At 41.3% G+C, this 57671-nt stretch carries 47 protein-coding genes (2 of these 47 running past the window's edge); 25 read left to right on the top strand and 22 right to left on the bottom strand.

Annotated features, from left to right (window positions below; translation table 11 throughout):
• On the top strand, positions 1-901 hold the 3' portion of the coding sequence (locus MMP72_RS02990; RefSeq protein WP_241314372.1) for an electron transfer flavoprotein-ubiquinone oxidoreductase. 812 nt of this gene lie to the left of the window's left edge; only the last 901 of its 1713 coding nucleotides appear in the window; its start codon lies off the left edge, out of view; its stop codon occupies positions 899-901.
• A gap of 190 nt (positions 902-1091) precedes the next feature.
• On the opposite strand, the gene tusA is transcribed toward MMP72_RS02990, so the two are convergent.
• On the bottom strand, positions 1092-1349 hold the full coding sequence (gene tusA / locus MMP72_RS02985; protein WP_241314370.1) for a sulfurtransferase TusA: 258 nt from the start codon (positions 1347-1349) through the stop codon (positions 1092-1094).
• A gap of 183 nt (positions 1350-1532) precedes the next feature.
• On the opposite strand from tusA, the gene MMP72_RS02980 reads away from it, so the two are divergent.
• Both MMP72_RS02980 and lnt read left to right on the top strand, forming a co-directional pair.
• Positions 1533-2372: a CBS domain-containing protein gene (locus MMP72_RS02980; protein ID WP_241314368.1), complete on the top strand. Its 840-nt coding sequence runs from the start codon at positions 1533-1535 to the stop codon at positions 2370-2372.
• Complete coding sequence (gene lnt, locus MMP72_RS02975; protein ID WP_241314366.1) at positions 2369-3928, top strand: apolipoprotein N-acyltransferase; 1560 nt, start codon at positions 2369-2371, stop codon at positions 3926-3928. The genes MMP72_RS02980 and lnt overlap by 4 nt, the downstream gene beginning before the upstream one ends.
• Positions 3929-3989: 61 nt before the next feature.
• Here lnt and MMP72_RS02970 read toward each other — a convergent pair whose 3' ends face one another.
• The 3 genes from MMP72_RS02970 to gspF form a co-directional block, all read right to left on the bottom strand.
• On the bottom strand, positions 3990-4334 hold the full coding sequence (locus MMP72_RS02970) for a hypothetical protein (RefSeq protein WP_241314364.1): 345 nt from the start codon (positions 4332-4334) through the stop codon (positions 3990-3992).
• Between the two features lie 265 nt (positions 4335-4599).
• A complete protein-coding gene (gene gspG, locus MMP72_RS02965; RefSeq protein WP_277606312.1) occupies positions 4600-5178 on the bottom strand; it encodes a type II secretion system major pseudopilin GspG in 579 nt (192 codons plus the stop codon).
• Between the two features lie 38 nt (positions 5179-5216).
• Positions 5217-6422 (bottom strand): type II secretion system inner membrane protein GspF, encoded by a 1206-nt coding sequence (gspF, locus tag MMP72_RS02960; RefSeq protein ID WP_241314362.1) that lies wholly within the window; start codon positions 6420-6422, stop codon positions 5217-5219.
• A gap of 201 nt (positions 6423-6623) precedes the next feature.
• On the opposite strand from gspF, the gene MMP72_RS02955 reads away from it, so the two are divergent.
• The 3 genes from MMP72_RS02955 to MMP72_RS02945 all read left to right on the top strand — a co-directional run bounded on the left by MMP72_RS02955 (position 6624) and on the right by MMP72_RS02945 (position 11965).
• Entirely contained in the window at positions 6624-8864 is a 2241-nt protein-coding gene (locus MMP72_RS02955; protein WP_241314360.1) for a primosomal protein N', read from the top strand.
• Positions 8865-9151: 287 nt separating this feature from the next.
• On the top strand, positions 9152-10969 hold the full coding sequence (locus tag MMP72_RS02950; RefSeq protein WP_241314358.1) for a cation:proton antiporter: 1818 nt from the start codon (positions 9152-9154) through the stop codon (positions 10967-10969).
• 120 nt (positions 10970-11089) lie between these two features.
• Positions 11090-11965 carry an Hsp33 family molecular chaperone HslO gene (locus MMP72_RS02945; protein WP_241314356.1) on the top strand — a complete coding sequence of 292 codons (876 nt, stop codon included), beginning with the start codon at positions 11090-11092 and terminating at the stop codon, positions 11963-11965.
• A 124-nt stretch (positions 11966-12089) separates the two neighbouring features.
• Here MMP72_RS02945 and MMP72_RS02940 read toward each other — a convergent pair whose 3' ends face one another.
• Together MMP72_RS02940 and MMP72_RS02935 are read right to left on the bottom strand one after the other, a co-directional pair.
• A complete protein-coding gene (locus MMP72_RS02940) occupies positions 12090-12950 on the bottom strand; it encodes a hypothetical protein (RefSeq protein WP_241314353.1) in 861 nt (286 codons plus the stop codon).
• Between the two features lie 198 nt (positions 12951-13148).
• Positions 13149-13670 (bottom strand): SRPBCC domain-containing protein, encoded by a 522-nt coding sequence (locus MMP72_RS02935; protein ID WP_241314351.1) that lies wholly within the window; start codon positions 13668-13670, stop codon positions 13149-13151.
• 268 nt (positions 13671-13938) lie between these two features.
• Between MMP72_RS02935 and MMP72_RS02930 the strand changes: the two genes are divergently transcribed.
• On the top strand, positions 13939-14886 hold the full coding sequence (locus MMP72_RS02930; RefSeq protein WP_241314349.1) for a DnaJ C-terminal domain-containing protein: 948 nt from the start codon (positions 13939-13941) through the stop codon (positions 14884-14886).
• Between the two features lie 14 nt (positions 14887-14900).
• Entirely contained in the window at positions 14901-15227 is a 327-nt protein-coding gene (locus MMP72_RS02925) for a chaperone modulator CbpM (protein ID WP_130161906.1), read from the top strand.
• A 27-nt stretch (positions 15228-15254) separates the two neighbouring features.
• Here MMP72_RS02925 and MMP72_RS02920 read toward each other — a convergent pair whose 3' ends face one another.
• The 3 genes from MMP72_RS02920 to rpsO all read right to left on the bottom strand — a co-directional run bounded on the left by MMP72_RS02920 (position 15255) and on the right by rpsO (position 19179).
• Positions 15255-16478 (bottom strand): magnesium transporter CorA family protein, encoded by a 1224-nt coding sequence (locus MMP72_RS02920; RefSeq protein ID WP_241314576.1) that lies wholly within the window; start codon positions 16476-16478, stop codon positions 15255-15257.
• 84 nt (positions 16479-16562) lie between these two features.
• The gene (gene pnp, locus MMP72_RS02915) at positions 16563-18650 is read right to left on the bottom strand and encodes a polyribonucleotide nucleotidyltransferase (RefSeq protein WP_241314574.1); all 2088 of its coding nucleotides are present in this window, start codon (positions 18648-18650) and stop codon (positions 16563-16565) included.
• A gap of 259 nt (positions 18651-18909) precedes the next feature.
• Entirely contained in the window at positions 18910-19179 is a 270-nt protein-coding gene (gene rpsO / locus MMP72_RS02910) for a 30S ribosomal protein S15 (protein WP_004668422.1), read from the bottom strand.
• 237 nt (positions 19180-19416) lie between these two features.
• On the opposite strand from rpsO, the gene MMP72_RS02905 reads away from it, so the two are divergent.
• On the top strand, positions 19417-20715 hold the full coding sequence (locus MMP72_RS02905) for a beta-lactamase family protein (protein WP_241314572.1): 1299 nt from the start codon (positions 19417-19419) through the stop codon (positions 20713-20715).
• 64 nt (positions 20716-20779) lie between these two features.
• Here MMP72_RS02905 and MMP72_RS02900 read toward each other — a convergent pair whose 3' ends face one another.
• From MMP72_RS02900 to MMP72_RS02850, 11 genes are all read right to left on the bottom strand, one after another.
• Positions 20780-22534, bottom strand: coding sequence for a DUF2235 domain-containing protein (locus tag MMP72_RS02900; protein ID WP_241314347.1), 1755 nt, complete (start codon positions 22532-22534; stop codon positions 20780-20782).
• 19 nt (positions 22535-22553) lie between these two features.
• Positions 22554-22976, bottom strand: a complete 423-nt coding sequence (locus MMP72_RS02895; RefSeq protein WP_241314345.1) for a hypothetical protein — start codon at positions 22974-22976, stop codon at positions 22554-22556.
• A gap of 97 nt (positions 22977-23073) precedes the next feature.
• On the bottom strand, positions 23074-23532 hold the full coding sequence (locus tag MMP72_RS02890; protein ID WP_241314342.1) for a hypothetical protein: 459 nt from the start codon (positions 23530-23532) through the stop codon (positions 23074-23076).
• Positions 23533-23642: 110 nt separating this feature from the next.
• A complete protein-coding gene (locus MMP72_RS02885) occupies positions 23643-24071 on the bottom strand; it encodes a hypothetical protein (RefSeq protein WP_241314340.1) in 429 nt (142 codons plus the stop codon).
• A 117-nt stretch (positions 24072-24188) separates the two neighbouring features.
• Entirely contained in the window at positions 24189-24629 is a 441-nt protein-coding gene (locus MMP72_RS02880; protein WP_241314338.1) for a hypothetical protein, read from the bottom strand.
• Positions 24630-24746: 117 nt separating this feature from the next.
• On the bottom strand, positions 24747-25184 hold the full coding sequence (locus MMP72_RS02875; RefSeq protein WP_241314336.1) for a hypothetical protein: 438 nt from the start codon (positions 25182-25184) through the stop codon (positions 24747-24749).
• An 11-nt stretch (positions 25185-25195) separates the two neighbouring features.
• The gene (locus tag MMP72_RS02870) at positions 25196-26095 is read right to left on the bottom strand and encodes a DUF4123 domain-containing protein (RefSeq protein WP_241314334.1); all 900 of its coding nucleotides are present in this window, start codon (positions 26093-26095) and stop codon (positions 25196-25198) included.
• The gene (locus tag MMP72_RS02865; RefSeq protein WP_241314332.1) at positions 26095-28728 is read right to left on the bottom strand and encodes a type VI secretion system Vgr family protein; all 2634 of its coding nucleotides are present in this window, start codon (positions 28726-28728) and stop codon (positions 26095-26097) included. Before MMP72_RS02865 ends, MMP72_RS02870 begins: the two co-directional genes overlap by 1 nt.
• A 763-nt stretch (positions 28729-29491) precedes the next feature.
• Positions 29492-31195, bottom strand: coding sequence for an exodeoxyribonuclease V subunit alpha (recD, locus tag MMP72_RS02860; protein ID WP_241314571.1), 1704 nt, complete (start codon positions 31193-31195; stop codon positions 29492-29494).
• A 147-nt stretch (positions 31196-31342) separates the two neighbouring features.
• Complete coding sequence (locus MMP72_RS02855) at positions 31343-35056, bottom strand: UvrD-helicase domain-containing protein (protein ID WP_241314330.1); 3714 nt, start codon at positions 35054-35056, stop codon at positions 31343-31345.
• Between the two features lie 3 nt (positions 35057-35059).
• Entirely contained in the window at positions 35060-38758 is a 3699-nt protein-coding gene (locus MMP72_RS02850) for an exodeoxyribonuclease V subunit gamma (RefSeq protein WP_241314328.1), read from the bottom strand.
• 323 nt (positions 38759-39081) lie between these two features.
• On the opposite strand from MMP72_RS02850, the gene MMP72_RS02845 reads away from it, so the two are divergent.
• Positions 39082-39588: a hypothetical protein gene (locus tag MMP72_RS02845; protein WP_241314326.1), complete on the top strand. Its 507-nt coding sequence runs from the start codon at positions 39082-39084 to the stop codon at positions 39586-39588.
• A gap of 100 nt (positions 39589-39688) precedes the next feature.
• Here the strand turns inward: MMP72_RS02845 and MMP72_RS02840 are convergent, their stop codons facing one another.
• Positions 39689-41107 carry a phosphate--AMP phosphotransferase gene (locus MMP72_RS02840; protein ID WP_241314324.1) on the bottom strand — a complete coding sequence of 473 codons (1419 nt, stop codon included), beginning with the start codon at positions 41105-41107 and terminating at the stop codon, positions 39689-39691.
• Between the two features lie 207 nt (positions 41108-41314).
• Between MMP72_RS02840 and MMP72_RS02835 the strand changes: the two genes are divergently transcribed.
• From MMP72_RS02835 to MMP72_RS02810, 6 genes are all read left to right on the top strand, one after another.
• Entirely contained in the window at positions 41315-42022 is a 708-nt protein-coding gene (locus tag MMP72_RS02835) for a hypothetical protein (protein WP_241314322.1), read from the top strand.
• Between the two features lie 191 nt (positions 42023-42213).
• Positions 42214-43155, top strand: coding sequence for a bifunctional demethylmenaquinone methyltransferase/2-methoxy-6-polyprenyl-1,4-benzoquinol methylase UbiE (ubiE, locus tag MMP72_RS02830; protein ID WP_241314319.1), 942 nt, complete (start codon positions 42214-42216; stop codon positions 43153-43155).
• Between the two features lie 10 nt (positions 43156-43165).
• The gene (locus tag MMP72_RS02825; protein WP_241314317.1) at positions 43166-43846 is read left to right on the top strand and encodes a hypothetical protein; all 681 of its coding nucleotides are present in this window, start codon (positions 43166-43168) and stop codon (positions 43844-43846) included.
• 12 nt (positions 43847-43858) lie between these two features.
• Complete coding sequence (locus MMP72_RS02820; RefSeq protein WP_241314315.1) at positions 43859-45478, top strand: AarF/UbiB family protein; 1620 nt, start codon at positions 43859-43861, stop codon at positions 45476-45478.
• Positions 45479-45637: 159 nt separating this feature from the next.
• Complete coding sequence (locus MMP72_RS02815) at positions 45638-46954, top strand: NAD(P)/FAD-dependent oxidoreductase (RefSeq protein ID WP_241314312.1); 1317 nt, start codon at positions 45638-45640, stop codon at positions 46952-46954.
• A 12-nt stretch (positions 46955-46966) separates the two neighbouring features.
• A complete protein-coding gene (locus MMP72_RS02810; protein ID WP_241314310.1) occupies positions 46967-47353 on the top strand; it encodes a VOC family protein in 387 nt (128 codons plus the stop codon).
• A gap of 1 nt (position 47354) precedes the next feature.
• Here MMP72_RS02810 and MMP72_RS02805 read toward each other — a convergent pair whose 3' ends face one another.
• Entirely contained in the window at positions 47355-47621 is a 267-nt protein-coding gene (locus MMP72_RS02805; protein ID WP_241314308.1) for a hypothetical protein, read from the bottom strand.
• 239 nt (positions 47622-47860) lie between these two features.
• On the opposite strand from MMP72_RS02805, the gene hisIE reads away from it, so the two are divergent.
• The 9 genes from hisIE to MMP72_RS02760 form a co-directional block, all read left to right on the top strand.
• Positions 47861-48628, top strand: a complete 768-nt coding sequence (gene hisIE, locus MMP72_RS02800) for a bifunctional phosphoribosyl-AMP cyclohydrolase/phosphoribosyl-ATP diphosphatase HisIE (protein WP_241314306.1) — start codon at positions 47861-47863, stop codon at positions 48626-48628.
• A 9-nt stretch (positions 48629-48637) separates the two neighbouring features.
• Entirely contained in the window at positions 48638-50146 is a 1509-nt protein-coding gene (locus tag MMP72_RS02795; RefSeq protein WP_241314304.1) for a UvrD-helicase domain-containing protein, read from the top strand.
• A gap of 24 nt (positions 50147-50170) precedes the next feature.
• Entirely contained in the window at positions 50171-51553 is a 1383-nt protein-coding gene (locus tag MMP72_RS02790) for an AAA family ATPase (protein WP_241314302.1), read from the top strand.
• 245 nt (positions 51554-51798) lie between these two features.
• Positions 51799-54642 carry a monovalent cation/H+ antiporter subunit A gene (locus MMP72_RS02785; RefSeq protein ID WP_241314569.1) on the top strand — a complete coding sequence of 948 codons (2844 nt, stop codon included), beginning with the start codon at positions 51799-51801 and terminating at the stop codon, positions 54640-54642.
• A 1-nt stretch (position 54643) separates the two neighbouring features.
• The gene (locus MMP72_RS02780) at positions 54644-55012 is read left to right on the top strand and encodes a Na+/H+ antiporter subunit C (protein WP_241314300.1); all 369 of its coding nucleotides are present in this window, start codon (positions 54644-54646) and stop codon (positions 55010-55012) included.
• Positions 55012-56823, top strand: a complete 1812-nt coding sequence (locus MMP72_RS02775; protein WP_241314298.1) for a monovalent cation/H+ antiporter subunit D — start codon at positions 55012-55014, stop codon at positions 56821-56823. Before MMP72_RS02780 ends, MMP72_RS02775 begins: the two co-directional genes overlap by 1 nt.
• Positions 56823-57350, top strand: a complete 528-nt coding sequence (locus MMP72_RS02770; protein WP_241314296.1) for a Na+/H+ antiporter subunit E — start codon at positions 56823-56825, stop codon at positions 57348-57350. Before MMP72_RS02775 ends, MMP72_RS02770 begins: the two co-directional genes overlap by 1 nt.
• Positions 57347-57622 (top strand): monovalent cation/H+ antiporter subunit F, encoded by a 276-nt coding sequence (locus MMP72_RS02765; protein WP_241314293.1) that lies wholly within the window; start codon positions 57347-57349, stop codon positions 57620-57622. The genes MMP72_RS02770 and MMP72_RS02765 overlap by 4 nt, the downstream gene beginning before the upstream one ends.
• 11 nt (positions 57623-57633) lie before the next feature.
• Positions 57634-57671, top strand: partial view of a Na+/H+ antiporter subunit G gene (locus MMP72_RS02760; RefSeq protein WP_241314291.1) — the 5' portion only. 343 nt of this gene lie beyond the right edge of the window; only the first 38 of its 381 coding nucleotides appear in the window; its start codon is at positions 57634-57636; its stop codon lies off the right edge, out of view.

The raw sequence follows: 57671 nt of genomic DNA, 5'->3' as shown, positions 1-57671 counted from the left end.
TTCTTATGAAAATCCACACATGTATCCATTTATGGAAATGCAGCGTTGGAAAACCCATCCAGTCATCAAACAGTTCTTAGAGGGCGGTAAGCGCATTTCTTACGGCGCACGCGCTGTGGTCAAAGGTGGATTTAACTCTTTACCTAAATTGACTTTCCCAGGTGGTTGTTTAATTGGGGATGATGCTGGTTTCTTGAACTTCTCAAAAATCAAAGGCTCACACACTGCCATGAAGTCAGGTATGTTGTGTGGTGAAGCTGTATTCGAAGCGATTGCTGCGGGTGTTGCCAAAGGCGGTGATCTTGCGATTGCCCGTGTGACTGAAGGCGATGATCACTTCGACAAAGAGCTGACTGCTTATACTGAAAAATATGACAATTCTTGGTTAAAAGAAGAGTTATATAAAGCACGTAACTTTGGTCCTGCGATGCATAAATTTGGGACATGGATTGGTGGCGCATTTAACTTTATCGACCAAAATGTCTTTAAAGTACCATTTACTTTGCATGACTTAAAACAAGATTATGCAACACTGAAAACAGTTGATGCTTCAACCTTCAAACCGAACTATCCAAAACCAGATGGCAAACTTACTTTTGACCGTTTATCGTCTGTGTTTGTCTCGAATACAGTGCATGAAGAAAACCAACCGGCTCACTTGAAGTTGACCAATCCTGAAACACCGATTCAAGTTAACTTGCCGAAGTGGGATGAGCCTGCTCAGCGTTACTGCCCTGCTGGTGTGTATGAAGTGATGGAAAACGATGATGGTTCTAAGCGCTTCCAGATCAATGCAGCCAACTGTGTCCACTGTAAGACCTGTGATATCAAAGACCCATCACAGAACATTACTTGGGTGACACCTGAAGGTGGTGGTGGTCCGAACTACCCGAATATGTAATAGAACAGCCACCTTCTCTGCAAAAGCATAGCTTTTACACTTGCGGCAGGACAAAGCCTTGCTTTGTTCTTCCTGCCTCAGGTGGTGGTGGTCCGAACTACCCGAATATGTAATCGCATAAAAAAACCGAGTTTCAACTCGGTTTTTTTATGCGTGGTATTATTTAGCACAAATAAATTGAAATCCAAACTTAACCTTTCTGCACCAAATAACGATATTCAGTATTGCTCTGCTCATCAAGGCTTTCTTCTTTGAGCAATAACTCATGCCCCAAATGCATACAAAATTTTGGGATATCCCATGAAGTAGAAGGATCGGTTGCAAACACTTCAACAATATCACCCGACTTTGCTCTACGGATCGCTTGATGCAACATCATCACAGGCTCAGGGCAACGTAACCCTCTAGTATTGAGTTGAACAGTAGCAAGTTTTGATTGTTCCGACATCATAAAACTCAAATATTCGAATTTTCACATTTTAACATTTTAACATAAAGCGATGATTTAGAAATCCTTAGCAGTTTTTTGAAAAACTGTACGTTTTTTACATGGTTTTATTGATGCATATCTGCTTTTTCTTCGGTATGATGAAAATCATCTAATTGATATAGAGAGTCTTTAGGAAAGATCATGATCGAGGAATCCAGTCCGTCGTGGGGTATGCGTGGCCTAAGAAAATGGTTAGGTACTGCACCTGAAACCCGCGATGAATTACTCAAGTTAGTCCAAGACTCACGTCGCTTTTTAGAGCCAGATACTGTTGCTATGCTTGAGGGTGTTCTTGATCTGCCAGCAACAAAGATTCGAGAAGTGATGACCCCGCGTACAGCGATGATTAGCTTACAAGAAGATGACCAGTTACTCGATATCTTGGATGTCCTCATTGATTCAGCTCATTCACGTTTTCCTGTATTTTCAGCAGATCAAAGCGATAATGTCGTTGGGGTGCTATTAGCAAAAGACCTCTTACCGTTTTTAACTGATCGCAATGTGAAAGTTGATATTCGTGCCTTAATGCGCCAGCCAGTCTTTGTGCCTGAAAGTGCGCGTACAGACCAAGTCTTACGGATGTTAAAAAACACGCAAACACATATTGCCATTGTGATTGATGAGTATGGTTCAACGTCTGGTTTAGTGACGCTGGAAGACATCCTTGAAGAAATCGTTGGTGAAATTGAAGACGAGCACGATATTGCAGATGAAGAAGCCTTATATATCGTGCCAGACAATGATCCAACCACAGCAAACACATGGATCGTTCAAGCACTTACACCAATTGAACATTTCAACACCATTTTAAATGCTGATTTTTCTGATGATGAAGTTGAAACTATGGGCGGCTTACTGCTACAAGAAATTGGTCTAGTCAGTGATTTACAAGGTCAAACCATTGAACTTGATGCTTGGCAATTTACCATTATTGAAGCAGATGCGCGTACGATCCATCTGATTCGAGCTGTCCGTTCATGAGAACCTATTTTGAAAAACTGTTAAATCCTTCTCAACCACAAAAACAGCTTCCTTTTATCGTTCCACTGTTGATTGCACTCATATCGGGTGCAATCTTTAGTTTGGCACTTGCACCCTATTATTTTTGGTGGTTGGCGATTTTGTCACCAGCATTGCTATATGCGGTCTTGCGCCAACGCAGTCCTAAACAAGCCTTTGTTTTAGGATGGGCTTATGGATTCGGTTTATGGTTTGTCGGGGCATTTTGGCTCTACACCTCGATCCATGTCTATGGCGATACCAATGCGATTCTAAGTGTTCTAATGATCGTCGTCATGGCACTGTTGATGGGATTATTTACCGCTTTTCAAACATGGCTATATCGTCGTTTCTTCCCAGAAACACCACTGACCTTTGCTCCCCTTTGGGTCTTATTTGAATGGGCAAAAACTTGGATATTTACTGGTTTCCCATGGTTATTTGCAGGCTATGCTTTTACTGAACGACTATTAGATGGCTATGCACCATTATTTGGTGTTTATGCCGTCTCATTCGTGGTGATTGTCCTTGCCTGTGCCTTGGTCGAGATTTTAAATCGTCGCTGGTTTTGGGCTATTCCCGCTACCCTATTGGTTTTCGGTGCATGGGCTGTCGGGTATATTCAATTTGTACAGCCTAAAGCCGCAAAGCCGCTCAGCGTTTCCTTGATTCAGGGCAATATTCCACAAGATCTAAAATGGTTAACTGAATACCAGATCAAGACCCTCGAAATTTATGCAACGCTAACGCGTAAAGAATGGGGCCGCGACCTGATTGTTTGGCCTGAGTCTTCAATTCCATTATTTCAGACAGATATTCCAGAGTTTTTGGACGCAATGGCGGTTCAAGCCAAGAAAACAGATAGTGCATGGGTCACAGGGATTCCATATTGGGATATTCCTAAATCACAACAAGTTGGTGAGCCACAGTACTACAACAGCATTATGGCATCTGGCAGCGACTCTTCTGGCTTATATAAGAAACAACGCTTGGTTCCCTTTGGCGAATATATTCCGTTATCAGGCTTGCTAAAATGGGTACTACCCGCCATGCAAAATGATGTCAGTATGGCTGGTTTTTCTAGTGGTAGTTCTGAGCAAAAACCATTAACAGTGAAGGGACATGCGTTAGCCGCAGCGATTTGCTATGAAGTTGCCTATCCAAATCTGACTCGTCGTAATGCATTGAATAGTGACTTTCTCATTACCGTTTCTAATGATGCGTGGTTTACAGATACAGCAGGACCTTGGCAACATTTACAAATGGTACAAATGCGTGCCAAAGAAAATGGGCGTTGGTTTATTCGTGCCACCAATACAGGTGTCACCGCATTTATTGATCATCAAGGTCATATTGTAAAACAAGCACCAATGGATCAAGAGTTCGTGTTACGTGGCGAATTACCCGCAATGCAAGGGCAAACCTTATATAGCCGTTTAAGTGATTACCCGATCCTCATCTTCTCAGTTGTTTTACTGATGTTGGGTTGGTTCTATCGTCCGCGTAAGGTGGATGTTTCATTTAAATCACGGCGATGATAGATGATATGAAAAGAGCGTTTTTAAATAAAACGCTCTTTTTTATTTGAATCAGTGAAAATCAAAATGCCAGTGATAATTGCACACTTAAATATGCGACTAAACTGGACAAAAACAACATGGGAATATAGCGATAGGCTTTAAATAATAATTGCTCATAGTTAGTAATTAATGCTTTATTATCCCAAACACTGGTTTTCAAAGCACTTAGAAAACAAAGTACAAACCAAGCACTCAGCATACTCAGTGCAAAAAAGCCAATCATGATTTGGCTACTGCCTTCCGTTGTTTGCCACAAGTTTAATGCAGCTTCACTAATCGGTAATAAACTTAAAATGAGCAATACAGATTTAAGCATTGCCCAATGAAACTGATTCAGCTCATCCAACACAAAAAATGCTTTCATCTGCGACCTCCACATATATCATTTTTATGATTTGGATTGATTATGCAAAGCTTTTAACGAAAGAAAAAGGCTATTTTCATGCATAATTTCTTTTTCTTGTAACTATTAGATATGGGAATAGTTCTTATTATAACTATCAAATATCCAGTATTTTATTATATTTTTATATTTCATATATTTAGATTATATTTTAGAATCAAGAAACATTATCACTTCACTCTTGATTTATTTAAGGATTGAATGAAGTGATAACTTGAATTAAAAATTATGGCTGATAATAAATATCTGCATCATTGCCTTCGCCACCTTCTTTACCATCCGCACCAAACGAATATAAATCAAATGAACGCCCTTCACGACCTGGCATTACATATTGCAAATCATTTTCCCAACTGTCTTTCGGATAACCACCTTTGACATAACCGCCTGGCAACCAGTTTTTTGCAGATGCAGGTTGATTAACCAAAGCATCTAAACCACCATCTTGCATGGATGGATAACGACCATTATCTAATTTATATTGATCCAATGCCCCAGCCACACCTTTTAAAGTAATACTGGTGGTATCCACTTTGGCTTTTTCACCACGTCCCATTACATTGGGTACGATCAATGCCGCTAAAACACCTAAAATCACAATCACAACCATCACTTCAATCAGGGTAAATCCTGAGACCCGAGAAAACCGAGCAACGCTCGGTCGGGTCGCAAGAGGAGAAGCTGTGCTGCGAGTGCGAGGATCAGCGCAAGACGGAGAGCTGTGCTCGGAGTGGCATGATGCCGCAAGAGGAGCAGCTATGCTTGGGGCTTGAGTATTATCAACAGCAACTTCTTTATTTTGCATCTTCTGTTTATTCCTATTCATCTCTTTTACATCACTCATCAAATCATATTATTCATATTAATAATTGGCAACATAACCGCAATCACAATCACCAAGACAATGGCTGCCATAAAAACCAGCATCAAGGGTTCAAGCAATGCCAACATGGTCGATATAAATGTGGTGACCTCACGATCTTGCATCGTCGATGCGCGATCTAACATGCGATCCAGTTCACCTGATGCCTCACCACTTCGGATCATTTGTACCATCATTGGCGGAAAATAACCGCATCGCTCTAACTGCGTTGCCAAATTACCACCTTCTGTTACACGTTCCATTGCGACTTGAATCGCATCACGTACCACCCAGTTATTGCTGACTTCTGCACCGATGCGTAGCGCCTCTACCAAAGGTACACCTGATCGGGTCAGAATAGACAAGGTACTGGCAAATCGTGCTGCATTTATACCACGTGAAAGTTTACCAAATAGTGGCAATCTGAGCGTTAATCGGTCAAATGCGTAGTGCCCTGCGGTGGTTCGTAAAAAGCGTGTGAATAAAACAATGACAATAAAAGCCAAGAGCAATATCCCAATCCATGTTTGCTTGATAAATGCACTGGCTTTCATCAACAACACCGTAATCCAAGGTAATGCTTCTTTACTCTGTTCAAAAGTCTTCACAATTTCAGGAACCACATAGGTCATCAGTCCCATCACGATTGCGAATGACATCAGCATCAAGATAATCGGATAGATCATCGCGCCCTGAATTTTCTTTTGCATCGCAAAACGATTTTCAGTGTAATCAGAAAGCTGATCTAAAATGAGATCCAAATGTCCTGAGCGCTCGCCTGCTGCCACCGTGGCGATATAGAGTTCAGGGAATCGTCCTGATTGCTGCATGGCTTGTGCGAGCGAATGACCTTCTAGCACTTTTGAACGTACAGATGACAGTAAGTTTTGTACATGCGATTTTTCGCTTTGTTTACTGACCGCGCGTAACGCTTCTTCCAGCGGAATACCCGCAGCAACCAACACCGAAAGCTGACGTGTCATCAAAGCTAAATCATAAGCACTAAAGCCCTTTTTAAACCATGAACGTTGTTGCTGTTTATCTTTTTGTTCAACGGTTTCAACCGCAATCGGTGTCCATGCTTTATCTCGTAACTGTTGACGAATTTGACGTGCGGAATCTCCTTCAAGCACACCTTTGTGTTGCTTTCCAGAAGCATCAATAGCAGTAAATTGATAAGCTGGCATGGTTCTGTTCTAATTGTCCCAAAATAGTTGTTGTTCAGCGGCATCCTTGTCAGAGATGAGAAGCCAAAGCCCCGCAAGAAATCTGATGTAGATTGGCATAGTGCACAGCACTTTAGCACAGGGCTGATTGATATTTCATCCATGTCTTGCTTTATCAGCTAAAATGATTCAAACAAGGTATGAAATCGTACCATTTAACACATGAATAAAGCCTATATGCCTACCGAAAATTCTAACGCTATTCTTTACCGTATTCGAGTCGCCATACCTGTATTTGTGTATGACATGTTTGACTATACAGTCAGTGCTGAACAATATGCGCAGGCACAGGTAGGTGCACGCGTTGCCATTTCTTTTGGCCGACAAAACCTTGTTGGGATCATTACTGAAAAGGTTGATCCTAACGAGACATTTACTGGACAATTCAAGCTTAAAGCCATTACCGAACTGCTCGATCAACAGGCGATTGTAGATCAGCAAGTTTTAACTTTGGTGACATGGTCAGCGCAATATTATCAATTCCCGATTGGCGAAGTGATGCAAAGTGCTTTACCCACCTTATTAAGACAAGGACGTGCCCTAGATATTCTATTTCATCAGTGGAATATCACGCCGCATGACAATCCTGATGCTTTGTTAAAACGCTCTCAAAAACAATATGATGCTTACCAAGTCTTAAAACTTCATCCACAAGGTACCACTGAAAATATTTTAAATTTGAGTGGTGTGGAAACAGCAACGCTCAAAGCACTGGAAAAAAAGGGACTGATTGAGTGTCGTCTTGAACCGCATGACTTTACACCAACGCCAGTGCAGTTGGCACAAGTCCCCTTAACCCCAAATGAGGATCAAAAAAAAGCCATTCAAGAGATCCTCAAAGCACAACATCATTATCAAGCGTTTTTGCTCGATGGCTTAACAGGCAGTGGCAAAACCGAAGTTTATTTGCAAGTCATGTATGAGGTACTAAAACAAGGTAAACAAGTGCTGGTCCTTGTGCCTGAGATTGGTCTTACCCCACAAACAGTTGCTCGATTTAAATCACGTTTCCATTGCGATGTGGCTTTGATGCACTCTGGTTTAAATGACTCGAAACGCTTGCAAGCATGGCAACACGCACAAGCAGGCAAAGCATCCATCATCATCGGCACACGCTCTGCAATCTATACGCCACTCCCTCAGCTTGGCTTGATCATCCTAGATGAGGAACATGATCTCTCATACAAACAACAAGAAGGCTTCCGCTACCATGCCCGAGATGTGGCTTTGTATCGGGGGCATTTGCAAGGCTGCCCAGTAATTCTAGGTTCTGCAACACCAAGTATTGATAGTTATCATTTGGTGGAATCAGGAAAGCTGCATTTGCTTGAACTCAATCAACGTGCTGGGGTCGCTGTTTTACCGAAGATGCATGTGATTGATTTAAAAATTGCCAAGAAAAAACATGGCATAAGCCAAAACTTAATCGAACAGATCAAACTCACCTTAGAACGTAAGGAACAAGTGCTGATCTTTCTCAATCGTCGAGGTTATGCACCGATACTGATGTGTGAAAGTTGTGGTTGGCAAGCCAATTGCCCACATTGTGATGCTCACTTTACCCTGCATTCTCAACCATATCACTATTTACATTGCCATCACTGTGGCACCATTCATCGCCTACCTGATGAATGCCCTGCATGCCAAAAACAAACGCTCAAAACCATTGGTGCTGGCACAGCCAAACTTGAGGAACACTTACAAGAGCTTTTCCCTCATCATGAGGTGATTCGGGTTGATCGCGACAGTACCAGTCGTGTGGGGAGCTGGCAAAAAATTTATGATCGTATTCAGCAGAACAAACCCAATATTTTGTTGGGCACACAAATGCTGGCCAAAGGACATCATTTCCCCCATGTCACACTGGTGGCCATTTTAGATATTGATGCAGGTTTGCTGAGTGTTGATCTACGTGCGCCTGAACGTACCGCGCAACTGATCGTTCAAGTTGCAGGTCGTGCAGGTCGTGGTGAGCATAAAGGCAGTGTTTATTTACAAAGTCTGCGCCCAGATCACCCCATGCTGACCACCTTGATTGAGCATGACTATCGGACTGTGGCGAAGCAAATGTTAGCAGAGCGCAAGATCGCCATGCTGCCACCCTATCGTTATACCGTATTGGTGCGTGTTGAATCCAAAGATCGAGCATATAGCCAACAATTCTTAGCTGAAATCGCGCAACAATTAAGAGCAATGGCTGCTGATCTAGTCGATATCTGGGGACCGATCCCTGCACCAATGGAACGAAAAGCAGGACGTTTCCGTGCACACATGGTGATTTTGTCTGCTGATCGGGCAAAATTGCATTTTTATTTACGCCAATGGTGGCAACAAGTGGTACATTTACCTCGTCAACACCAACTCAGACTGTCGATTGATGTTGATCCGCAAGAGTTTAGTTAGCCAAAGTTTGACACTAAATAAAATTTCATCTGAAATCTGATACTCAGAAACGTCATCTGCAACCTGCGTAGTATTTGCAATATAGTGTTTCTGCGATAAAACTGGATAGTTGAAAAAAGTTAACAGGTTTTGCAGATGAGAATGCCTTTGCTTACTTTGGGCGAAACCAAAGTAAGGCGAGCCGCAGGCTAGTGATAATATTAGATGAGAATTTGGAAAGACTCCGCCATGCTCACCCATTATCATAACAAATTAGAAATCAGCTAAAATCAAACGTAGGTTGTTTAATGTCTTTATTACTCCCGATCATTTTTTTACTGGCTGCGACTTTAATTTTTGTTCCAATTGCAAAACGCTATGCCGCAAGCACTGTTTTGGGCTATCTCATCACAGGGCTTTTGCTTGGTTCGAGCGTGTTCGCACTGATTACCGATACACAACTGATTCGCCAATTGACCGACTTAGGCATGATCATGCTGATGTTTTTTGTCGGTTTTGCCTTTCGTCCTCGACACCTTTGGATGCACCGCAGAGATATTCTAAAAAATAGTGGTGTGCAACTTACCATTATCACCATCAGTTTAGTGAGTGTCTGCTTTCTGCTATTACAAGACCTTCTGAGCAGCGCAATTCTTGGTCTTGCCTTGGCATTGTCTTCAGTGACTTTAATCCAGCAATTGCTGCATCAGAAACAACAACTCAATAGCACATTCGGACAGTCAGCCTCGAACACCCTACAGTTTCAAGTGTTTATTGCCATTATTTTAATTGCACTTTTTCCCTTATTGGAAGATACCGCAACAACTCAACACGGTATTGCCTATTTTGCCGCCATCATTGCCACTGTTTCAGGCTTGTTCTTGGCCAGCCGTTATCTGGTTCGCCCTGCATTTCGCTTTTTGGCTCGTTGTAATAGTCTTGAACTGATTCCGATACTGAGTTTACTTGTGGTTTTGGCGGTTATTTTGATCATGGATATTCTCAACATCCATGTTTTGATTGGCGCTTTCCTTGCTGGATTATTACTCGCAGAAACTGAATTTAAGGCAGAAGTCGAACGCATTGTTCATCCCTTTAAAGATGCGGCGATCGGACTGTTTTTCCTTGCGATCGGTCTGAGTCTTTCGCTGACGCCCCTGTTGCAATCACCGTTATTGATCTTGGCTTCTATTCTTGTTTTAGTGATCATTAAAGCCAGCGTGGTCGCTGCAATCAGTTATTACCAGCACCGTCATGCCAAGTTAAGTACCCTCCTTGCCGTAACCTTGGCGCAAAGTGGGGAGCTGTCATTTATCCTACTGAAAGTTGCTGAAAGTGAAAATGTATTAACCCCAACAATACTCGAACCCACCTTGCTGATTGTTTTCGGTTCAATGCTACTTACACCAGTATTGTATTGGTTGGTCAACACTAAAATATTACCAAGGATGCTGAAAAAAGCGCCTGTTCCTACAGAGGATGTACCACAGCATTCGATTCTCGTTGTCGGTTTTGGTCGTTTTGGACAAGTGATTGCTCGAGCTTTACATGCACAAGGCAAGCAATTCAGTATCATTGACAGCAACCAACCCGATGCCGATTTTATGGTGCAATATGGGCATCGATTCTTTGATGCCGATGTGACCCAAGTTGAAAATCTACGGGCTGCGGGAATTGAGTACTGTAAATTACTAATCCTTGCCATAGATGATGTAGAAGACAGCATGAATCTGGCGCGTTATCTTCGTTTGAATTATCCAGATTTGACGATTTTAGTTCGTGCACGTGATCGACATCATGCTCATTTATTAAATGGTTTAGGCATTCAACATATCTGGCGCGAAACCTATGCATCTTCATTAAATATGGCGCAACAGGCTTTAATTGAAACCGGTCTAAGCAATGAAGACGCACAAACACAAATTGAGCAATTTAAACTGCAAGATCAACAACTCCTCGAGCAACAGCATTGGTCACATACAGAATATGATTCGATTGGTGCTTATCCAAATGCAATTGCGGAACTCGAATATTTGTTTGAAAATACAAAAATCATCACTCAAGATCGTGTGCAGGGTGAGCAAACTAAACAAAGTGATGCAAATTCGCCCAATGAAACATCTTGAGTTTTAGCAAATAGACACCATTATTGACTGCATAACCATTCACCTTTTTATAAAAGCCCTAAGCGCTTTTCAAGGCAAAGCGTTGCTTTGTTTCCCCCTTATGGGGTGCTGGAGAAAAATATGTCTGATTTACGCCAACGCTTTTACATCGAAGATAGTCCTATTCGCGGTGAAATAGTTCATTTGGAAGAAGCACTGCAAACCATTTTGGCGAAACGTGAGTATATGCCTGCAGTACAAAGCTTATTGGGTGAAATGTTAAGTGCAACCGCCTTACTTGCAAGCACATTGAAGATTCAAGGGCGGATTAGCTTACAGATTCAAGCAAATGGCACATTTAAATGGGCAATGGCTGAGTGTAACCATTTAGGTGAAGTCCGCGCTTTGGCTGATTATGAAGAAGATCCACGCTTCGCCGAAGGTACAGATAGTCGCACTGTGCTGGCATCACTCAGCAATCCCATTCTGTTTATTAATATTGAACCAGAACATGGTGAACGCTATCAAGGTATCGTACCGCTTGATCAACCGACCTTGGCGGGTTGTTTAATACAATACTATGACTTGTCTGCCCAGATTCCGACCCACATTGTGTTGGCGACCAATAGTCAACGTTCAGGTGGTTTATTGATTCAGCTACTTCCTCGTAATGATGAAGAAGAGCAGAAACTGGTGGATGAAGATTTATGGCCACGTTTGACCATGCTCACTGAAACATTAAAACCTGAAGAACTCACTGATCTTTCAGCCGATGAAATTTTGTATCGTTTGTATAATGAAGAAGAAGTGCGTCTGCCTGATGTTGAACAATTAAAGTTTGGTTGCACCTGCTCTAAGGAGCGGTGTGCCAATGCTTTGATTCAAATTGGTATAACTGCGGTACATGAATCCCTTGAAATTCAAAACCCAATTCAAATGGATTGCCAATGCTGTAATACGCGTTATGAGTTTACTGCTGAAGAAGCATTAGGCTTATTTGGTGAACATTTGAGTTAACCTCTTTTTAAGAGTCTTTATTAGTAAATATAAAGACTCTTTTTAATTATATTAACTAAACAAACTTATACTCCTAATCTTTCATTCAATTTTATAACCTACCAACACTTTTCACCATGATTCGCTAGTTCTTATTGTACAGCTCACTTCTTTCATCATTCTTTTGATCTTTACTAGATTTAACTCTAAATCTCCCCTTTGGTAAATCATAGAACATGAGCAACTCATTAATGAAGATTCTAGCTCGTCTTCTACTCACAACTCTATTTTTATCTATTTTATCGAAGAAAAGTCCAACCATTTCAAAAATCATCAGACATAAATACTTTAATATTAACGTTGCTATTACAATATAAAACGCAAGTAAAAAATCAAGTAAAGCAATTTTCTCTATCGAAGCACCTTTATAAAAATCAAACACATCATTAATATCTGAACCTGCCGCAATACACAAGCTCATCACAACAGCACATCCTCCCATAAACATTGCCAATGTACGATTTTTAGACTCTGGCTGAAAAAGGATATTCATCGCTTGTTTTGATCCAAATACAAAAACAGACTGATTTCTTTCTTTTAAATTGATTAATTTATCAATCTTTTCAGCAATTTCTACATAGTTAACAGGGCTAACATCCAAGAATTTCAACAACCAAATCTTTTTCAATTTACTTAGACTCTGTTCCTTAGTATCCAATATCTCTTGCATATCTTTTATTATTATTTTATCCCGCTGCTGCATGATGAGGAATAAATTAAAAAGCAATATAACCTCAAAAACAATACATATAATTAGCCTAATTGTTTGCCCTAAATCAGGAAAATATGGAAATGCTTCAAGCCGTGTATACCAATAAAATGAGTACAAGAATATGATAGCAAGTAAAACAAAAGTCCAGATTTTTGCATTCTTCCAATAAACAACGCTACTATATGATTCAAATGCATTATAATAAGCATTAATTATTTTAAACAGATTTCCCACAACCAAATACTCAACAATAAACTTAAATATAATTTATATTCATTGAGTAAATAAAGTAAACCACATCACCTGATCACAGTGACACAAGTTGTCGCTTTAAATACACCATTTTTAGAGAATACTTATTATTCTTATAGTTTTCCCTCATTATAATATCTATTGAGCTATTATTTTACTACTATTAAAGTATAAATCTATTTACTTATTTTCAACTCGTTGCTTTAAACTTTCATTCATTATATGAAAATTTTGCTCTGTTTTCTTCAACTCCTTGTCGACAAACATCACAAGCAACCCACTAAAAACCTCACTATGCTTCAATAGGGTCTTATTTTCTGCCACTTCAACCAATTCAAAACGATGAACACCATCAAAAAGGCCGTTGACCAGCAATTTCCCTTTCCATGCAAATATTGAGAATTGCTTATTTTCAACCACTTTCGGTTCAAATTTCATGATGCTCTCATCTGGACTCTGCAATACCACCTTAAGCGCATGACCAATCTCATTATTGCCTTCAATGTTGATGATAAAAGGATTCCACTCTGGATAGGCTGCAAAATCCATTAAGGTATTCCAGACTTCTTCCGAAGAACCGTTGATGATAATTTCTGTATTGATCTCTTTATGCATCTGCTTTTTTCCATCGCCTATCAAAAAGTAACCCACAACCATAATAAGCAAAATAATTAAGATGCCACTGAGGATACGTACTAACATGTGCAGGATTCCTTAACACACTCAAATAAATCGGATTTAAATCATTCGGAGATACTTTTAGGATAGTGCTACAACTCAAAACTTAAAAAAAAATACAACACATAGTCAAAATACCAATAAACGCTACCATAAATTTATTTCATTTCTATTTCTAATATCTAGCAAGCTGTTCCTGTCACCAAAAACAAGTTTTATACAATCCAGCCCATTGAAATCTTATTGATTCGTTTCATAATGAAAGAAATCGTATAACTATATTCATCAGATTATGGCAAAAAACTATTACGAAGAACTGGGTGTTGCGCGCAGTGCCTCAGCAGATGAAATCAAGAAAGCCTATCGTAAACTGGCAAAAAAGTATCATCCTGATATCAGTAAAGAAGCTGATGCTGAAGCCAAAATGCAAACGATCAATGTGGCCTATGACACCTTGAGTAATACCGAGAAAAAAGCTGAATATGATCAAATGTTGGATCATCCACAAGGCTTTGGCGGTTTTGGTCAAGGTAACGCACAAGGCAGTGGATTTGATGGCTCACAATTTTATCGCCAAAGTTCTGGAGACAATGCTGACTTTAGCGGTTTTGAAGATATATTTGGACGCTTTGGGGCTGGCTTCGGTGGTGGTCAACAACGTTCGCAACGCCAACAACGTAGCTATCGCGGTGAAGACCAACATGCCAGTATTCAAGTCGATTTATCTGTCGCCTATCACGGTTCAACACAACAGATTAGTTTGCAAATACCAACGTACAATGTATATGGCGAAGCTGAACTACAGCGCAAGACTTTAGAGGTTAAAATTCCCAAAGGAATGAAAGAAGGTCAACAAATCCGTTTAAATGGTCAAGGACAAAGTGGTATTAACGGCGGTGAAAATGGAGATCTTTATATTGAAATTCAATACAACGATACTGATCGAATCCGTGTGGAAGGTGCAGATGTCTACCAGACCATTGATGTTAGTCCTTGGGAAGCGGGTTTAGGACAGAATATTGGGGTGAGTACACCTGCGGGACAACTCAATGTCAACTTACCTAAAAATGCAAAGAATGGACAACAATTACGTTTAAAAGATAAAGGCATTCCAAACAAAATCGCAGGACATCTTTATCTGATCATTAACATCGTTTTACCACCAGCACACAGTGAACAAGAGCAACAAGCCTATCAGCAATTTGCTGATGCTTTTGCCTCTTTCCAACCTCGTGCGTGATAAGGAGTAAGATCATGACAACGATTCAATACAAAGAAATCCAATATGATGGTCACTGCCAAATTGAAATCATTGATGAACAACTGGCATTAGATCTTGAACGCTTTGCCGAAACTTGTGGTCAAAGTACAGAGTGGGTACTCAAACTAATTGACTATGATATTTTGCAAGTCCAAGTAGATCCGCAAAGCTATCAGTTCATTGGTGAAGATGTTGCACGTGCACGTCGTGCTTATCGCTTACAACGCGACTTTGATGCAAGCTTATCTGCTGTGGCTGTGATGTTGGATTTAATCGATGAAGTTCAGCAACTACGCAAACAGTTAAAACATTTTCATTAAGCCATCATTGGAATGACCAAGTCCAAACTATTTTAGCTTGGTCATTTTCTCGACTTCTTTCAGCGTTTGCTTAATCGGTTCATAATCGAGGAACCATAATATATTTACATTACGTTGCTTGTGTTGCTGTGCCAGTAAATCAATCACACTGCGCTCTCCCCGCCCAACCAAATGCTGTTGATAAAAGTAGTACAGTAATAAAATTGTACTCATCAACATCACGCCCAGCATAATCCAGAATCCAATAGGTGATTTGAGTCCTGGAATAAACTCAAAATTCATACCATACACCCCTGTTAGTAAAGTGAGGGGAGCAAAGATAGCCGTAATAATTGCTAAGATTCGCATATTTTCATTGGTCTGATTGGCTATCGCAGAAAAATGTAAATCAATAGCAGATTGAATCGCATTTCTTAAACGTAATGTATGCTTTTGTACGCGCTCAATATGGCTCATTAAATCATTCAAACGTACGAGTAATATGTCCTGTGTCTTATGTTTTTGTTCAGCCACAATATGATGATAATTGTCCACCAATTCATCTCTAAACTCCTGCAAGGTCTCAATTTGCTCCTCACATAAATTTTCGATTTGTTGAAACGCCATGTCCTCATGGAACAGTTGATGCCATTGTTTAAAACGACGATTTCCTTGTAATAATTGTTGCTGCCAATATTCCACACGACGAGTCAATGGTGAACGTAAATTGAGATAACCATCAATCATACTATTCAGTAATCTTAAGGATAAATCGGCAGGTGTACTTGGTAATTTACGTGGTTTATTTTGCTCAGCAATGGCCCGTCCCATAATCAGTTGGATACGCTGGATATAACTCTCTACCGTCATATTGCCCTGTTCTCTTACACTGACCAGAATATTTGGCGTCAGAATAAAGCTCATCGGAGTCGTAGTTAAACCAAATACATTCTCATGTGAATCTGAAATTCCCCCACTCGCATCAATTTGATCATCAGGGCTAATCAATTTACGGAAAATCAATAAATCATATTCTTCAACAGTATCAAAAGCACATGGATGCTCAATATTCAGTAAGTCCTGCATGTGAAATTCATTTAACACAAGTCCTGTAAGCTTATAAATATCGTTTTGCCACGACTCGGTATGATGGACAAGCTCTTGTCTTAAACTGTCTACCCATAGAAATTCCAGCGTATGGTCAATTTGTTCTTCTGCACTAATAAAAATTGTATTTTCACTATGATGACGATAAAAATAATAAAGTTGCATAACTCTGATATTCATTTAGACCCTAAAATATCTTGCCACAAAAAAGTCCGCATTTAGCGGACTTTTTTGCATTGCTCAGCGTGATTACGCTTGTTCAATATCTTTCATGGTCAATTTGATACGACCGCGATTGTCTACATCAGCAACCTGAACTTTAAGCTCTTGGCCTTCTGTTAGAACGTCAGACACATTCGCAATACGCTCATTTGAGATCTGTGAAATGTGAAGTAAACCATCTGTACCTGGCATGATGTTTACAAACGCACCGAATTCAACGATACGAATCACTTTACCATCATAGATTTTACCTGGTTCAACTTCAGCAGTAAGCGCTTGGATTTTTGCAATCGCAGCTTTCGCAGCCGCTTTGGTTTCACCAAATACGCGAACCGTACCATTATCTTCGATATCAATCGCAGCTTTGGTTTCTTCAGTAATCGCACGAATCGTTGCGCCACCTTTACCAATCACATCACGAATTTTGTCTGGATTGATATTGATCACTTCAAACGTTGGTGCATGTGCATTGATTTCAGCACGCGCACGTGAAATGACTTTATTCATTTCATTGAGGATGTGCATACGACCAGCAAATGCTTGGTTGAGTGCAGCTTCCATGATTTCTTCAGTGATCCCTTCGATCTTGATGTCCATTTGAAGTGCAGTAATACCATTGGCAGAACCAGCAACTTTAAAGTCCATATCACCTAAGTGATCTTCATCACCCAAGATGTCAGAAAGAACTGCAAAACGCTCGCCTTCTTTCACGAGACCCATTGCAATACCTGCAACTGGAGCTTTCAATGGAACACCCGCATCCATAAGTGATAATGAAGCACCACATACAGAAGCCATTGAAGATGAACCATTTGATTCAGTGATGTCAGATACGATACGAATCACGTACGGGAAGCGATCTGCTGCTGGAAGAACAGCCTGAACACCACGACGTGCCAAACGACCATGACCGATTTCACGACGCTTAGGACCTGATTCACGGCCTGTTTCACCAACTGAGTATGCTGGGAAGTTATAATGCAACATGAAGTTGTCAGTTTTAGTACCTGCAAGCGTATCCACCATCAACGCATCACGTGTATTACCCAAAGTCGTTGTTACCAACGCCTGAGTTTCACCACGTGTAAATAACGCAGAACCGTGCGCACGACCTAATACACCGACTTGAACATCGATAGCACGAACTGTTTGGGTATCTCGACCATCAATACGTGGTTTACCTGACAGGATGTTGTCACGTACGGTACGGTATTTAAGGTCTTCAAATAATTCGTTTACTTCGTCAGCAATACCTGTTTCGTCATTTTCAGGAACGAACTGTGCAACCGCTTCTGCATAAAGTGCATCAAGTGCCGCATAACGGTCTTGTTTCACCGCAATGGTATAGGCATCAGAGATTTTAGCTTCAAACGCTGCTTTTAATTGCTCAAGCAGTGCTTCATTTTTGCTTGGCGCAACCCAAGTCGATTCAACTGCGCCCGCAGCAGCAGCAAACTCTTTAATCGCTTGAATCGCGATTTGCATTTCGTCATGACCAAAAAGTACAGCACCCAGCATTTGGTCTTCTGAAAGTTCTTTCGCTTCAGATTCAACCATCAATACTGCTGATTCTGTACCAGCAACCACAAGGTCAAGATCGCTTTCTTTTAATTGTTCATGGTTCGGGTTAAGAACGTATTCACCGTTGATTAAACCCACACGTGCGCCAGCGATTGGACCGCGGAATGGAACACCTGCAATTGACATTGCAGCTGAAGCACCTAGCATTGCAGCGATGTCAGCATCCATGGTCTTGTCAGAAGAAATAACCGTTGCTGTGACTTGGATTTCGTTATAGAAACCTTCTGGGAACAATGGACGGATTGGACGGTCAATGAGGCGTGAAATTAAAGTTTCAGCTTCAGATTGACGACCTTCACGCTTGCCATAACCACCTGGGATACGACCCGCAGCATATTGTTTTTCTTGGTAGTTCACTGTAAGTGGGAAGAAGTCTTGCCCTGCTTTTGCTTTAGGTTGAGCAACCACTGCCACAAGTACAGTAACACCACCCATCGTTACAACAACAGTATTCGCTTGACGTGCAACACGACCCGTTTCTAAAACAACTTGATGTTGACCAAATTGGAATTCTTTACGAATGATATTAAACATTGACATGTATTGTAATTTCCTAGTTTTAATTCTAGTGAGACCCCTAAGGTTTGGCATTCAGACTACAACTACTGTGTAGATAAATGACAAAGCTTAGAAGCCATCGCACTAGACCAAAGATTTTTAAAAAAGTTAAACACAAAGAAGGAGCGAACATGCGCCCCTTCTATAAAATCACCTAAGATAAATTAGGTGAAACTTTCTTCTCAGCGATAAAGCATTGTGACATGCGAAATACCGAAAACAAAGCCAAATCGAATTAACGACGTAAACCTAATTCGCCGATCAAAGCAACATAACGACCGTGATCTTTACCATTTAAATAGTCAAGAAGTTTACGACGTTGGTTAACCATACGAATCAAACCACGACGACTATGATGGTCGTGTTTGTGTTCTTTAAAGTGGCTCTGTAAATCATTGATTTGAGCAGACAATAAAGCAACTTGTACTTCAGGTGAACCAGTGTCGTTTTCAGCACGAGCAAATTTAGCAATGATCTCTGCGCGATCTGCGTTAGTTAAAGCCATTCGATTTCTCCGAGATGCTTAAAAAATAAATGATATTGATCAGTTCGACGAACTGACTGCCGTGCATCACTACAGCAAGTTGGCTATTTTAAGTGATCTCTGGCTATATTGCAAAAATGTTTTAATGACACGGGCATTTCGGCAGCTGACAACCCGAATTAAAAGATGCACACTAGCTGAGTTCTGTTTTCAATTTATGACAGAAATGAAAGAAAAATGAAAAAATGCGAGGGAATCGTGAAAATTTTATCAACCAATACCTGTTATGTACCCCATGATTTAAATCAAGTCATTCGTTCTAAAGATGAAGTTGCTGCTGAACTCGGGGGAATGAACGAGGCTCAGATTGGAAAAATTTGGAACAGTGTCGAACACTTGTATAAAACAGGTAACTATCCACTGATTACCTTATGCCTGCGTCGAAAAGGACAGATTCTGATTAATCGGAGTATTGGCCATGCTCAAGGCAATTCGCCTGAGGGTTTAGCCACCGATGCCAAGGTAGGGACACCGGATACACCTGTTTGCTTATTCTCAGCATCTAAAATGGTCACAGCCATGCTGATCCATATGCTAGATGAGCGTGGTGAGCTTAATTTGCTTGACCCGATTAGCTACTATATTCCTGAATATGGCGTGAATGGGAAACGTCGTGCCACCATCTTTCATTTACTCTCTCACCGCGGTGGTATTCCCCGCATTGACAGTGAAGTCACGCCAGAACTGCTTTTTAATCAAGAAGAAATTTTAAAGCTTCTATGTGCTGCTAAACCAGTATCACCATCAGGAACACACCTTGCTTATCATGCTGTAACCGCAGGCTACATTTTGGGTGAAATTGTACAGCGTGTCACAGGTCAAAGTGTTCGTGAGTTTTTGGCAGAAAATATAGAAAAACCGATGGGCATGGACTATTTCAACTATGGTCTAAAACCTGAATATCGTGCCGATGCTGCGCTCAACTACGCAACTGGCATTCATCCAAGCTTAGGCACTGATCGCTACCTAGAACATGTGTTGGGTGCTGGACTTCAAATGGCAGTGGATATTACCAACGATACGCGCTTTATGGATACCATCTGCCCCGCAGGAAATATTTATACCAGTGCCGAACAAGCAGGACGTTTCTTTGAAATGTTACTCAGTGGTGGAGAATATCAAGGCAAACAAATTATGAGTGCCAAAACCGTTTTCCGCTCAACCTTACCAACGTCAGGAATAAGTATTGACCGTAGTTTACTCGCACCAATGCGTTATGCTTTAGGTCCTATGCTCGGCAGCAATCCGATTGGTTTATTTGGACCAATGACAGGACAAGCCTTTGGACATATCGGTTTCTCTAACATTTTATGTTGGGCTGATCCTGAACGTGATATCAGTGTTTCACTGTTAACCACAGGTAAATCGGTGGTCGGCACCCATTTACCAGCGCTGGCAAAAACGCTCTATCAAATCTCAAGCAACTGTCCAAAAATCCCAAAAGATCAACGTCGCTCATTGTTTGCAACAGATCGTACGGAAAATGATTTGGTGTAGTGGTTTTTACTTCATCAGTCAAAGCGTTACGATACCTAAACCGCTTTGACTGATTAAAATTGACTTAGCTTGCTACATCCAAAACTGGCTGTTGTTCTGATTTAGCTTGTTGATAGGCGTTGGATAATTGCTCTTGCTGTTCCTCTGCACTCAACATACATTGCGCATTATTTTCAGCAACTTTCAAATCAATTTGCTGCCCTTGCCCGCTTCGTCGTGGTTCAAAAATCGTTCTTTGATAGAAATAACTAAAAGGTTCCGCATTTGATAGGAAACCATATTTTGAATCATGGACATATCGTTGATAAAAGTCGGTCACAGGGGCATTGGCTGTTTGCTCCCAACTGTTCAACTCCCAATCATCAATACTGATCGTGAACTCATAAAATTTCGATACAGGGGATAAAACTCGAAAGATATTTCTCCGACCATTTCGATGAGACGCGGTAAAATTCCGAGTAGCTTGTAATCGTTTAACTTCGTCTGCCATGCTCGCAGGTCCAAACGCAGTCAAACTATAGTCAACGACTTTCCGCCCCAAACCTGTACGTGCTTGTTCAACTGCAATAGGCTCTTGATTACGATGTATCGTGCCATAAGCACTATAATAGGTTTTCATGGCAGCAATCATTTTGGCTCGAATCTGATCAAAATGGGTCATGTCCTGACGATTATTTCTTGCCTGCACCACTTGTATCGCCGCTGCTTCTTTACCTTGCATTTCAGCGACTACAGATTGATACAATGTTTCGACTTGAGGTTGAACCTCAAATTGCTCTTCAAATACCTTAATATGTTCCGTCTTTAACTGCTCATAACTATACATTCGTACGCCCGCTTGTATCGCCTCTTTGAGCATATCGCGTAAAGGAACACGAGCAAAATGGTCCGTAATTTGGGTTTTCTCATCCAGTGGCATATAACCACCACCGACATCCGAGTGCATTCCTGGATAGACCACTTCTTTCCAGTTTTGATTTGGCAGTGTGCCCTCTTTACAGATGAGATCGACAGGAAAAGCAAACCGCTGTTCATTGCCCGCCACATGGTGTACACACACTTTGACTCGCTCATCCACCACCATATCACGCCCTTTAAAGGTCATGTTATTGAGTAAATTGGTTGAAGGTAAACCAAAAGAGGCAACCGTATCAAAAAGCCCCAAGAACTGAAACTCTATTGGAGACTGAGCTTCTCCATAAGTCAGCCCATCACAAGTCGACTTACAGTTCCAAATCATGTGATTGGTAAAGGCACGTGCTAAAGCTGCACCACGTGAGAAACCAAATACGGAGATATTGATTTTTTTAATCAGGCGATGTTCTGCTAAGCATTGTTGTAATTCAGCCACACTCTCAGACTTTCCTGCCGCAGCATATTTGGCTAAATCTTGTTCCACTTGCTGAAATTTGCGTTCCAATGCTTTTTTTAGATGATCATTAAATTGTTCTTCGCCGTAGTCTAGACGTCTTGCACCGCCAAGACCTGCACCAGCACCTAATCCCAGAGAATCTTGCATCCATGAAATGGTTCTCTGAAAGATTCCTAACTCTGCATTAAACTTGGTACCAACTCCTGAAACATAAATGGCATGATCAGGAGCACTTTCATGATCTAAAGTATACTGATCAGCATTTTGCCAAAGTCGAGCAGGATTTGACCATTTTTGATCTTTTTTATCTGCCTCTTTATTATTCCCTGTACCATCAAAAAAGACGGAAATATTCACCACATCGCTACATTCCTGTTTAACTGATGGTTTTTCATTAGAAACATCACCATTTACAACAGCTACACGTTTTAATTGTTCAATCAACATCTAATTTAACCTCGTATTACTACTTATTATTTCTTAATTGCTCTCTCCATTTCATTCCCTTTTCTGTTGGATCGGGTAAACTATCAGATGTTGTAACTTCAACAGTATCATCTGGATAAATATGTAGAGCCAAATATTTTTTTCCTTTTAACTGTTCTTTGCTAATCACCAATTGATTCTTGGCTTCATGCATTTTATAACTATTCGATTCTCCCCAAACTACCTTTTGTAAACCGACTTTAATTGGACTAACCATCGTTGATTTTCCAAACCCTCCCCCAATAGTATATCCATTTAACTCAATCATATATGGGTTGTAACTTGGATCATAATTAAAAGAGGTTGTTCCCATAGAATAGGTTGCATTTGGACCAACTCCAACACAACCAGCTAAACCAACTGGTACTGCAACCAACAAGGCTGCTAGTTTCTTAAAATTCATTTATTTACCCTCTTTCTAAAATCTATATTTAAGCGATATAAACGCATTGAATTTATATGGATTAAATATAATGAATGGTTACCTTAGCAGTATTCGTTCACTGTAGCTGTTTAGTTATTATTTTCCCCTCTTTTACTTCCTGACTACGTTGCTTTTCCAGCCAAACTAATCCTTTTTCTGTTGGGTCAGGTAAATCGTCAGAAGTGGTGACTTCAACCGTATCATCTGGGTACATATGCAAAGCTAAATACTTTTTCCCTTTTAATTGTTCTTTATTAATTACCAATTGATTTTTCGCGGTATGTAATTCGCCAGTGTTAGTATCTTTCCATGTCACGGCTTGAACACCTACTTTAATAGGTGCAACATTTGTAGATTTACCAAATCCCCCACCAATTTCAGCACCATTTAATTTTACCATATAAGAACTATATGAAAGCGGATAATGGAAGGAAGTCGTTCCCATATAATAAGTTGCATTTGGTCCTATTCCTAAACAACCAGCCAAACTCACTGGTACTGCAATTAATAACACTGCTAGCTTCTTAAAATTCATCTATTTACCCTCTTTCTGAATTTTATATTTAAGCGATATAAACACTTTGGATTTATATGGATTAAATATAATGAATGGTTATTTTAGTATTATCTTTCCACTTTAACTGTTCAATTAATATTATTTCTTCTTAATTGCTCTCGCCACTTCACCCCTTTTTCTGTTGGGTCTGGCAAATTATCAGATGTAGTAATTTCAACCGTATCATCTGGATACATATGCAAAGCTAAATATTTCTTCCCTTTTAATTGCTCTTTACGAATCACAAGTTGATTTTTTGCTGTATGCAGCTTACCTGTCTTACTATCTTTCCATGTCACAATTTGTGAACCCACCTTAATTGGGGCGACGGTTGTTGAATTTCCAAATCCACCACCAATTCCAGCATCATTTAATTCAACCATATAACTATTATACGTAGGATCATAATGAAATGAGGTTGCGCCCATATAATAGGTCGCATTAGATCCTATCCCAACACAACCAGCCAAACTCACTGGTACTGCAATCAACAACACTGCTAGCTTCTTAAAATTCATTTATTTCCCCTCTTTCTGATATTTATATTTAAGCGATATAAACGCTTTGAATCTATATGGATTAAATATAATGAATGTTTACCTTAGCTGTAATCCGTTCATCTTTCTGTTTCTTTATTATTTACCTCCTCTTTTTACTCCTTGACTACGTTGTTTTTCCATCCAAGCTAATCCTTTTTCTGTGGGATCAGGTAAATTATTTGATGTTGTAATTTCTACCGAATCATCTGGGTATAAATGCGCTGCAAGATACTTTTTCCCTTTTAGCTGACCTTTAGTAATGACTACAACATTTTTAGCAGTATGTAATTCTCCTGTATGACTATCTTTCCAAGTTATAATTTGTTGACCAACTTTAATTGGTGCAACATTTGTCCCCCCTCCAAAACCACCACCGATCTCCTTACCATTTAATTCAACCATATAAGCATTATAAGAAAGATCATAATGGAAGGAAGTCGCTCCCATATAATAGGTCGCATTAGGTCCTATCCCAACACAACCAGCCAAACTCACTGGTACTGTAATCAATAACGCTATAAGTTTCTTAAAATTCATCTATTTACCCTCTTTCTGATATTTATATTTAAGCGATATAAACGCTTTGAATTTATATGGATTAAATATAATGAATGGTTACGTTAGCAGTATTCGTTCACTGTAGCTGTTTAGTTATTATTTCCCTCTTTTTACTCCTTGACTACGTTGTTTTTCCATCCAAGCTAATCCCTTTTCTGTGGGGTTAGGTAAATCATTTGATGTTGTTACGTCAACTGTATCATCTGGATAGATATGTAAAGCCAAATATTTTTTTCCTTTTAATTTTTCTTTAGCAATAATTAACTGGTTCTTCGCTTCATGCATTTTATAACTATTCGATTCCCCCCAAACCACTTCCTGTGATCCAACTTTAATTGGAGAGGTTATTACAGATTTACCGTCCCCACCCCCTATTCGCTGTCCATTTAACTCAATTTTATACGCATGATATGAATCGTCATAATGAAAGGAGGTTGCACCCATATAATAAGTTGCGTTTGAACCTAGTCCAACGCAACCAGCTAAGCTCATAGGTATTACTACTAAAAAAGCAAATACTTTATATAACTTCATTAGACTGTCCATCATCCGACTTTAGCCACCAAGTGATTCATCAGCTCATCCATAGTTCGCTTCTTATCTTTCAAATCACTCAATAAATGCTGTAAGGTCTGATCCAGCTCAAATTGCGTTCCATACATGAGCCTTAGACAAATAAAATTCAAAATATCTCGTGTCCCAGCCAAATGATATTCTTCTGCATAGGGAATAGAATGAACAACAAATTGATATAAATCATAGTCATCCATTTTATCCACAAGAAAAGCATGATTAAGTTTTAGATAATAAATAAGATGATCAGGAAAAGTTGCTTGCACCATCTTTTCCTCTTGCTCAACTGTAAAGTACAAAGGACTAGTTGATTTAGGTAATATTTCTATGTTTTGATTTAAACCAAATATCGCTTGTATCTGTGTTAAACGATCCCAATACCACCAACTTTGAATCGGCTGTAATAATTTTTCAATTTGTTGAGGGTTCAATACAGGCTCTTTAACATAAAGCGTTTCGTCCTCTTGATGCCCAACAAGCGTTGCAAGAATCATTGGGTCCCAAAAAGCCAAGATCATTTCTAGCCCACCCTCAAACTGAACCTCAAGAAACTGCCGTAAATGCTCAAAAAGCAAGTCGAAAGATAATGGACTCACGATCACGGTCATCTGCGTTGTGCCTGCAACACGACGCGTCATCCACGCCCATTCTTTTGAGGAAAAATCTTTAGGAAGCTGTAACAGATGCGGTGAAACTGCTCTGGCTTTTTCACCACTTGCTTCTTTTAATAAACAACGTTGGCGTAAATGTTCCAACACCTTTAAAAAGCGTTGATCCTGAGCGGCATCAGCAAGTGCATATACATTTAAATCAAGCTCATCTAGCGAATAGTCTTTAAAGGTATTAAAGAAAACATCTATTTTATTTTGCATTAGACACCTTCACCTTTATTGATAAACGCACCACGTTGCGTTGCTCGTCTTGCTAGACACTCCCAACAAATATTATTTGGGAAAATTGGTAATTGGGGTGTTTCGGCTGCACCTGTTGTAAAAACATGCTGCCCTGCTTTTGCTTTGAAATATCGAGGGGTAATAATAGTTACCCCATCAGCATTTATTTTTAGTGCACTTTCTTTTGCTTTTAAAACAATCTCCGTTGGACTTTGTATTTCCACTCGTCCTTCTGAAGAGGTAATCTTTATATCAAATCGTGCAGCAGCTTCTAATGCATTATCTTGTACTTGTACATCAAGTTTTCCTTTTGCTGCATAGATTTTAAAATCTTCCTGCCCAGCAAATACACTGACCTTTTTCTTAGCATTTAAAATTAGATTTTCGTCAGTACTCACATTCACCGATTGCCCACCAGCAACCGTGATACTGTCTTTCGCATGCAGGTGAATATCTTTTCCTGAAACCGTTGCAATACTTTCAGGTGATGCCATCAGTATCAATGCTTCTTTCGTCGCTTTTAAGTCTGCCCACTGAGATTCTATTTTCTGAATATAAGTATCAATATGTTGCAACATATCCGCTGCTTCTGCCTGCTGTTTGGCGGCATATTCAGATAAGGCTTTCATACCTTCAAAACTTTCTGAAAACTGGTCGAGTGCCTCTTTGACTTCTAGCTGAGTTTGTTCAGCCTGATTTTGTACGAAAGTTGAAATGTATAATCCCTTACTGCGAATCGCGCCAGAGGAATCAGTTCTAAGTTCAAATCCCTCTCCACGGTCTTCGCTTTCTGCCTCTGTTTTTGGGTGACTGAGTTTGCCGAGATTGAGTTGACTGGCAGCATGACTGCTTTGTAGTTGTGCGCTGATCTGTCCTGTGGTGTCATCAAAGCGTAGTTGGTTAAAACCTTCTCCATCCACTTCTTTAGATCGAATACCACTCAGTTTTTTAGTATCGGGAAGTCTACCTTTAACATCAAATTTGGTTGGACTACGTTGCGCTTCATGCAGTCGTCCTGTGACAAAGGGGCGGTCAATGTTGCCGTCAAAGAAGTCAATCACCACGATTTCGCCAATGCGCGGTAAAAAGCGTGCACCATAACCTTCACCTGCCCAAGGCGTCAATACATCCACCCATGCTGAGTCAGTGTCATTGTCATTACTGCCTGCACCCCCATCATGTTGGTGGTCATCATTTCTGGTAAAGAGGAATCGAACTTTAATTCTGCCCCACTCATCGACATGAATTTCTTCGCCTGTGGGACCTACTACTTTGGCACGTTGTGGATGGGCTGCTGGACGGTGTTGCAATGGATGGTATTCGGGTACTGTTTGAATATTGCGTCGTTGTAGCGTCAGTTGGTTGGCTTGGCGTTCCACTGTATTCGTTTGAATGCTGTTATTTTGCCAGTGACTTTGTTCAAGTAATTGACTGATTTGCTGGTTTAAATCTTTAGGTAAATTATTCTGATTAAACCAATCTTTCCTTATAATGAGGAATTCTTGGTCTATCCCGCTGTGTTGATCAATTTCAGGATGCTCAGTCAATTTAAACCAATAGCCAACTTGAGTATCTCGTACCGTGCTATGTGCAATAAAATGTTTAGCTTGGCTGTTATGGTAATTCAGAATATTTTTATTGATGACTTCAATTTGCTTGTTGCCTGAGGCGGTTGCACCATCTTCTCCATTTAGGTCTTGCATCCAAGCTGGAGTAAAGTGCCATGCATCTTCGAGTCCAAGAGAAGCCACATCATGCTGTTGGCTATGTTGATGGTTAGTTTGAACGCTGCCAGCACCATCATCTTGTTCTAAGGCATCCGCTTGCCAACGCTGAATATGGACTGCTGTCGGTTGTAGACTACGCTCAGCAATCAGGCTAGTCATGCTGTCATATTGCTCTGTGGCACTGCTTCGGTGATAGCGAATATTTCTTCGATCTAGGGCTTGGTATTGGTTGTTGTCGTCAATCAGACGCAGTTTCTGCGCTTGAATTGAACTGTTGCTATTTGGAACTGTGAGTTGGGCTTCATCAATCAGCCAGTTAATTCCTTCGCTTCTGAACAAACGGGTGATAAAGTCATAATCTGTCTCAGATGACTGCATAAAGAATGGACGAACATCGTAATCTTGCGTCAAACCACTTAAATCAAGCGTGAGACTAGATGCAAATAAGGGACTGCGTTGTTGCCATTCTTTGAATAGAATCTGCACCACGTCCAGTACATTTTTATTCATAAAAACTCGACTGTTACGGCGTTTATGCCATAGTGCAGTGGCATCTTGGAGTTTGAGCTTGTAAAGTGTCAAACTTCCATCAGACTGCCCTTGAACTGCCTCAGTAATCATCCCTGTCGTTCTCAACAATCTACCCGTATCGGTGACTTGATCAACTGCGACCTGACAACCGATAAACTGTTTTAATGGGATATGAGCATTTGTTGATAGACAGATCAGCTCTGCCATCAAACCGTGATTGAGTTGATGCTGCCCTTGTATTTTTTGTAGGAACACTTCAGTGTTTAAGGTAGGGTTGGAAAATTGGATATGGATCGCACGTTTTTGTGCAGTTAAGCCTAAACTTTCGAGCACTTTAAAAATACTATTGAGCATTGTTGTTATTTGGTCAAGTTAAAATCAATTACAGTCTACCTAGAACTGACAGTACTGTCTATTTTTCAAACAAAAAAGCCCAAGTTTTAGCTTGGGCCTTTGCGCTTAATTTTGCTTGTTCTCATTTTAATTTATTTTTATTGTTTATCTTTTTTATGTACCTACATTCAACCCTCTGAATGAAATTCACACATCATTTTTCTTAGATAACTGAAAAGCATTTTCTTCTCTTTATACTGACTATTCTGTCACAACCAATTGTGGAGAAAAATAGCATTTCTCTTATCTCCTTGTAAGCTAAAACGTACGATTCTGTATAACAATTAACTTAATAATGAAGAAAAACTGTCTAACAATTAAACAACGCACAAAGCGACCCATTTAAGCCTCAAAAATGTCAATTCCATTACAGTGAGACATAAAAATGAAGCAAAAGATGAAAGTTCACACGTTGACGTCAACATCTATGAAGATAGGTATTTTTAGGCTTTTATCAGGAATTTATTTATAAAAATAAAAAAGCCCTGTAGTCTCTCCCAAAACTACAAGGCTTAGCGGCTGTAAGTTTCCTCTTTTATCACTTACTTCACTGTAAGTTCGCTGTCATCACGACATTATTATTATATTTTTGCGATTTACCTAGTTTTCCCTACTAGGCTCTTTGTGTGTCCATAATCTCAAAAACACATGGATTGCTCTAGCGACAATCTCTTGAATCCTTGTAAGCATTTTCTTACAAAACAGTGAACTTTGAAGTATAAGTTCACAATCTATCCAAATTGATCTTTTGTACTAAACCACTACGACGCACTGTTCGAATTGTAAGTGCTTGTAATAACGCATTTGGATCAGCCAAAAGTGTCACTACTTTTTTAGCACGGGTAATCGCCGTATAAATCAACTCTTGGCTAAGCAGTTTTTCCGCTGCTTGATCAAATACTACCGCTGTGTGTCTAAACTCAGAACCTTGTGATTTATGAATGGTCAAAGCGAAAGCGGTTTGCATATTTCGAGGCAAACGATGTGCAGCGATCCATTTATTTAAACTCGGAAAAAATACTTCAAATTGCTGCGATTGACTACGATGCTTAAAGCAAATCCCAATATCACCATTGGAAATGCCAAGTTGGTAGTCGTTATACGTCATCATCACAGGACGTCCCACGTACCAATCCCCGATCGCAATTTGTTTGAGTTGCTGATTCAACCAATGTTCTGCATAACGGTTCAGTTGTTCGATACCCAAAGCACCATGTCGTACCGCGGCTAAAATTCGATAATCATCAAAAGACTGAATGACTCGCTCTATTTCACGTTCAGGTTCAATCGATTGTAGATAACCTTTTAACGTCTCCACATAACCCTGAAAACCATACATCAATTTTTGTTGATAAGGTTCAACCTCAAAATCATGCTGTTGCGGTAAATACTCCAGTTGAATCAAGTCTGGCATATCGTCTGATAAAGCAATGGCTTGCAGAGTTGATGGCTTTACAATTTCCAACTCCAGCTTACTCAAAACTTGATTCTGGTCATTTTGATCTTGCTGCGCTTGAATAAATCGTGCCAACTGTCCAATTTTTGCTTTATCAGAAAAACGACGACTATTTTTAAGTTGCACTCGATTGTCAGTCAGAGCTTTAACTTGTTGTAGATCTGCGAGAACTGAACCGACATCCACTGAAGCCAATTGATTGGCATCGCCCAATAAAATAATACGACACGCATCAGGCACGGCTTCAAACAATAAAGTAGCGAGATTGAGATCCAGCATTGATGCTTCATCGACCACAATCACATCATATGGCAAGGGCCGTTTTGCGTGAAAGCGAGGGATTTGCTGATGCCCCATTCCTAATAAACGATGCAGCGTTTGCGTGCTCTGATGGCGTAATTCATCAGTAACTAAACCAGATTCAAGCAATTTCGGGTCATTAAATGAATTTTGCAATGCCTCTTGCATACGTTGTGCTGCTTTACCTGTTGGTGCAGCCATGGCAATACGGATATCAGGAATGAGCTGATTCAGCGCTGCAATAATTCTGGCCAAGGTATAGGTCTTACCTGTGCCTGGCCCACCTGTAATAATACTGAGCCATTGTTGCATCACCATTTTCAAAGCTGCTTGCTGATGTGGATCATTCAGTAAAGCTTGATAGCTTGAAATATCGATAAGCTGAGTCGTTTGTCGCTTTAATCGACAAATCTGATCAGCGAGACGTTGTTCTAAGTGCCAATATCGGTATAATGCCAAGCCCTGCTGATCATAGACACATGGGGCAACCTGAGTCATTGCAATTTCGCTGGAAACAGCCAAATCACCCAGTGCTTCAAGCTGTGTTGAATCTGTTGCAATACAACTGTCGCCTTGCAAACTGGCTTCAATCAGTTGTTGTAAAATATGCGATGCGCTAACTGCTTGAGCAGATTGAGAAAATGGTGTGTGTGTAAGGTAGTTACTCCACATATTTAGCCAAGTCGGTGCTCCCGACTGATTACTGATTTGTTTGTCCACAGAGTTATCCTCAAACTTACCCACACGCTTGTCCACAAGTTTATGAACAGACTTATCCACAAAATAAGTTTTTGTTTAATTTAAAATCATTCACTTTATCTACAGCATTTTTCCAGCTTTATCTTCAGAGAAATACCCAAGAATTGCATCTAAACGCAAGATAAATTCGTCATCTGGTTTCCAGTACAAACAGCCTTGCTGCGCTTGTCCATTCATACCGCGTAAATACAGATACGATGCACCGCCTAAATGCTGCTGCATATTGTAGTTCTGCAATTTCACCTTCAAATAACGATGTAATGCCACCAAATATAAAGCGGCTTGTAACCAATAACTCGATAACGACATACTTTCAGCAATCTGGGGCGTTTGATAATCAGCCTGATCACTGCCTAAATAATTACTTTTATAATCGGCAATATGGTAACGCTGCCCATCGAAATACACCAAGTCAATCGAACCATTCAAATAGCGCGCAGATTTAGCCTCTAACAACTCAGGCATTTTGATATCATATTCTGCAAACAGTTGTTGGACACGTTGCATGGCGAGGACACGATCAGACAAAGCCAAGTAGAATGGGCATTCCGAAAGATATTGCCCTGTCGTCAATTGTTGTAATTGAAAGCCTTCATTCAATGGTGTCGCCAATACTTCACGTAGCCATGCCGCCATCCACTGATATAGCTGTGGTTCGGCATGTTCTTGCTCTGAAAAATGCTGTTGATATTGATTCAGTAAATCCAACCACAACGTTTGATAGGTATTTTTAAAGCGACGACGAATTTCTTCGATCCATGTTTCAGGATGTTGAAAATCAATCTGTTCAAAAATCTCATGCAGGAAATTCCCTGCCAATGTGCCTTTAGGAAAATATTGTTTAATCCAGGCGATTGGCTCAGAGCTTGCTGCACTTTCCGTAAGTTGGAGATCTAATTCATCTTCAGCTTGCTCAAACTCCTGATTCATATTGGCCAAACGATCGACCCGATTGGCTTTGTGTTTTAAATGTTGCGCCAAATAACTAAAGCTGGTTTTACCCCGTGCATAAAAACGCTGCTCTGGTAAAGGCTGTGCAGCGAGTATTAACTTTTGTTGGGTTTGTTGAGTATGCGCTGCGTGTGGTCGCTCCAAAACTAAAGCTTCATCACCACTCCACACATGCTGAAAATCAGCACCTTGACTCTTCCAAAACGCCAAACCTGAACCTATATTTTTATCACCTTTTGCTGGTTCAAAAACCGCATAAACGCGATGACTGGCACGCGTAAGTGCCACATACCACAACCGATTTTGCTCAGCTTGTGCACGTTGTTGATGCTGATCCAGTTCCGTTTGTTGGAGGAATTTTTTATCTGCGATCGCTACCACACGCTGTGTTCGCGTTTGCCCAGTATCTGCCAGTTGAATTTCCGTGGTAGAGAAATTTAGCGTTTTCTGTTGTTCGGAAAATGGCTTGTTTGCACCCAGTAAAAATACGATTTTAAATTCCAACCCTTTGGATTGATGAATCGTCATTAACTGTACACCTGCCTCACTGGACAGTTTATGTTCCAACTCCCAGTCCCGATCACTTGGAGAATGCAACTGCTTTAAATACCAGTGATACAGGTTTTGTATGCCTTGCACACGTTCGCTATGCTGACTCAAAATATCGGTAAGATGACGTAAGTTCACCACAGCTCGTTCATTTTCTTTGCTTTGCGTGGCGACCAATTGCTGCCAAATACCAAACTGATTTAAACAACGCTGCCAAGCCGATAAGAAGCCTTGATTCAACCACATTTCACGAATGTCATCGAATTGTTGAATATAGTGGCTCAATCCTTCAGCACTGTGTTCTAGTGCTAAAAGTCGGGTTAAATCAAAACCGAATAAGCGGCTGAGTAAGGCACGTTTCAATTTGGCCTCATCATAAGGATGAAGCAAAGCGGTTAACAACGCTCCCACATCCTGAGCAATCGCTGAATCAAAGACACTACGTTTTGATGGTCGATTGACCCGAATACCCAAGCGCTGTAACACATATTGCACGTCATCGAGTTGCCGATGGCTACGAGAAAGCACGGCAATATCATCTTCGCAAATGGCTTTGCGACCATCCCCCTCTAAATACAACTGCTGCAAATGGGCTTGGTTGAGTAAGCTCTGGATTTTCCAAGCAACTTGTGTCGCTTGCTCATTGCCATCTTGTAATTGTAGCCATCGTAAGGGCGCAGGATTGACCTGTTCGTGTTCAATTAAAGCGGGATGCGGTCGTGAACCTGCCTGAATCGGATCATAAAAAACCTGTTCGCCAAAATCCATTTGTCGTTGAAACAGTACATCTACGACCTCGACCAACTCTTTGACCGAGCGATGGTTATGAATCAACTTATACTCACGACCCTGCTTTGCCATAATGTCTTGATAAGCATTCAGGAAAGTCAGCATATCTCCACCACGGAAACCATAAATGGCCTGCTTACGGTCTCCAACCATAATCATGCAACCCTTTTGGTAACGCTGTGGATGTCGCCAAATACTGGCCAACATATCGTCCTGATCTTGGTTGGTGTCTTGAAACTCATCCACGAGAATAAGCGGATAACGTGCCTGTACAAATACCGCAAAGCGTTGCCCTTGTTCACCCTTTAAAGCTTCAGACAAGGTTTTGATTTGCTGTGCAAAAGTAGTTTCGCCTTTTTGTTGTAAGATTTGTGGCAGTCTTTTTTTGACTTCTATACATAAATAGGCTTTTAAATAGACTTGTAACTGTTCGAACTGCTGCTGCGTTTGCTGTACCGACTGAAATAGAGATTGAAGTTGCACTACCGTTGGATGCTGATAAAAACCATCTGCAATTTCCGCAGGGCATTTTTTAAAAATCTTTTGTTGTTCTAACTTATCCAAAAATTTAAAGACAATGTCACGTGCATCTGCAAAATACGTATCAAAAACCTGCACATTCTCGGAGTCTGCCAAAGCTTTTAATAACTGGGGTAACACGTCGTAGAATAGCTTATTAAAGGCATTGTTACGAAAAGAAGTACCATTAATATGTGAATAATAAGCACCGTCTAAATTAAAATATTCAGCCAAATGACTGAGTTCAATCTGCTGCGCTTGTTGTTGCCACTGTTGCAGTTGAGCGAGTTCAATTTCTGGCATGTCAGGCAATTTAAATTGGGCTGAACTGAAATTCAGTGAGCTTTCGACCATCCCGACAAAATGATCAACACTCTTGAGTCCACCCACAGTATAAAGTGCATCAATCACCTGTTGCGGTTGTGATTGAATCCATTCTCGTAACACATCATGAATCAATTGGCGAGTATAACTTTTTGCATCTTCAGTAATCTGTGCACGTTCAATCTTGCCACTTTCAAAGGCAAACTCTCTTAACAATTTTTGGCTAAAACTATCCAGCGTGCCAACAAACAGTTGATCTAACTGATCAATCACCAATTTCAACCGTTCACATGCATAAGCAATACGTGGTGCAAAGCTATTGAGTAAATGTTGTTTAAGTGGGTCTGTCTCTTGTATTGCTTGGGTCAGAATGTCGCGTTCAAGTACATTCCGTAAAGGCTCTAAATACGCTTGAATCTCGACCAAGCGTAAACGAATACGGCTTTTTAACTCTGCGGCAGCAGCACGGGTAAAAGTGGTGGCAATCACCTGATTAGGTAGATACTTTTCTAAAAAAATCCGCACCATCAAACTAGACAAGGTATAGGTTTTGCCTGTTCCCGCCGAGGCCTCAATCAGATGCAAACCTTCAAATTGAATATCAGCAATCGGATGATAAGACACTGGATATTGTGAGCTCATGTCTTACTCCACCCGTAAAAATTCAAAAATAGGCTGATACAAAGCATAAGAATAATGATCACAGGCATATTTTAATAATGCAGCCGCATCCTGCTCCTGCAAAATAAATTGCCAGTCTCGATGTAATTTACAGGCTTCGTTTTGTGTCATATCAAAACCAGAAAAGTCACCCGTATCATTCCAGTCCTTCAAGACTTGCTTTTGACTCTCTTCAACGAAGATATGCTGTGCATGCTGTTCAATCCAGTCATAGTGTTTACCTTTCTCCAAAGGTTTTAATAACAATGCCGCAGGTAACACCACTGGTTGCTGTTGTGCATCTTGCCAAAGCTGTAACCAAGCTTGTAAATACGCTCGTGCTTGCTCAGTGCTCAAGCCTTCACAAATCACGGTGTAATCACTAAACACCACAATACGGCGTTTATCCGTTGCAGCATTGCTCTCCAATACCGTTAGCCATAACAGATACTCAAGCCAAACTTTGGCAAGACGTTTCGCACGCGCACTGGATGCATCTAAGCTGACCCAATCCTGTGTGGCTGATTTTGGTGTTATACACCTCATTTGTAATTGTTTGGAAACTCGCCACACGCGTTGCGTGGTTTCTGTAGGTGCTGGGGCATATTGCTGCAACCGCTCAAGCAATCGTTGTTGCTCTAAACAACTTTGTTGCCATGCACTTTGCTGTACTTTTCCAACAGGAAGTTGATCTTGTAAAATCATCGGTGACACCGCTTGATTGCTCTGTTGCCACTCCTGTTGCTGTAGAAAATGCCGAATGGCATATTTACCCAAACCATCTAACAGTAAAGGCTCTGTTTGATCGGCTAATTCTGTTGCGCTGAGATTTTCCACACCTAAAGTTTTCAAATACAGTCGAGCAGGAAAGGTCACATCCTGAATCCATTGACGACTATCGAGAATCGTCATTTCATTGTTTTCAATTGGATAAGGGGTATTGATCCACGCCTGTCGCTCACCTATTGCTTGCTGAATTTGAGCAGCAACTTTAAACCACTGATCTTGGTAACGAATAGGACGCTCCGCGATAAAACCGAGTGGATCAAAAGGCTGTAAGCGATGCAGATGATAAAGTGGATACAGTTGTGGTGGGATTTGTAAGGCATCTAACTCAGCTTGATCGGCTCTTTCTATAACATCAGATTTAGGCAACGAGACTCGCTCTACAGCACTACTTTCATCAGCCATCAACACCTGTTCTGGTGTTTTCACAATCAATGCCAAATGGTCTCTAAAACCCAGCAACACACTCGACGGCTCTCGAACTTCACCATCATTGACATCAAAGCCATTATAGAACAGCCATAATTGCTCTTGAGCCAACAGTACCGCATCTAAAAAAGCACCTTGATCATCTTCCAAGCGAGAACGATCCCCCAATTGTTGACGCAGGGCATCCATCAAATCAAACGGAATATGGCTGTCTCGATTTGGAAATTTTCCTGTATCTAAATTCAGCAGCACGATTAAACGATATGGGATGGGGCGAATCTGTCCGATCTGGCTGAAGGTAATCTGCCCTGTCGGCTCAACTTGTGCAGACTGGCTTTCTAAAGTACGTTGAATTTCTTCGAGAATATAAGGCAGTGGCAATGAAATTTGCCGTAACTGGGTTTCGGCATCATCATAATAACTGGCCAAGGTCAACATGCGTTCTTGCTTTTGCACGATTTCGCGGACGGCTTTTAAGGCCATCACATCGGCGTGTTCAAACTCTTGAACATCATCTTTGATCCGTGTGAGCCATGTTTCTACAGGCAAGCGCTGACCTTGCTGATGTACGGTCAACCAGTCTCGTCGAGCAGCGAAGTCCTGATAAATCTGAATCAAAATCCCAATAAGTTCAAAGTCACTCGGCTGTACCCCTGCATAACTTAAGGTCTGTTGCACCAGCACATGTGCAGGCACGGCAATCCCTAAAGCCAAACGGTCTAAAGCAAATTTAAAACTATAACGATAGTCTTGATCAGCGTTGCTTAGGCTCTGTTTTAAATGTTCCTCATCCAAACCACGTTTGAAACCAGCATCATTTAACAAGGCTAACATCCGTTGCCCTTGACTATAATCCAGACCATAACGCTGTTGTGTTGCAGATAAATTCAACCAATCGGCAAACTCATCCTGCGTAAAACGCCCTTGAGGCAATTGCAAACGCCCTAACACCGCCCGCCATGCATTCAAGGCATCTAACTGTGCCACCCCTGCTATTTTGACAGGCAAAAACACCTCATGCTCATTGGGCACAGCAGGAAAAACACTACGAATCAGCGGTTCTAGCTGTGCTAAATTCGGGGTCAGAATCAGTACATCATTGGGACGACGAGGCGTTGTATCCGCTTGAGATAACCAATGTACCAATTGTTCTTTTAATACCTCAAGCTGTCGTAAACTGGAGTGACAGACATGAAATTGAATCGACTCATCATGGGGGGCTAATTCATATTGTTGTGCCGTGGGTTCTGCCAGATAGAAAATATCCGACTGCACTTGACCCAGTAAGCTGTCTGGAAAATAATCCTCAAAAGCATCCACCCAATTACCTTCCTCCCCTGTCGCAAGTTGCGATAACAGAGAGAAATGATCGCGCGCCTGTTTGCCAAAACGGGTCAATAAAGGATGGCGGGATTCACGATTTAAGGCATTAAACCCTAAGCTAAAGCTTTCAAAAAATGCTGCAATTTGTACATCCGTCGCTTTCGGATTTTTCACAATGAAACGTTCTTTCACGCCCAAATCATAGCGTTGCTTCCACAATGGATCGACACTATCCGCCCAATATTCTTGCGAAGGGTTATAGTGCAAAATCACCACATCTAAATATTGCCCTAAGCGACGTAAAAACTGTAACTGGCTTGGTGGTAAATCTAATAGGGTAAACACAATCACTTGATTGGGTAGTTTAGCCAAAGCCTGTGATCGGGTCTGATCATTGTCCAAGATTTTCCAGAAATCAGCATCAATACTTTGCATTTCCAGAAAGTCAGCATGAAAATAGTTTTGCCATAACCAACGTTGCCATGCTTCTAGTTGCTGGGTTTGATTGAGCGTAAAAGCGGACGTTTGCTGATCTGTGTGAGAAATCAAATTTTCAATATCGAGTGCTTGGTTTTGCCCCCAAGCAGACAACCAATTACTTGGACAAGTGCAATCCGCCTGACAACCTCGCTGGCAATAACCACGATAAATCATGTAGTTATTAAACAACTGTGAAACTTGTTCAGCCACCCAATACAACATACTTTGCTTTTTAAGCTGTTTTTCTGTGCCCTGTTGTAATTGATCAGCACTATCATAAATACGCTGTACGATTGAATAAAGAGGATGCTCTACCGCAAGATTGATTTGCTCAGGTTGAATAAAGGGTTGCAAGGCTTGATGTATCCGCCATTTTAAAATCAAGCGAGGAATATTGGCTTTACGTACTTTCTCTTTATCATCGAGGACTTGTTGATAGGCATACCATTGAAAACCACGAATTCTTTGATGGAATTGATAATTCGCAGTCATGCCTTGTTGCTCAGCAACTTTCTGCGTCAACCATTGTTCCTGAGCAGGACTTGGCACAATAAAGTGCTGGGTTTTAAACACTTGAAATGGGGTGGTACTTGGTTGAGTGATCGAGGCCATCACGCCTTGCAATAACACTTCAAGGCGTTGACTTTGAATAACATGAATCGCCATGCGTTAATACAACCTCATCAAAAAAGCACCATTTCACATGCACAAAACCGTACATCATCACTAGGGTCTGTTGACATTTCACAGATGCTTGCGACATGAGCCATTTTTTGGCGCAAGATTTTTAGACGATACAAGGCATGGCTGAAATGCCAACAAACCCTACTATACAAGCTTGTAGAACTATGTCACGTTAATCAAACAAGGAAATATAAAAATTGTTTTGAAAACTGTCATTGAATAAGGTTGAATAAAGTATTGATGACTCTTTTACATATACATCCCAAAAAATCTCATATTCAAAGGATAGACTTAGGTATCACTTTATGAAAATTGAAAAAACGCCTGACTTTATTGACCCAAGTTTAAATTTGGAACAAATCCGTAAGGAGTGCTTAGAACGCACAAAAAAAACTGCTTATTATTCAGCAGGTGCGGCCATTATACCCATTCCATTTTTTGATGTTGTGGTGGACTTGAGTATGTTGACCCAAGTCATTCCAGACATTAATGCACGCTTTGGTCTAGCACCTGAGCACATCAGCGTCTACGACCCTGAAACCAAAAAAATCCATTGGAACGAATTACGCAAACGTGGTTTTGAATTTTCAGGATTTCTGGTCGCACGCACCGCCATGAAAAAATCCTTTAATGGTTTCTTTGCCAAAATTGCCACCAAACAAGTGACCAAGTTTATTCCTTTGGGCGGACAAATTATTGCAGCAAGTTTAGGTTATTTTATGATGCGTAAAATCACAGAACTGCATATCGAAGATTGCTATAAATTAGCAAAACGTATCCAACAAAAGAGTAGCAGCACAATTGTGAGTTAATGTACTTCGTCCTTTAATCGCACCTCCATCAACCCTAAAAAAACCGCCTTAACGCAGAATACTGGTAAAATCTAAAGCAGATAAATACACAGATGAAAGCTTAATCCGCTTTCATCTGTTTTAATATCGCCTTCAATACGCCAATACGTGCACTATATTTATCATCCGTTGCAATCACATACCACGGCGCTTCCTTGGTATTGGTCCGCTCAAACATATCGGCTGCAGCATGTAAATAATCGTCCCATTTTTCACGATTACGCCAGTCTTCTTCTGTAATTTTAAACCGTTTATGCGGTGTCTGTTCTCGCTCTTTAAAGCGCAATGCTTGTTCATCTTTACTAATGGCCAGCCAAATCTTAACAATGACCGTTTGACTATCAGCCAAGTTCTGCTCAAAACGATTGATCTCATCATAAGCACGTTGCCATTCAAGCGTTGATGCAAATCCTTCAATACGCTCCACCAACACACGACCATACCATGTCCGATCGAAAATCGTGATTTTGCCGCTTTCATTGAGTCGATTCCAAAAGCGCCATAAATAAGGACGGCGTAATTCATAGCGCTCAGGCGCACCAATACTATGAATTTCATATTCACGCGGATCTAGCTTTTTTACTATCCTCTTAATGGCACCACCTTTACCTGCCGCATCAATTCCCTCAAAAGCAATAATCACTTTACGCTCATCGCAACGTAATGCTTCAGCAACTTTTTTGGTCAGCTCATTCAATTCATCTTTATAGTCATTTTTTTCTAAACTAACTTGCGCAGGCGCTAATAATGCTTGAGGTATCTCGGCTTGCTGCCATTTCTTATTCGCTTTGGTTTGATGTTCAGGCAACTCTTGCAAGGTCTGGAGTAAATATTGCGCAAAACATTGATCCCGACGTTTTTCATCTTCGCCATCAATGATAAACCAGTCCTCAGTAAAGCGTTGACTGAAGCTTTGCACCGTATTGTATTGCTTTTTATTACGCCAATCTAAGCCATGTAATTTATGCCAATGTTGTTCAGATGGATCAACTTGGTCTAAACGTTTTTGCAATGCTTTCCACGATAAATCAAACCAAACTTTAATCACATGCACATGGTTCTGCTGCAAGTCATGCTCGAAAGCACGCATTTTTTCCACATAAGCATCAAATGCTTTGTCATTTAAGGCTTTCGGATCATCCATCGCGGTTGCAAGTAAATCACTATACCAATTGCCAAACATCACCACGATTTGACCTTCAGCAGGAATAAAGCGCGTATAAGATTGCCAAAATGTTTGATTATTTGACAAACGTTGTGGTGCATCAGCCTTAACCCGTAAATAACGCGGGTCAACCCACTCTCTTAACTGTTTAACCGCTTCGCCTTTGCCTGCCAGCTCAATCCCACTGACCAGCACCAACACACTTTTTGCATTTTTTTGATCTCGGCTTTGTTTTAATGCGTATTGCGCCTCAATCAAATCTAAAGAGAGTTCATCTTCATCACGCAATTCAAATACGGGTTGTTGTTCACTCATTTTTTTACTCTAAGTGTATGATTTATTAAAGTTGAGTATAGCCATAACTGAAATAGACTTTAAAAAAACAAATGTACAATTTCTGTAGAACAAAATGAATGTACATGGGTACTGACCAATTGTTAAATATTTAGCATTTATGTTGTCATGGTTCTTGGGTATCATGCAGCCTATGATTTCATGATTTTATTTTCTTTGAGTTCGAATATGTCAAAACTCGCTGCATTTGATGATCTTCTAATACAATATCAAAATTTAAATTACCACCAAAATCCAGCGATTGCACAACGTCTCCATGATGCACAAGCATGGATGAAAGCGCGCATTGCTGCAACGCATCAGGATTTCTTTGCTCAGCCTGAAAATCAACTGATGGCGCAATACTTTTTAAATCGCTTATATGGTGGACCTGATTTTGATGCGATGGCACAGCAAATCGAACGCTTATTAAAATATGCCCACAAAGCTGAGAGTCTGCTTCCTGAAAATGCCATTAAAACCGGCACAAAATCCGTTAGTCTGGCGGTACTCGCGACACGACTGGATGAGCAAGTTGCAATCCAACTCTTACAAGATTACCCATTAGACACGCCAGTAACGGATGAAATCATGCGTCAGACCTTGATCAAACTTGATCAAGGTGAAGCACGTTATCAACAATTACAGCTACTCGATGAGCTGGGTATAACCTTAGACAAATATATGCGTTCTACCATGATGTACGCCGCGTTTAAGATGTGCAAAGGGATTGCCAAAAAATATCAATTTGAAGGTATGTACGAATTCATTCAAGAAGGTTTTGCTGCAATGAAGCCGATGAAATCTGCTGCGGTTTTTATTCAAACCTTTACTGAGAAAGAGCGTGAAATTATTGACAAAGTTCATGCTGGCGATCCTACCCCATTTCAAGTATAGATAATATACGCTCTCCCTCTTGGATAAGAGGGAGATTTGCCTCAGCATCATTCAAAATAAAAACCCTTTTGAGAAAATGAGTTTCTGTATATTATTCATAACAATTACATGTCAAAGCCTGTAAAAAATTACAAAATCTGTCATCATGCATGCTGATTCGTGCCGCTAGAACGAAAGTTTAGGAGAAAACAATGTCTAACGAAAACCAACAGCCCACCCCAGAAGTTGAGCAAAAACCAAGTTCAGACAAAGTCAGCCCATTCCTAAGTTCACCCCTTCCGCAAGGCGCACCACAAGGTCAGCAACAAACATTACAACAAGGTCTAGCATCAACACCAACTGGTTCGGTTCCAAAATACAACTTACCGCGTGGTGCAAATACAGGCAATGTGGGTGAGACCACTCACTTTGGTTATCAAACCGTTAGTAGTGATGATAAAGCACAAAAAGTTGCAGAAGTATTCCATTCCGTTGCGAGCAAATACGACATCATGAATGACTTGATGTCATTTGGTATTCATCGTCTTTGGAAGCGCTTTGCTATTAATATGTCAGGTGTTCGTCGTGGACAGCATGTATTAGATATCGCAGGCGGTACAGGTGACCTTGCGAAAGTATTTAGTCGTGAAGTCGGCCCTCAAGGTCATGTAGTCCTTTCAGATATTAATGAATCCATGTTGAATGTCGGACGTGATCGTCTGATTGATGCAGGCTGTACCAACGTTGATTTTGTGCTTGCCAACGCAGAAACCCTAGAACCCTTTGCAGACAATAGCTTCGATTTACTCACCATTAGCTTTGGTTTACGCAACGTGACCGATAAAGATGCGGCCTTACAAGCCATGTATCGTGTCTTGAAACCAGGTGGTCGTTTATTGGTGCTCGAATTTTCAAAACCTGTGTTTGAACCCTTCTCAAAACTTTATGATTTTTATTCATTCACGGCGCTCCCGATCATGGGCAAGTTGGTCGCGAATGATGCTGAAAGCTATAAATACCTCGCTGAATCCATCCGTATGCACCCTGACCAACGCACATTAAAAGGGATGATGGAAAATGCAGGCTTCCAAAGCTGTGATTACCACAACTTAACAGGTGGTATTGTGGCAGTTCACCGTGGATTCAAACTGTAAGGTTTAAGATATGTGGTCGATTTTAGCACTGGGTGCAGTCGAACGTATCATTCATCATGTGATTGATTTGGATGCGATTACCCGCGTTCAACTCAATCAATTACAAGGCCAATTATTGCGAGTGGTGATCAACAGTCCCCAACTCTCTGTTGATGTGTTTTTTGATGAAAATAAAGTTCGACTCGAACCTACGGTGACAGGACAAAGTCAAACACCGTCCATCTTTGAACAACGACCCTTTGATCATCAAAATAAACTCACTGATGCAACTGCAACCCTACATGTTGAAAATGCAGTTGAATTAGTCAAATTATTACTCAGTGATATGGATCAAATTGGGAATATTCCACTGCAAGGTGATTATCATCTCTTACAAGAGATTCAAAGAATTATGCAGCAAGCTGAGCCTGATCTCGCTGCGCATTTATCACCTTGGATTGGTCCACAACTGGCACATGAACTGGGTAAAATTCAGCATGCACCACAACAGCTAAAACGTTCGTTGCAAAGCCATTTATTCTTTGTTGAAGATGCTTTAAAAGAAGACAGTGGGCTATTTGCACCACGCTGGCAAATGGATGATCTCAATCGAGAAACACGTCAACTCAATCAAGAAATTGATCGCTTAGCAGCTAAACTTCAACGGTTACACGCACAGCTCCATCCACAAAAGCAACCCTCACACGACTAGGTAAGATTGTATATGATTCCGCATATTAAACGGTTATTTGAACTTTGGCAGATCGCAGCACATTATCGGCTCGACACCTTGTTCCCCGCGGAAGAATTACCTGTAAAAGCACGTCATGCCTTAAATGTGATTAAAACCCACCCTGCGGCATGGTCGAGTCGTGAGAAAAAGAATCCACTCAAGCTCAAAGAAGCCTTAGAGGATATGGGACCTTTAGCGATTAAGCTGGGTCAATTACTCTCTACCCGTCGTGATCTGATCCCACCAGAAATCCTATCACAACTGGTGTTATTACAAGATCGCGTAAAACCATTTGATGTACAGCTCGCAAAACAACGGATTCAAGAATCATTAAAAGCTGATGTTTCCACCTTGTTTTCGCGTTTTGATGAACAACCCCTTGCTGCAGCATCAATTGCTCAAGTTCACACCGCTGCATTACATGACGGTCGTGAAGTGGTGGTGAAAGTCACTCGCCCAGATATTCGCAATCAAATTTTACAAGACTTTGAAATTCTCGCTTGGCTAGGTGACTGGTTAGAAAATCGTATAGAAGCTGCTCGTGCCCTACATTTATCAGAGATCATTCAAGACTACCGTCAAATCATTTTAAATGAGCTTGATCTGAGTCTTGAGGCCGATAATACCCGTCGTATGCGTCATTACTTTACTGGCTCAAGCATGATGTACGTGCCTGAAGTCTATATGGACAGTAAAGACGTGATGGTGGCTGAACGCATCACTGGTGTACCGATTTCGGATACAGCGACCTTTGACCGTTTAGGAATGGATCGCGCGGATCTGGCAGAAAAAGGCTTAACTATTTTCTTTACCCAAGTATTCCGTGACAACTTTTTCCATGCTGACATGCACCCAGGCAATGTCTTTGTTGAAACCATTAACCCAAGTAATCCGCGCTTTATTGCGTTGGACTGCGCGATCATGGGTGAATTGTCGAAACATGATCAAATGACGATTGCACGGATGTTACTTGCGGTTATGAACAGCAACTTTATGCAGTTGGTTCAGATTGTGCATCAGGCTGGCTGGATTCCACCGGGTACCGATCAAGATGCGTTGTCTCGTGAAATGCGCCGCACTGTTGGGCCAATGGTCTCAAAACCAATGGATCAACTGGACTTCGCAGGGATTCTGATTCAGGTGATGGACATTGCGCGTCGTTTCCATTTGGAAATTCCACCACAGTTAATGTTGCTGCTCAAAACACTGGTTCATGTGGAAGGCTTAGGAACTGATCTATACCCTCAACTGGATATCTGGAAACTGGCCAAACCGATTCTGACTGAATGGGTCAAAGCCAATATGAATCCAGTCAAAAATATGAAAGAGCTAGGCCAGCAAATTCCTGACTTATTACTTGGCGCTCAAGATTTACCAAGTCTACTCATCGACAGTTTAAATGGTTTGAAAAACCAATCCGCTTGGCATGACAAACAACTCAAAGAAATTCAACAGATGCGCTTGCAAATGCAACAGCAACAACGCCGTAGTTGGGTGTTTGGTAGCTCACTCTTGATTTTATTGACCATCGCGATTATCACGCCATGGTTTGTGTCAGTCGTATTGATCGTCTTAAGTAGTCTTTTAGCACTTTGGCGTGTGGTGAAATAACCCCAATATTTAATTGAATACAGAACCTTAATTTTATCAACTATCGTGGAAGCAGCATGGATAACGTGTTTAAAGCTTCCCTCGTTTTTGGTAAAGGTCTACAAATCAGTTAATATCCTTATTAGACCAATCATATAAATAATTGAAAAAGAACAAACAATGAAAACACCCCATTTTGCCATTATTGGTGCGGGCACAGCAGGACTCGCAACCGCAATTCTGCTTGCACGTGAAGGCAATCACGTCACTATTTTTGAACAAGTGGATGAACTCTCCCCTGTGGGCGCTGGCTTACTCTTACAACCTGCTGGCTTGGCGGTGTTTGAACATCTCGGTGTACTTGATCATGCCTTACAGCTTGGGGCAAACGTCACAGGTTTAGAGGGGCGACTTCCGAATAAACGACTTCTGGTCAATAGCCATTACCATCAAGCAGCTCCAAACCTATATGGTCTAGGCATTCACCGCGCCACCCTGTGCCATGTACTCACAAAAAAGCTGGCTGAATATTCGAGCCATGTAACTTGGCGGATGAGTCACAGCATTGATCAGATCCAAGAAAGTTCCCATGAAGTTCGATTATTGGGTACGCAGCAACAAAACAAATTTGATGCCTGCTTTGATGCTATTCTGATTGCCAATGGTGCACGTAGCCAATTGCGACCTAAACAATGGGTGAAGGTCGATCAAGCTTATCCATGGGGCGCAGCGTGGAGCATCGTGCCTGAATGTTTGGCGCTGAATCCTGAAATTCTGCATCAATTTTATGATCGCTCAAAAATCATGATGGGTATTCTGCCCACAGGTGCAATCCCCTCTGCTCCGCAGCAACGACTTTCCAGTGTATTTTGGAGCCTACCAACCACACAGTTACAATCATTTTTAAAAGATGAGCAGGCAAAGCAACAATGGTTAAATCAAGTTTCCGAACGCTGGCCCGAGGTGGCTGAATGGTTAAAACAGATTTTGTATGATGAACACATCCAACCACAATGGTTATCCGCCCAATACCGTGATGTGGTGATGTCACAATATGGCCAAGGACGAATTGGAGTGATCGGTGATGCAGCACATGCCATGAGCCCTCAATTGGGACAAGGTGCCAATATGGCACTGCTAGATGCGTGGGCTTTTTCGCAATCGGTACAAGCTGCGAAGAAAAATCAGCAGATTAATTGGCCAATGCTATGGCAACATTACCACCAGCATCGTCGCTCTTCTACCCAGTTTTATCAATTTCTGAGCCGTCTACTGACACCACTTTATCAATCTAATCACTGGTGGGCAGGTGGTTTACGCGATCTCACCTTTCCGTGGATGTATCAAATCCCCTATTTTCGCAAGGAAATGGCCATCACCATTTCAGGTTTAAAAACGAGCTTGTTTCAACAGCTTGATTATCAGCAAGTAGCGCAATATGCTGAGCGAGATCATACATCCAAGACAAAAAGTGAACCTCTACCTGAATATGAATAAGCGCTATGAAATATGAAAATTAGTCATTTAGACCATTTAGTACTGACCGTAGCCGATATTGAAAGCACCTGTCAGTTCTATCAATCTGTACTCAATTTTGAGGTAATTACTTTTGCTGAAAACCGCAAAGCACTGCAATTTGGTGCTCAGAAAATTAATCTACATCAAGTCGGAAAAGAGTTTGAACCTAAAGCATTTCAGCCTACCGCTGGTTCGGCAGATTTATGCTTTATTGCCGAAACGCCATTAAATGAAGTGGTCAGCCATCTGCAAAGCCTAAATATTGAAGTCGTTGAGGGACCGATTGAAAGAACTGGGGCAATGGGCAAAATTCTATCGGTCTATTTACGAGATCCAGATCAAAATCTGATTGAAATCTCGAACTACGAAAAAACCTGAGTTATTTGTAATCTATCGGGATATTTTTCAACTGCTCATTAATATTCCAATTATTTGGCTTATCTTTTAACTCCCACCAACCTCCACCTGCATCTAGCCATTTTTTACGTTGGATCAACACTGATTCTTTTGTATAGTCTTCATATCCAAACTCCGTTCCACAACAGGCACAAATGGCATAATTAGGTATCTTACCGTCTTCCCCCCACGGTTCTTCGCATTGGATAAGCCCACAAACACGACAAGCTAAATTTTCATTATTATTCAATATTCAGTCCTCCTAATTTAGCCAACATTCATATAATCTTTTTACACTTCTCTGCATTTTAGTCAAAGAAAAGAGTTTATTGCTAAAAAATAGGTGAACTAAATACTATTTATAAAATATAAACTTCTTTGTGTCAGCATCATGCAAAAAACACCAAACCGACTTTTTACCCAACAAGCATAGCCAACCCTAGCCACACAGGCTAAACTAGCTGCTCTCCACTCAATGGATTTTCACTCATGTCAAACTGGTTAGATGAAGTTAAATTTGATTCCAATGGTCTTGTTCCTGCCATTGCACAACATCATCAAACAGGTCGAGTGTTAATGGTTGCGTGGATGAATCGTGAAGCGTTGCAATTGACCGCAGAAAAAAACCAAGCTGTGTATTACTCACGTTCACGCCAAAAATTATGGCATAAAGGCGAAGAATCAGGTCATTTCCAAACGGTACACGAAATCCGTCTCGACTGTGATGCCGATGTCATCATCTTACAAATTGAACAACATGGCGGTATCGCCTGCCATACTGGTCGTGAGTCTTGTTTCTACCGCAAGCTAACACCACAAGGCTGGGAAACGGTTGATGCACAACTGAAAGACCCTACTGCAATTTACGGCAGCTCTGCAAAAACAGACACTCACGATCACAGTCAAAGTGAACAAGTGGATGTACTCGACTATTTAGGTCGTTTGATGCAACAACGCAAAAAAGCAGAAGCCGATAACTCTTATATCGCAAGCCTATATAAAAAAGGCATCAATAAGATTTTAGAAAAAGTCGGCGAAGAAAATGTCGAAACGATTATCGCTGCTAAAGATTATGCGGTGCATGCTTCTTTGGAAAATAAACACGACCTCATCTATGAAGTGGCAGATTTATGGTTCCACAGTATCGTCATGCTCGGTTACTTCGATCTTGATCCACAAGTGGTTTTAGATGAGTTAGCACGCCGTCAAGGTTTATCAGGTTTAGTTGAAAAAGCAAACCGTAACAAAGAGGCGTAATCCAAACCTGTGTCAAATACTGAAAAACCCAAAGCCACCTATGAGCAAGCCATTGCCATAGATAACGCTCGTTTAGGACAATCCTTTAAAGTGATTGCCTATGCTGGCACAGGTAAAACCACAACTTTACAAATGATCAGCGATGCTATGCCTGAACGGCGTGGCATGTATTTGGCATTTAACAAAGCCATTGCCACTGAAGCGCAGAGTAAATTTCATGGCAATGTTAATTGTCGTACCTTTCACTCGCTGGCATTTCGCAGTGTTCCACGTGGAATCACCGATAAATTACGCTTACCGCGCTTAAGTCCTAGTTTTATCGCCAAAGAATATCGTTTAGAGCCGATTACCCTGCGACGCTTAATGGGTGGACGCTATGAAAAATATGTATTGATGCCAAGTCGGCTTGCCAGTTTGGTGGCCAATACCGTCAGTTATTTCTGTTCGACCAGCTCGCAGTATCCTGCACCACGCCATATTCAAGCACCCAGTTGGTTACATCAAGATGATATCGAATCCTTACAGCAACATCTTTACCCAGCAGTAGAACGCCGCTGGTTAGAGTCGATTGATCCCAATCATCAAGCGGGCGTTGGGCATGACATTTACCTCAAATTGTGGGCTTTGTCTGAACCAAATATTCCAGCTGATTATGTTCTGTTTGATGAGGCACAAGATGCCGATCCACTGATGCTGGGAATTTTATTGCGGCAGAAAAGTACGCAAGTGATTTATGTCGGCGATGCGCACCAACAAATCTATGCATGGCGTGGTGCAATCAATGCCATGCAACAAATGCCGTTGCCTGAAAGTCGCTTAACCACCTCGTTCCGTTTTGGGGATGCTATTGCAGATGTCGCCAATAGTTTATTGGGTGCCCTCAATGAAACCGTGCCACTTCTAGGTAATCCCAATGTCAAATCGAGTGTGGTGAATAAACCGCATACCAAAATGCGCGATGCAATTCTGTGTCGTACTAATGCCCGTGCCATGGAATTGTTACTGGCAGGTTTAGTGCATGGTGATAAAGTCGGTTTACAAGCCGATCATCAAAAACTCAGTCGTTTTGTCGATGCTGCGAGCCTACTCAAACAAGGTAAGCGTATTGTCGATGTGCCTGAATTGGCTTGGTTTAATTCTTGGCATGACGTGCATGAATATTGCGAAACCAATGATGGTAGTGACATCAAACCTTTAGTCAAATTGGTCGATGAACATGGCACAGATCCATTGAAAAGAGCGCTGGCTAAAATCACCCCGATCGAACAAGCCGACTATGTGATTTCAACTGCACATAAAGCCAAAGGTTTAGAATGGAATCGGGTCCATATTGAAGATGATTACCAATTTAAAATAAATGGACGTGAACATAAAATTACAGACGAAGAATTAAGATTACTTTACGTTGCCTGCACTCGTGCTAAAGTAAGTTTAAATATCCATCATCTTTTTGACTTAATACAACAATTAAAACTAAAACGATGCGCTCCCTCCAGCCTTCAAAAATCCGCAGGTTAAAGCGCCCATGATCGAGGTAAGCTTATGCAACTTGAATCGGTTCAATTCAAACATGTTGGCATGTTTCGAGACCTTAGCATAGCGTTTCAACCTGAACAGCATCCTATTACCCTGATCCTAGGGGATCAAGCCACTGGTAAAACCACCGTTTTAAGAAATATCTATCAGGCACTGTCTTGGTTTTCAGCGCGGTACAAAGATATCAGAACCGCAGGTGTGGTCATCGCAGATCAAGATATTATGCTGACACGCCTACAGGCCAAAATTCAGGTGCAAGTGTGTATCAGCAGTGAACTCAACAACGTCTTAACAGAAAGTAGCTCTGCACAACAGACCGACACCCAAAGCTGTAGCTGGAAACTGTTTAAAACCTTTAATAATCAAGGGGTCGGGATTAGTCAGGTTGAAACACAGCAACTCGACCAAATGGTGAGCTTGTACCAGAAAACCCACCAACAAGACCCTCTCTTCGGCCTTCCCCTCATCGCCTACTACCCTGCCGAACGCTTTGTGCAAGACATCAATTTACAAAGTAAAAATGTACCCGGCATTTTACAAAAAATTTCGGCTTATGATCTTACCGCGATCCCTTACACCACTTTTTCTCGTTTTTTTGAGTGGTTCCGCGAAATTAGTGATGTCGAAAATGCACACTCAGCGCATATTGTTAGACGCTTAATGGGCAATGATTTTAATCAACAAAACCAATCTGAAATATTACAAGAACTACAACAAGAACTGATCAAGCACCCGAAACAACTTTCTGCCCCTAATCTATACGCATTGAAAAAAAGCTTAACCACGGTTTTTCCCGAGCTGAGTGATATTTATGTTCAATATGTACCAAAGCTCCAACTGATCGTGCGTTACCAAGAACAATTGATCCCATTTCAGCAACTATCTGCCTCACAAAAAACATGGATTGCACTGGTTGGCGACATTAGCCGCCGCTTGTGCTTACTCAATCAACATTGTTTTGATCCATGTTTAGAAGGTGAAGGTATCTTACTGATTGATCAAATCGACGTACAATTAGATCAAAATATGTGTGCAGAAATTCTTGAACGCCTACATCAAGCCTTCCCTCGTCTACAAATTATCGTGACAGGCAATCGTGATGAACTGCTCGAACACGCGCTGCACTATCAATGCTTACGGTTGGATTCACAAGAAATATATGAAATCAATCTTGAGAAATCACAACAACAATTTTCGCAACTTTATAATGAGCTATCACAGCCAGTTGAGCAAGCTGAACCACTGAATCCAGAACTTGCTGAGACTGAAACACTCAACAGCAAAGTAGATGAATTATTTAATCAAATACAAGAACTTGACCAGCAAGAAAAAAATGATTTACTCAACCTTTTAAAAATAGATGATACACCACAAAGAAGTTCGTCCTAGCACAGCATAATTTAAGACCTGCCATATTTTTACCTATTGATCTGTGTTTTTCGTGTAATAACTCAATCTTTTTTGCTCATTTTATAGTAAGATAAATCGCTTTTTATTATTAAGTTGCGCAATACAACTTACTGCTCTATTAACTTGATTGGGCTTCAAGATTTAAAGCTTTGGCATTCTCTTTGAGCGCCTGTAAGTCTTGAGTGAAAATTCACCTTAGGTCCTTTTTGACCTACATCATCGACATGGATATCAGTGTGCTACCGATTATTATCCTATTACCGCTCATACTCGGCACCATCCTAATCCCACAATTGCAACGTATCTCACGCGGCATGACGGCACTTGGGGCGATTGGCATCAGTCTGAGTTGTTTTATTTTATTATTAACTCAGGCACCCACCATTTTACAGGGCAATACCCTGCAACAAAGCTGGGATTGGCTGCCACAACTTGGAATCAATCTGAGTTTCCGCCTAGATGCCTTAGGTTTATTATTTGGTCTACTGATTAGCGGTATCGGTACCCTGATTTATATTTATGCGTATTATTATTTAAGTCCTAAAAACTCGCTGACCAAACTTTATCAATTATTGATGTTGTTTATGGCCGCCATGTTGGGCGTTTCATTCTCGAATAACTTAATTTTATTATTAGTCTTTTGGGAACTGACCAGTATTTCATCCTTCCTGCTGGTAGGTTATTGGAGTCAATACGATGCTGCACAACGCGGCGCACGTATGGCCCTAACTATCACTGGTTTAGGTGGTCTCGCAATGCTCGGTGGCTTTGTTCTACTTGGACAAATCACGGGGACCTATGAGATTGATCAGCTAGTGTTGATGAAAGAAACGATTCAACAACATGACCTGTTTGTACCGACATTATTACTGATTCTGCTCGGTGCATTTACCAAAAGTGCGCAGTTCCCATTTCACTTTTGGCTTCCCAATGCCATGGCAGCGCCAACGCCAGTGTCTGCTTATTTACACTCGGCCACCATGGTTAAAGCTGGGATTTTCTTGTTGGCTCGCTTAGCGCCGATCTTCATTGGTGCTGCGTTGTATCACAACATTGTGACCTTTGTAGGCTTGTTCACCTTGTGTATGGCCGCAGGTTTTGCCATTTTCAAAGAAGACCTCAAAGGGCTATTGGCTTATTCTACGATCAGTCATTTAGGTTTGATCGTTTGCCTACTTGGTATTGGTTCCCCTCTTGCGGTTGCCGCTGCAATTTTCCATATCATTAACCATGCAACCTTTAAAGCCGCATTGTTTATGATCGCAGGGATTATTGACCATGAAACAGGCACACGTGATTTGCGCAAGCTCAGTGGAGTTTGGCAACTGCTGCCATTCACCGCAACCTTGACCATGATTACTGCCGCCTCGATGGCAGGTGTGCCATTTACCAATGGCTTTATCTCAAAAGAAATGTTCTTCACAGAGTTACTGGCCAACTTGTCTGGCCCTGTCATGATTATTTCCGCAATTGTGGCAACGTTGGCAGGTATCTTTGCAGTCGCGTATTCAGTCCGCTTAGTCCACGGTGTATTTTTTGATGGTGCGGTCGGCAAACAAGTTCCAAATAAAGATGCCCATGAACCGCACTTAGGCATGCGTATGCCTGCCATTATTCTGGCAGTACTCTGCATCTTGGTTGGGATCTTCCCTGCTTTACTGGCGGAAACATTTGTCAATAGTGTGACGCGTGCCAGTTTGGCTCAACCTGAATTTGTAGGCACCCATTTAGCGATTTGGCATGGTATCAATGCACCGTTGATCATGAGTCTGATCGCATTGGTTGGTGGAACAATTTTTTACTTTGCGCTTGCCAAAGACGGCCTTATCCGCAAGATTGACCTTGATCATTATCTCGGTAGATTCCAAGGCAAAATTCTCTTTGAATTGTTCCTGAAACACTTATTACTCACCAGCCGTAAAATAAAGCAACGCACTGAAAATGGCTCTTTACAGCATTACTTACTTTTGATTGTTCTGTTTAGCGTCGTGATGGTGGCTTTACCACTTTTCAATCAAGGTTTAACCACAGGAACACGCGAACTTACACATGCACCTTGGGTTGCAATCGTACTCTGGCTCACATTGTTCTCTGGCTGCTGGATGATGCTGTGGTTCCATCATGAACGGATCAAAGCCGTTCTGATTAGCGGGGCAGTCGGTTTAGTGGTTACCATGACTTTCGTCTCTTTATCGGCACCAGACCTTGCGTTGACACAAATCACTGTCGATGTAGTCACAACCGTCTTGTTATTGATGAGTTTGTCTTTACTGCCACAACTGACCCCTTATGAGTCGAGTCGACCACGCCGTTGGCGAGATGCCAGTATTGCTATCGCAGGTGGCTTAGGCATTGGCTGGATCGCTTGGTTGATCTTAACGCGTGACCATAATTCAATTTCATGGTTCTTCATGCAACAAGCCATTCCATTGGGTGGCGGTTCCAATGTGGTCAATGTCATTCTGGTTGACTTCCGTGGTTTCGATACCTTTGGTGAAATTACTGTCCTCGGTATTGCCGCGATTGGCGCACTATGTCTCATGGATGGTATGCGTGCACATGGCACCACCATGACGCAAGGACTCAGTTATCGTTTTAATCCATCTCCATTGATGCTGCGGATCACCGCTTCATGGATATTGCCATTGGCATTAGTGGTGAGCTTTTATATCTTCATGCGAGGCCATAATTATCCAGGTGGTGGCTTTATTGCGGGTTTGATCACGGCAATGGCACTCATCATTCAATACATCGTTTTGGGACAAGATCAGGCCGAGCAATATCTGAAAGCCAAATCGGGACGTTTATATGAAATCTGGATTGGTTCAGGGCTGACTGTCGCAGGCTTGTCGGGGATCGCAGCTTGGTTATGGGCACGCCCATTCTTGACCAGTGCACATATTTATGTGGAATTACCTGTGCTCGGCAAACTGCATTTAGCTTCAGCTGTTGGTTTCGATCTCGGGGTTTATATGACTGTGGTGGGTGCCACCATGTTGATGATCTCGGTACTAGGGGACTCACGTCACTCAAATGTATCAGGCCCAATCCCAAGTGGAGATAAATAACATGATCAGTCTAGAATTCTTATTGGCTTCGGCAATTGGTTTACTCATTGCAACAGGTATTTATTTAATCCTGAGAGCGAGAACCTTTCCTGTTGTCTTAGGCTTAGCCATGATCGGTTATGCTGTCAATTTATTTCTATTTGCGATGGGACGTCTACAAGTCAATGCACCTGCTATTTTAACTGAAACAACCAGAGTCACAGATCCATTACCACAAGCACTGGTACTCACTGCGATTGTAATTGGTTTTGCCACAACTGCTTTTGTCATTCAGTTAGCTTTACGCAGTCGTTATGAATCAGGCAGTGATCATGTCGATACCACAGAAGAACCCACCTTAACTTACGACCCGCGAGAGGATGAGCCATAATGTTTGATTTTCACAACTTTTGGCAGGCTCATGCTCCAGTTATTAGTATTCTGATCCCAGCATTCACCAGTTTTCTATTGATTTTATTTGGTAATCCAGGGGCAGGTTCATTAAAACAGGATTGGCGACAGCCATGGCGACGAGGGATTAGCCTCGCTTCCGTGATCTTAGGTTTGATCACAGCAGTAAGTTATCTCGTCATTGCAAGTACAGGACAAATTACTGTTTATCAGCTCAGTGAATGGTCTGCGCCTTTTGGTATTGTCTTAGTACTAGATCGCTTATCTGCATTTATGTTGGTACTGACCTACAGCCTTGCTTTACCTGTGCTGTGGTATGCCAGTGACAATTGGGATACGCGTGGACGTTATTTTCATACCATGTTCCACTTCTTGCTCATGGGTGTCTGCGGTGCGTTCTTAACAGGTGATTTATTTAACCTGTTTGTCTTCTTTGAAATTTTGTTAATGGCGTCTTATGTATTGCTATTACATGGTCAAGGTCGCCCACGTTTCCAGTTAGGCGTACATTATGTCACCATTAACCTATTGGCCTCTGCCCTGTTCCTCATCGGTTTAGGTATGATCTATGGCAGTGTGGGTAGCTTAAATATGGCAGATGTTGCCCGTTTAATTCCCTTACTGGATGCAGATCAACATAAACTCGCCGTGGCAGGCGGGCTGTTGTTATTCGTGGTCTTTGGTATTAAAGCCGCTATGTTACCTGTCGGTTTTTGGCTACCGAAAACCTATGCAGTTGCAGCTACACCTGTGGCAGCAATTTTCACCATCATGACCAAAGTCGGGATTTATGCCATTTTACGAATTAATGGTACCGTGTTTGATGATGCTTTAGCACAAAGTATTTTAAGAAACATACTGATGGTCATTGGTTTAGTGAGCTCAATTTATGGTGTAATTGGTGCATTAGGCGCAGATCGGTTACGTCGCTTCGTTGGTTTTATGGTGCTATCCTCCATCGGAACCCTGCTCATTGCGATTGCCATGTTCAATACTTATGCTTGGGCGGCAGCGTTATATTATCTAGTTCATAGTACCCTGATTGCAGCAGCCTTTTATTTATTCTGCGGTTGGATCACGGCACAACGTGGCACATTTAAAGATCACCTCAAAGTTGCACCCAAAATCAAAAATGAAAATGCTGCCGCGATGACTTACTTCCTGATTGCTTTAATGCTGGCAGGTTTACCACCTTTTAGTGGTTTCTTGGGTAAAGTGTTTATTTTACAAGCGACTGCCGAATCAGCTTATCAAGGCTGGATTATTGCAATTATTTTGGTTGTCAGTTTACTCAGTATTCTTGCGCTCACTCGGGTTGGTTTTATTCTATTTTGGCGAGCAACACCACCTGAAAAAGATCAAGATAAAGAGGCTTATGTTGCCTATCAAGCCTTAGCTGAACATGCACCAAAGCGTAATGATGTTGCCATTTACCTCATTTTGGCTGGGCTGATTGCTTATGCAGTCTTTGCCGCACCCATTCAACGCTACACGTTTGCAACCGCGCAGCAAATTCAACAGAATGAACTCTATAATCAAACCATTCTTAAAAGAGATGCTCAAGGGCGTATTATTAGCGTACAGCCGTATGATCCGAGCTATTTACCTGAAACCAAATATGGTGGTGAAGTCGAAGATCCAAACGCACTGTTGATTCCAGAAATGATTGCGACTCCAACCTTACAAGGGAAGCATATTTCTGAATATAAACAGCGTCAAATTGCGGAACAGACGTTGCAAACACCAACCATTCCAAATAACACACAGCTCAAACCAATGGAGGAAAACTAATGCAAAAAGTGACTTTGCTGGATCGTTGGTTTCCACATCCGTTTGTATCCTGTTTGGTATTTCTCTCTTGGTTAATGTTAGCGCATAGCTTAGATGCATCGGATCTATTGATTGCATTACTGCTGGGTATTGTGATTCCCCGCCTCGTTCGTCCCTTTATTGCCCGAACACCCCATATTCACTGGATTCCTGCCATCAAACTGATTTTTGTGGTGTTATGGGATATCGTGATTTCGAATTTTCGAGTCGCCAAAATGGTCCTTGGCCCAATGGATAAATTACATCCACAGTGGTATCGAATTCCCCTTGAAACCAAACATGAGCAAGTGAATACACTTCTTGCGATGATTATCACCACAACACCTGGCACGGTTTCAGCAGGAATCGATCAAGAACGTGGTGATATTCTCATCCATGCACTCAGTACAGAAGATACTGAGCTGGATATGCAGGAAATCAAACAACGCTATGAACAACCTTTAATCGAAATCTTTGATGTAAAAGTTGCAGGGGGAAACCGCAAATGACCATTTTACCTTATGCACTTGGTATTGGCTTAATTGCCATTACCATCTCAATGTTTCTTTGTTTGATTCGTCTCATCGCGGGCCCTTCTGTCATTGATCGTCTACTTGCATTGGATACCCTATTTCTTAATGCAACCTGTCTCATCATCGTGTTAGGCATTTATTGGGTCAGTACCAATTTATTTGAAGGCGCTCTACTGGTTGCAATGCTCGGTTTCGTTTCTACAACCGCACTTGCTCGTTATTTCACAACTGGTCATGTGATTGATTAAGGAGCTGAATCATGCAACTGTTTTTTGAGATTATTGTTTCATTCTTTGT

It is taken from the genome of Acinetobacter sp. NIPH 2699 (genome assembly GCF_022549355.1).
Classification (GTDB): domain Bacteria; phylum Pseudomonadota; class Gammaproteobacteria; order Pseudomonadales; family Moraxellaceae; genus Acinetobacter.
The sequence above is the reverse complement of the archived record's forward strand: the minus strand, read 5'-3'. Positions and strand labels throughout refer to the sequence as shown.

Bases quoted from the DNA above. Each gene is read 5' to 3' on its own strand.
- tusA (WP_241314370.1), bottom strand. From the start codon at position 1,349: ATGTCGGAACAATCAAAACTTGCTACTGTTCAACTCAATACTAGAGGG.
- MMP72_RS02980 (WP_241314368.1), top strand. From the start codon at position 1,533: ATGATCGAGGAATCCAGTCCGTCGTGGGGTATGCGTGGCCTAAGAAAA.
- lnt (WP_241314366.1), top strand. From the start codon at position 2,369: ATGAGAACCTATTTTGAAAAACTGTTAAATCCTTCTCAACCACAAAAA.
- MMP72_RS02970 (WP_241314364.1), bottom strand. From the start codon at position 4,334: ATGAAAGCATTTTTTGTGTTGGATGAGCTGAATCAGTTTCATTGGGCA.
- gspG (WP_277606312.1), bottom strand. From the start codon at position 5,178: ATGCAAAATAAAGAAGTTGCTGTTGATAATACTCAAGCCCCAAGCATA.
- gspF (WP_241314362.1), bottom strand. From the start codon at position 6,422: ATGCCAGCTTATCAATTTACTGCTATTGATGCTTCTGGAAAGCAACAC.
- MMP72_RS02955 (WP_241314360.1), top strand. From the start codon at position 6,624: ATGAATAAAGCCTATATGCCTACCGAAAATTCTAACGCTATTCTTTAC.
- MMP72_RS02950 (WP_241314358.1), top strand. From the start codon at position 9,152: ATGTCTTTATTACTCCCGATCATTTTTTTACTGGCTGCGACTTTAATT.
- MMP72_RS02945 (WP_241314356.1), top strand. From the start codon at position 11,090: ATGTCTGATTTACGCCAACGCTTTTACATCGAAGATAGTCCTATTCGC.
- MMP72_RS02935 (WP_241314351.1), bottom strand. From the start codon at position 13,670: ATGTTAGTACGTATCCTCAGTGGCATCTTAATTATTTTGCTTATTATG.
- MMP72_RS02930 (WP_241314349.1), top strand. From the start codon at position 13,939: ATGGCAAAAAACTATTACGAAGAACTGGGTGTTGCGCGCAGTGCCTCA.
- MMP72_RS02925 (WP_130161906.1), top strand. From the start codon at position 14,901: ATGACAACGATTCAATACAAAGAAATCCAATATGATGGTCACTGCCAA.
- MMP72_RS02920 (WP_241314576.1), bottom strand. From the start codon at position 16,478: ATGCAACTTTATTATTTTTATCGTCATCATAGTGAAAATACAATTTTT.
- pnp (WP_241314574.1), bottom strand. From the start codon at position 18,650: ATGTTTAATATCATTCGTAAAGAATTCCAATTTGGTCAACATCAAGTT.
- rpsO (WP_004668422.1), bottom strand. From the start codon at position 19,179: ATGGCTTTAACTAACGCAGATCGCGCAGAGATCATTGCTAAATTTGCT.
- MMP72_RS02900 (WP_241314347.1), bottom strand. From the start codon at position 22,534: ATGTTGATTGAACAATTAAAACGTGTAGCTGTTGTAAATGGTGATGTT.
- MMP72_RS02895 (WP_241314345.1), bottom strand. From the start codon at position 22,976: ATGAATTTTAAGAAACTAGCAGCCTTGTTGGTTGCAGTACCAGTTGGT.
- MMP72_RS02890 (WP_241314342.1), bottom strand. From the start codon at position 23,532: ATGAATTTTAAGAAGCTAGCAGTGTTATTAATTGCAGTACCAGTGAGT.
- MMP72_RS02885 (WP_241314340.1), bottom strand. From the start codon at position 24,071: ATGAATTTTAAGAAGCTAGCAGTGTTGTTGATTGCAGTACCAGTGAGT.
- MMP72_RS02880 (WP_241314338.1), bottom strand. From the start codon at position 24,629: ATGAATTTTAAGAAACTTATAGCGTTATTGATTACAGTACCAGTGAGT.
- MMP72_RS02875 (WP_241314336.1), bottom strand. From the start codon at position 25,184: ATGAAGTTATATAAAGTATTTGCTTTTTTAGTAGTAATACCTATGAGC.
- MMP72_RS02870 (WP_241314334.1), bottom strand. From the start codon at position 26,095: ATGCAAAATAAAATAGATGTTTTCTTTAATACCTTTAAAGACTATTCG.
- MMP72_RS02865 (WP_241314332.1), bottom strand. From the start codon at position 28,728: ATGCTCAATAGTATTTTTAAAGTGCTCGAAAGTTTAGGCTTAACTGCA.
- recD (WP_241314571.1), bottom strand. From the start codon at position 31,195: ATGTGGAGTAACTACCTTACACACACACCATTTTCTCAATCTGCTCAA.
- MMP72_RS02855 (WP_241314330.1), bottom strand. From the start codon at position 35,056: ATGAGCTCACAATATCCAGTGTCTTATCATCCGATTGCTGATATTCAA.
- MMP72_RS02850 (WP_241314328.1), bottom strand. From the start codon at position 38,758: ATGGCGATTCATGTTATTCAAAGTCAACGCCTTGAAGTGTTATTGCAA.
- MMP72_RS02845 (WP_241314326.1), top strand. From the start codon at position 39,082: ATGAAAATTGAAAAAACGCCTGACTTTATTGACCCAAGTTTAAATTTG.
- MMP72_RS02840 (WP_241314324.1), bottom strand. From the start codon at position 41,107: ATGAGTGAACAACAACCCGTATTTGAATTGCGTGATGAAGATGAACTC.
- MMP72_RS02835 (WP_241314322.1), top strand. From the start codon at position 41,315: ATGTCAAAACTCGCTGCATTTGATGATCTTCTAATACAATATCAAAAT.
- ubiE (WP_241314319.1), top strand. From the start codon at position 42,214: ATGTCTAACGAAAACCAACAGCCCACCCCAGAAGTTGAGCAAAAACCA.
- MMP72_RS02825 (WP_241314317.1), top strand. From the start codon at position 43,166: ATGTGGTCGATTTTAGCACTGGGTGCAGTCGAACGTATCATTCATCAT.
- MMP72_RS02820 (WP_241314315.1), top strand. From the start codon at position 43,859: ATGATTCCGCATATTAAACGGTTATTTGAACTTTGGCAGATCGCAGCA.
- MMP72_RS02815 (WP_241314312.1), top strand. From the start codon at position 45,638: ATGAAAACACCCCATTTTGCCATTATTGGTGCGGGCACAGCAGGACTC.
- MMP72_RS02810 (WP_241314310.1), top strand. From the start codon at position 46,967: ATGAAAATTAGTCATTTAGACCATTTAGTACTGACCGTAGCCGATATT.
- hisIE (WP_241314306.1), top strand. From the start codon at position 47,861: ATGTCAAACTGGTTAGATGAAGTTAAATTTGATTCCAATGGTCTTGTT.
- MMP72_RS02790 (WP_241314302.1), top strand. From the start codon at position 50,171: ATGCAACTTGAATCGGTTCAATTCAAACATGTTGGCATGTTTCGAGAC.
- MMP72_RS02785 (WP_241314569.1), top strand. From the start codon at position 51,799: ATGGATATCAGTGTGCTACCGATTATTATCCTATTACCGCTCATACTC.
- MMP72_RS02780 (WP_241314300.1), top strand. From the start codon at position 54,644: ATGATCAGTCTAGAATTCTTATTGGCTTCGGCAATTGGTTTACTCATT.
- MMP72_RS02775 (WP_241314298.1), top strand. From the start codon at position 55,012: ATGTTTGATTTTCACAACTTTTGGCAGGCTCATGCTCCAGTTATTAGT.
- MMP72_RS02770 (WP_241314296.1), top strand. From the start codon at position 56,823: ATGCAAAAAGTGACTTTGCTGGATCGTTGGTTTCCACATCCGTTTGTA.
- MMP72_RS02765 (WP_241314293.1), top strand. From the start codon at position 57,347: ATGACCATTTTACCTTATGCACTTGGTATTGGCTTAATTGCCATTACC.